At 71.1% G+C, this 45871-nt stretch carries 37 protein-coding genes and 1 pseudogene; 11 read left to right on the forward strand and 27 right to left on the reverse strand.

The genetic code is table 11. From position 1 onward, the window contains the following. The 3 genes and pseudogenes from ACW62_RS30280 to ACW62_RS34475 all read left to right on the forward strand — a co-directional run. On the forward strand, positions 1-536 hold a 536-nt coding region (locus ACW62_RS30280; protein ID WP_240477458.1), incomplete at its 5' end, for an amidase family protein. A 744-nt stretch (positions 537-1280) separates the two neighbouring features. After that, positions 1281-3551, forward strand: a pseudogene (locus ACW62_RS30285) (FAD-dependent oxidoreductase); the annotation flags it as partial. A 507-nt stretch (positions 3552-4058) separates the two neighbouring features. Beyond that, the gene (locus tag ACW62_RS34475; RefSeq protein ID WP_157575083.1) at positions 4059-5588 is read left to right on the forward strand and encodes a hypothetical protein; all 1530 of its coding nucleotides are present in this window, start codon (positions 4059-4061) and stop codon (positions 5586-5588) included. Between the two features lie 222 nt (positions 5589-5810). Here the strand turns inward: ACW62_RS34475 and ACW62_RS30290 are convergent, their stop codons facing one another. Continuing rightward, positions 5811-6089 carry a hypothetical protein gene (locus ACW62_RS30290; RefSeq protein ID WP_053207860.1) on the reverse strand — a complete coding sequence of 93 codons (279 nt, stop codon included), beginning with the start codon at positions 6087-6089 and terminating at the stop codon, positions 5811-5813. Between the two features lie 73 nt (positions 6090-6162). Between ACW62_RS30290 and ACW62_RS30295 the strand changes: the two genes are divergently transcribed. Together ACW62_RS30295 and ACW62_RS30300 are read left to right on the forward strand one after the other, a co-directional pair. Continuing rightward, positions 6163-6630: a hypothetical protein gene (locus ACW62_RS30295; protein WP_157575084.1), complete on the forward strand. Its 468-nt coding sequence runs from the start codon at positions 6163-6165 to the stop codon at positions 6628-6630. Positions 6631-6665: 35 nt separating this feature from the next. Further along, positions 6666-7004, forward strand: a complete 339-nt coding sequence (locus ACW62_RS30300; RefSeq protein ID WP_205629702.1) for a carboxymuconolactone decarboxylase family protein — start codon at positions 6666-6668, stop codon at positions 7002-7004. A gap of 1030 nt (positions 7005-8034) precedes the next feature. Here ACW62_RS30300 and ACW62_RS30305 read toward each other — a convergent pair. Next, entirely contained in the window at positions 8035-10182 is a 2148-nt protein-coding gene (locus tag ACW62_RS30305; RefSeq protein ID WP_205629703.1) for a winged helix-turn-helix domain-containing protein, read from the reverse strand. A gap of 234 nt (positions 10183-10416) precedes the next feature. On the opposite strand from ACW62_RS30305, the gene ACW62_RS30310 reads away from it, so the two are divergent. Together ACW62_RS30310 and ACW62_RS30315 are read left to right on the forward strand one after the other, a co-directional pair. Next, a complete protein-coding gene (locus tag ACW62_RS30310) occupies positions 10417-10764 on the forward strand; it encodes a carboxymuconolactone decarboxylase family protein (RefSeq protein WP_205629704.1) in 348 nt (115 codons plus the stop codon). Positions 10765-10794: 30 nt separating this feature from the next. Continuing rightward, the gene (locus tag ACW62_RS30315; RefSeq protein WP_053207864.1) at positions 10795-11346 is read left to right on the forward strand and encodes a potassium channel family protein; all 552 of its coding nucleotides are present in this window, start codon (positions 10795-10797) and stop codon (positions 11344-11346) included. Here the strand turns inward: ACW62_RS30315 and ACW62_RS30320 are convergent. The 15 genes from ACW62_RS30320 to ACW62_RS30390 form a co-directional block, all read right to left on the reverse strand. Then, the gene (locus ACW62_RS30320; RefSeq protein WP_053207865.1) at positions 11343-12209 is read right to left on the reverse strand and encodes a YhjD/YihY/BrkB family envelope integrity protein; all 867 of its coding nucleotides are present in this window, start codon (positions 12207-12209) and stop codon (positions 11343-11345) included. The genes ACW62_RS30315 and ACW62_RS30320 overlap by 4 nt on opposite strands. Positions 12210-12254: 45 nt before the next feature. After that, positions 12255-13376, reverse strand: coding sequence for an AI-2E family transporter (locus ACW62_RS30325; protein WP_169792159.1), 1122 nt, complete (start codon positions 13374-13376; stop codon positions 12255-12257). A 21-nt stretch (positions 13377-13397) separates the two neighbouring features. Then, positions 13398-13832: a DUF7144 family membrane protein gene (locus ACW62_RS30330; RefSeq protein WP_053207867.1), complete on the reverse strand. Its 435-nt coding sequence runs from the start codon at positions 13830-13832 to the stop codon at positions 13398-13400. 109 nt (positions 13833-13941) lie between these two features. Beyond that, complete coding sequence (locus ACW62_RS30335) at positions 13942-15180, reverse strand: MFS transporter (protein WP_053207893.1); 1239 nt, start codon at positions 15178-15180, stop codon at positions 13942-13944. 143 nt (positions 15181-15323) lie between these two features. Beyond that, complete coding sequence (locus ACW62_RS30340; RefSeq protein ID WP_053207868.1) at positions 15324-16391, reverse strand: mandelate racemase/muconate lactonizing enzyme family protein; 1068 nt, start codon at positions 16389-16391, stop codon at positions 15324-15326. Beyond that, positions 16384-17283: a 5-dehydro-4-deoxyglucarate dehydratase gene (locus ACW62_RS30345; RefSeq protein WP_053207869.1), complete on the reverse strand. Its 900-nt coding sequence runs from the start codon at positions 17281-17283 to the stop codon at positions 16384-16386. The genes ACW62_RS30340 and ACW62_RS30345 overlap by 8 nt, the downstream gene beginning before the upstream one ends. Beyond that, a complete protein-coding gene (locus ACW62_RS30350) occupies positions 17280-18161 on the reverse strand; it encodes an NAD-dependent epimerase/dehydratase family protein (protein ID WP_053207870.1) in 882 nt (293 codons plus the stop codon). Before ACW62_RS30350 ends, ACW62_RS30345 begins: the two co-directional genes overlap by 4 nt. Then, positions 18158-19477, reverse strand: a complete 1320-nt coding sequence (locus ACW62_RS30355) for a Gfo/Idh/MocA family protein (RefSeq protein WP_157575085.1) — start codon at positions 19475-19477, stop codon at positions 18158-18160. The genes ACW62_RS30350 and ACW62_RS30355 overlap by 4 nt, the downstream gene beginning before the upstream one ends. Next, complete coding sequence (locus ACW62_RS30360; RefSeq protein WP_053207871.1) at positions 19474-21441, reverse strand: alpha/beta hydrolase family protein; 1968 nt, start codon at positions 21439-21441, stop codon at positions 19474-19476. Before ACW62_RS30360 ends, ACW62_RS30355 begins: the two co-directional genes overlap by 4 nt. Beyond that, positions 21434-22966: a right-handed parallel beta-helix repeat-containing protein gene (locus ACW62_RS30365; RefSeq protein WP_053207872.1), complete on the reverse strand. Its 1533-nt coding sequence runs from the start codon at positions 22964-22966 to the stop codon at positions 21434-21436. Before ACW62_RS30365 ends, ACW62_RS30360 begins: the two co-directional genes overlap by 8 nt. Positions 22967-22998: 32 nt before the next feature. Then, entirely contained in the window at positions 22999-23907 is a 909-nt protein-coding gene (locus ACW62_RS30370) for a carbohydrate ABC transporter permease (RefSeq protein ID WP_053207873.1), read from the reverse strand. Positions 23908-23915: 8 nt separating this feature from the next. Then, positions 23916-24833, reverse strand: a complete 918-nt coding sequence (locus ACW62_RS30375; protein WP_053207874.1) for a carbohydrate ABC transporter permease — start codon at positions 24831-24833, stop codon at positions 23916-23918. A 4-nt stretch (positions 24834-24837) separates the two neighbouring features. Next, positions 24838-26265, reverse strand: a complete 1428-nt coding sequence (ngcE, locus tag ACW62_RS30380) for an N-acetylglucosamine/diacetylchitobiose ABC transporter substrate-binding protein (protein WP_053207875.1) — start codon at positions 26263-26265, stop codon at positions 24838-24840. Between the two features lie 22 nt (positions 26266-26287). Further along, positions 26288-27874, reverse strand: coding sequence for a right-handed parallel beta-helix repeat-containing protein (locus ACW62_RS30385; protein WP_053207876.1), 1587 nt, complete (start codon positions 27872-27874; stop codon positions 26288-26290). Between the two features lie 31 nt (positions 27875-27905). Continuing rightward, entirely contained in the window at positions 27906-29531 is a 1626-nt protein-coding gene (locus ACW62_RS30390) for an FAD-dependent oxidoreductase (protein WP_053207877.1), read from the reverse strand. Positions 29532-29600: 69 nt separating this feature from the next. On the opposite strand from ACW62_RS30390, the gene ACW62_RS30395 reads away from it, so the two are divergent. Both ACW62_RS30395 and ACW62_RS30400 read left to right on the forward strand, forming a co-directional pair. Next, the gene (locus ACW62_RS30395) at positions 29601-30770 is read left to right on the forward strand and encodes a LacI family DNA-binding transcriptional regulator (protein ID WP_083460355.1); all 1170 of its coding nucleotides are present in this window, start codon (positions 29601-29603) and stop codon (positions 30768-30770) included. Positions 30771-30774: 4 nt separating this feature from the next. Continuing rightward, positions 30775-33192 (forward strand): glycoside hydrolase family 3 C-terminal domain-containing protein, encoded by a 2418-nt coding sequence (locus ACW62_RS30400; RefSeq protein ID WP_053207879.1) that lies wholly within the window; start codon positions 30775-30777, stop codon positions 33190-33192. Positions 33193-33267: 75 nt separating this feature from the next. Here ACW62_RS30400 and ACW62_RS30405 read toward each other — a convergent pair whose 3' ends face one another. Genes ACW62_RS30405 through ACW62_RS30435 form a run of 7 tightly spaced genes read right to left on the reverse strand, consistent with a single transcriptional unit; the run spans position 33268 to position 40842 of the window. Further along, complete coding sequence (locus ACW62_RS30405; RefSeq protein ID WP_053207880.1) at positions 33268-35130, reverse strand: DUF5107 domain-containing protein; 1863 nt, start codon at positions 35128-35130, stop codon at positions 33268-33270. After that, positions 35127-36140: a DUF4838 domain-containing protein gene (locus tag ACW62_RS30410; protein ID WP_053207881.1), complete on the reverse strand. Its 1014-nt coding sequence runs from the start codon at positions 36138-36140 to the stop codon at positions 35127-35129. The genes ACW62_RS30405 and ACW62_RS30410 overlap by 4 nt, the downstream gene beginning before the upstream one ends. After that, positions 36137-37042 (reverse strand): ROK family protein, encoded by a 906-nt coding sequence (locus ACW62_RS30415; RefSeq protein ID WP_157575086.1) that lies wholly within the window; start codon positions 37040-37042, stop codon positions 36137-36139. The genes ACW62_RS30410 and ACW62_RS30415 overlap by 4 nt, the downstream gene beginning before the upstream one ends. After that, positions 37039-37734, reverse strand: coding sequence for an N-acetylmannosamine-6-phosphate 2-epimerase (locus ACW62_RS30420; RefSeq protein ID WP_053207883.1), 696 nt, complete (start codon positions 37732-37734; stop codon positions 37039-37041). Before ACW62_RS30420 ends, ACW62_RS30415 begins: the two co-directional genes overlap by 4 nt. Before the next feature lie 8 nt (positions 37735-37742). Continuing rightward, positions 37743-38630 (reverse strand): carbohydrate ABC transporter permease, encoded by an 888-nt coding sequence (locus ACW62_RS30425; protein ID WP_053207884.1) that lies wholly within the window; start codon positions 38628-38630, stop codon positions 37743-37745. Continuing rightward, positions 38627-39517 carry a carbohydrate ABC transporter permease gene (locus tag ACW62_RS30430; protein ID WP_205629705.1) on the reverse strand — a complete coding sequence of 297 codons (891 nt, stop codon included), beginning with the start codon at positions 39515-39517 and terminating at the stop codon, positions 38627-38629. The genes ACW62_RS30425 and ACW62_RS30430 overlap by 4 nt, the downstream gene beginning before the upstream one ends. Then, positions 39514-40842, reverse strand: coding sequence for an ABC transporter substrate-binding protein (locus tag ACW62_RS30435; protein ID WP_083460356.1), 1329 nt, complete (start codon positions 40840-40842; stop codon positions 39514-39516). Before ACW62_RS30435 ends, ACW62_RS30430 begins: the two co-directional genes overlap by 4 nt. Before the next feature lie 146 nt (positions 40843-40988). Between ACW62_RS30435 and ACW62_RS30440 the strand changes: the two genes are divergently transcribed. Together ACW62_RS30440 and ACW62_RS35485 are read left to right on the forward strand one after the other, a co-directional pair. Next, positions 40989-41705: a GntR family transcriptional regulator gene (locus ACW62_RS30440; RefSeq protein ID WP_053207886.1), complete on the forward strand. Its 717-nt coding sequence runs from the start codon at positions 40989-40991 to the stop codon at positions 41703-41705. A 40-nt stretch (positions 41706-41745) separates the two neighbouring features. Further along, positions 41746-43227: a glycosyl hydrolase family 28-related protein gene (locus ACW62_RS35485; protein WP_053207887.1), complete on the forward strand. Its 1482-nt coding sequence runs from the start codon at positions 41746-41748 to the stop codon at positions 43225-43227. Positions 43228-44148: 921 nt separating this feature from the next. Here ACW62_RS35485 and ACW62_RS30450 read toward each other — a convergent pair. The 3 genes from ACW62_RS30450 to ACW62_RS30460 form a co-directional block, all read right to left on the reverse strand. Continuing rightward, entirely contained in the window at positions 44149-44403 is a 255-nt protein-coding gene (locus ACW62_RS30450) for a hypothetical protein (RefSeq protein ID WP_053207888.1), read from the reverse strand. Next, positions 44400-44744: a hypothetical protein gene (locus ACW62_RS30455; RefSeq protein ID WP_053207889.1), complete on the reverse strand. Its 345-nt coding sequence runs from the start codon at positions 44742-44744 to the stop codon at positions 44400-44402. The genes ACW62_RS30450 and ACW62_RS30455 overlap by 4 nt, the downstream gene beginning before the upstream one ends. Positions 44745-45038: 294 nt before the next feature. Beyond that, on the reverse strand, positions 45039-45871 hold an 833-nt coding region (locus ACW62_RS30460), incomplete at its 5' end, for a TetR/AcrR family transcriptional regulator (RefSeq protein ID WP_205629706.1).

A 45871-nucleotide genomic window follows, 5' to 3' on the forward strand; every position in this document is an offset into this window, starting at 1 on the left:
AGGCCGGCATCTCCGCGCTCGGGCAGACCTACTACCCGCCATCGCTGGCCGCCGCGCTCGACCACACCTGGCGCAAAGACCCTGTGCTGTATCCGGAACGCCGGCTGCAGCGCCTGATCGGCGAGTTCAGCGCCCGCAACCTCGAGGGCCGCCCCTACACGCGGGCACAGAACGTCCGCGCCACCTTCGTCGCGGCATACGACCGCGCGCTCACCGACGTCGACGTCCTCCTCATGCCGACCTGCCTGACCACGGCACCGGCCTATCGCGAACGGCCGGACTTCCCGGCACTCCTGACGTGGGCCGAAGGCAACGACGACCGCGCCATGGGCCTGCCCGGCCTGCGCAACACCCTCCCGTTCAACTACACCGGCCACCCAGCCATCACCATCCCCTGCGGACGCTCCGACAGCCTCCCGGTCGGCATGCAACTGGTCGGCCGCCACCTGAACGAGGCCACCCTCCTGCGCGCCGGCTACACGTACCAGCACTCCGTGCCATTCGACGAGCTGATCGCGGTCGAGGCGACCAGGTGAGGGGCCGCCCAGTCGATGAGTGTCCAGCCAAAGCTCTCGATCAGCCCGTCCTTGTCTCGATCCGTGAGCGCGCCATCCAGGATCGAATGCATGACACCGAATGGATCCTGAACGATCCCGGTGTCGCCCGAGTATCTGTAGTGCTCCGGAAGACCGATCCATCAGAAGCCGAAGTCCGCGATGTGGAACTCTGCCCGGTTATCAGGGCGATCCGCGCCCGACCCCGCCCCAAGGGGATGGCCCGAGTAGGGCGTTGCGCGCCCACATCCAGCGGACTAGATTGCAGAATACGCAGAAGATACGCGCGTTTCATTAAGTGAGATTGTGGCAACCCGCAGGGGTAGCTGGCAGGGCGGCTCGTTGTCGTCGATCTTTACTCGATCGTTTCGACGTCGGCGAGGGGGCGTCACCCAGTCCGCTCCGAGCTGTGGTTTCCCCTCCGCCTCGGCGATGGCTCGAGATGGACGGAGGGCCAGCAAGGCACGGCCGGCCGTTGAAGGCGCCAGCAAGCCCTTCGTGTGCGGACATGGAGGCTGGCCAGTCGGCGTTGACCTCGGCGATCGCGGTGCCGGCGGTGTTCGCGACGAACCGACGATGAGTGCTTGCAGGGCAATGTTGTTGACCGCGCAGGAGCCACGGCTGGCCTTGTGGATGAGCGCGACGGCGTCGTTGGAGACGAGAGCGGCCCTGCGCCCGAGCCAGTGCAGGTGGCGCCGGTAGCCGCAGTTCGAAGTCGAGGGAAGGACGCAGATGGACCGGATCGTCAAGGCGCCAGCGGAGCAACGACGCGACTTCCGAACCGAACAACTCGAGGCAGACCTCGTCATCGTCGGTGGTGGCACGTCGGGAACATGCTGTGCCGTCACTGCTGCGCGGGCGGGCGCGCGGGTAGTACTGATCCAAGATCGTCCGGTGCTCGGCGGGAACGCGTCGAGTGAGGTACGGCTATGGATCATGGGCGCAACGGGTCACATGGTGGTGAATAATCGGTGGGCCCGAGAGGGCGGCGTGCTCGACGAGTTCCTCGTGGAGAACACGTTCCGCAACCGTGAAGGCAACCCGGTACTCGTCGACACGGTGCTCCTGGACATCGTGGCCCGAGAGCCGAACATCACCCTGCTGTTGGACACGGCGGCGATCGATGTGGAGAAAACGGGCGAGCGGATCTCGTCTGTCCGCGCCTTCTGCTCCATGAACCAGACCATGTATGACGTGCGCGCACCATTGTTCTGCGACTCCTCTGGCGACGGCGCGCTGGGCTTTCTGGCCGGCGCGGCACATCGCATCGGTGCCGAGGCGTCGGACGAGTTCGGCGAAGGATTCGCGCCCACCGAAGAGTTCGGAACACTACTGGGGCATTCGATCTACTTCTACAGCAAGGACGTCGGGCACCCGGTCACGTTCCGCGCACCCAGCTACGCGCTGGACATCGCGAGTCTTCCCAACACCATGTGGAAGAGCTTCGCGGCGAGGGACCACGGCTGCCGGTTGTGGTGGATCGAGTACGGCGGCCGCTTGGACACCATCCACGACACAGAGAAGATCAAGTGGGAGCTCTGGCGGATCGTCTACGGGCTGTGGGACCACGTGAAGAACTCCGGCGAGTTCCCTGACGCCGACAATCTCACCCTCGAGTGGGTCGGCCTGATCCCCGGCAGGCGCGAGAGTCGCCGCTTCGAAGGCCAGTACATGCTCCGCCAACAGGACATCGTCGATCAGGTGCAACATCATGACGCCGTGGCGTTCGGTGGCTGGTCCATCGACCTCCACCCGGCCGACGGCATCTTCACCGAGCACGAGACGTCCAAGCACATCTGGTCGCGAGGTCCGTACCAGATTCCCTATCGCTGTTTGGTCAGCGCTACGGTGCCGAACCTGTTCTTGGCCGGGCGGGTGATCAGCGCCTCGCACGTGGCCTTCGGTTCCACCAGGGTGATCGGCACCGGCGCGCACATGGGGCAGGCCGTGGGGATGGCTGCGGCGCAGTGCGCGCGGGATGGCCTTGCGCCGGCCGACTTGCTCGCCCCCGATCGTATGAGAGTCCTCCAGCGCGAGCTGCTGCGTACAGGCCAGCACATTCCTGGGGTGGCCCTCGATGACCCCGACGATTTGGCCCGGTCGGCGGACATATCGGCCTCCAGTGAGTACATCGTGGCCGAGTTGCCCGATGATGGGCCGACCGTGCGCCTGGATCGGTCCCGGGCCCAGATGTTGCCGCTTCCTGCCGGGCAACTGCCCCAGGTCTCCTTCACAGTCGATGTCGCTGCAGCCACCACACTGCGTGTCGAGGCCCGCGCCGGCCACCGCCCGGACGGATACACGCCGGCAGTGCTCCTGGGTGCCCAGGAGGTCGAACTCGATGCCGGCGCCGGCCAGCGCGTCAAGCTCGACATCGACGGGGTGGTCGACCAGCCGCGCTACGTGTTCTTCTGTCTGATGGCCAACAAGGATGTCTCCGTTCGGACCAGCGAACGCCGAGTCACCGGCCTGCTGTCCGTGGTCCACACATTCAACCAGGACGCCGACGACAAGCTCGGCCGTCCACGGATCGAGTTCTGGGCTCCGGAACGGCGACCTGCGGGGCACAATCTCGCCGTAGCCATCGATCCCCCGCTGAGTCCGTATACGCCGGCCAACATCACGAACGGCTACGCCCGACCCACCACGCATCCCAACGCCTGGGTGGCCGACCCCGAGGACCCAGCGCCCACTCTCCTCCTGCGCTGGCCAGATGAGCAACGCATCCAAACACTGACGCTGTCGTTCGACACAGACTTCGACCATTGCATGGAGACGGTGCTCCGGGGCCACCCCGAAGACGCGATGCCGTTCTGCGTCAAGCACTACCGAGTCCGGGACGGAGAGAACGTCGTCGCCGAGGTGACCGACAACCACCAGACTCGCAACGTTCACACGTTCGACCCACCCCTGCACGCCACCGAGCTGTCACTGGAGGTCGTGGCCACACACGGTGACGTGCCCGCCGCGATCTTCGAGGCGCGGTGCTACGAGTGAACAGTGCCGCCGCGCCGGACACCAGTGATCTCCGGCATGCGCGGGAGCGCGACAGTCCCGGACCCTTGCGCAAGCGAACCGTCCTCAAGTCCCAGCGTCGATCTCTGGCCTGCTACCACGCGGCTTGAGTTGATCAGCCAGTGGAGCGACCTCTGGCGTGGCGGATGTGGCTGGTGGGTCTGCTGCTATTCCAGGTCATGGCGACGGCGCGGCCCGACATTGCGCGGTCGGGAGTGCTGGTCGACGCGGTTCGGAGTGACGCGATAGACGAGCCCGTTACGGCGTGCGGGAGTTCGGCTACGCCGGGTCCGAGGAGAACCGCTCGGCCACCTGTGGGTGGGATCCGTCCCCTTGAACTCAACGGCATTGTCGCGGTGCGATATAGGCAGCGCCTATCGGGAGACTGGCGGCGGAACTGGCCCCTGGGGCTTATGCAGACGTGGTTTGAAGGCTCGAGAAATCGGCGCGTCGTAAAGGGTGGAGCAATTGCTCCAGAGGAGGGAGTACATGAGCGTGATAACTGCCCTTCCGTTGAAGCGCGTGACTGAGATTCGCGTTGACAGGTCGAATGAGGACTGCCTCACATTCGAGCCAGTCGAGAAGATGGTCCGCGGCAGCGCGAAGCATCTGTTGATCGAAATTAGTGCTGCACATACGCACACAGAGCCGCAGTGTTGTGAAGTCATTTTGAACGGCGACCGCGGCGCGGCGTATAATGTACGGGAATTTAGCGGGTCCGGCTCGAATGTCGCCACCCACGCGGGATTGAGCCGGAGGTTTGCCGACGGCGTTGATATTCCTCCGCAGAACCGGAGTAGATATGGTGGCGGCTACCTGTTCTTTCCGAATGCATTCGGCGAGGATAATCTGAAGATCTTTCAGGCCATGGGTTCCTCTTTCGAGGAAAGATTGCAGCGCCATGTTGGCCTGCACGACAGTACGAGCATCATCAGTTCGATTTCATTGAGGCCCCGACAGGCTGGCTCCAGCCCCAATTTTTGGTCAGTGGGCAGCATTATGACTCTGTACGCGGTGGATGAGGATTTCCTGATAACCAGAAAGACATTGGCTGGCTCACGAGACCCTTCCTTCAGAGAGCTTCCGAGCGAAACCAATCATCTTGCGTTCGTCATGCACGCACGAGCATTAGATGGACGGGAAGGTGACCAAGGCGCGCGGATCTATCAGGCCGTGAATGGGTCGGGAACGCATAATGACTTCCCGATGCAGCGTTTCGGCGGTGAGAACAACAAGATCAACAAGGTGTTGGATGGTCGGTTCGAGGAGCCCCGGGTTGGATGGTCGCCGAATGACTTCGCTCCGGCGAATTCGTTTGGTAGCCTTGTGGCATTTTATCCGGAGTTTCAGCGTTCGAGTTTCTGTCAATGCTGGATCAGCCAGCATGCGGCATGGGAGGAGACCTTCTTTCCCGTCAGCCAGGAAAATGGTGCGTGGATTCATCGGCAGGAGGTAATGGAGTTTCAGTTCTATTCCCAATTTCGGGGGGGCTATGCCAGTGGCTCGTATATAGACGCTTACCGATTGCCGGTCTCGCATTCATCGCGCCGCATCGCCGGTGCCAGTGGTGAGTCGAGCGTAACTCTCGAGGTGCCTGAACATGCGTCGTGCATGAGGGCGTTCGTCGTTGCGCGCACGAACGCGAACGTTGAGATAGATGGGCTGCTTATCGGGTTCAACGGAAATTTGGAGGGCAGCAACTACGTTCGCCGACGAATGTCAGCGGCGAAGAGCTCCCATGAAACCCATGTTGCCGCAGAGAGCGATTTTGGCGTATTGCCGGGTAGCAATGCGCCGCCTGAGGTGTTCGGATGCAACGTCATCGCATTTCCGCACCACGCGGCAGTTGATCGGGAAAAGCACGTACTTTCCGTCGGGGGAACATCCACCGGAATGTTGGCACTTTTTGGTGGCCGGTGGAATTGCACAGAGGCAGTAACCTCGGTAACCTTTACGCCAAAAATTGGCACCAAATTTGCGGAAGGATCGACGTTTGAGCTTTCCTTTGCTGGGACTTGAGTTTCACCGTTATACAGCGGTGGCGGCGCAGTCCGGGCGAAGTCACGATATTTGCGGAGGCCGGGTCGTACTGCGTCAAACGCCGGCTATTTGGGCGGCGATGAAGGGTGCGACCACCGCCCTCATCGCCATGCCCGACTTCGCCCACGGCGGATTATTCCCAGTTGGCCGTACTAAGCGACTAACAACTAATTCCTGGAGGCCGAGAAGAGTCCTCGTGCTTCACGAGTTCAGCAGGAGGGATTGACGGCCGGTTGGTATCTCTGCGTGATGTCGGTGGACGGCGGCGATGTTGTCCCAGCCGGTCAGGCGCAGGAGCCTGACGGTGTTCATCCCAACGTCTTTCGACCACTCGACTGTCAATGGCAGGGCCGGGTCGCCCTGATCGGCAACCCAGACGTTCGCTGCGAGGTCTCCCCGACCACGACGCCCGCCGTAGTCATCGGCCCGCACGGTGACCTCCTTCAGGGTTCCGGTGAAGGCGAAGGCGCCCCAGTTCACTCATAGCGCGTGATGCCAGGCCGTCCACCCTGTGGTGACGTGAACGGCAAAAGGCAATCCCACCGTGGGGGACATGATGACCAGCGAGCCGAGAGCCAAGCGCACCGTCCATCCGCGGCCATGGATGGCCGCTGCGGTCGTGATCGCGTTGGGGGTCCTGGCGGGGTGCGACTCCTCCGGGGACTCCTCGAGCACCGCCTCGCCCACACCCGGGCAGGCGAGTTCCGCCCTCGAACAGCTGGCCGCCGCGGCCTGCTCCGCCCTCGGCGACCTCGAGGGTGACCTGCAGACGGTCTCGGAGCAGGGTCTCGAACAAGGCGACGAGATCGCCCGCTCCCTCGAATCGGTGGCGTCGGCGCTCGAGACGGCTGCCACCGGACTCGAGGCGGCGAACGCGGATGCGGCGGCAGCGGCGAGGTCGCTGGCCTCGGACGTCGAGGCGCTGGCATCGAGTGCGGGAGAGGATGCGCAGTCGCGGGCCACCGACGCTGCCGGCAAGGTCGATGATCTCTCCTCCGAGCTGAGCTGCTCCGGATCGTGAAGCCGGGAACTCGGCGGGCATGGTGACACTGAGGGATGAGTCAGGTGGACTACACCGAACGGCTGCGCCGCCTAGCGATCAACGACACCCGCTTCGTCGAACACCGCGTCGAGTCTTCAGAGCTCGATCCGAAGACGCTGGCGCTGGTCCGTCTGGCGGCGCTGGTCGCGGTCGGCGGGGCGGTCCCGTCCTACGGAGCGCAGGCCGATGCCGCGGTGAGCGCCGGCGCCACCGCCGCCGAGATCGTCGACGTGTTGATCGGCGTCATTCCCGTGGTCGGGCTGCCCAGCGTGGTCGCGGCCGCCCCCAACCTCGCGCTCGGGCTCGGCTACGACACCGACGACGCCCTTGAGGAGCGGACGGATGAGGCGTGACCCCACCTAGATGAGTGAGTCCGATCTTCAGTGGTCGTACGCGGGGTGAGGTGCCCGCCAGGCCGGTCGGCCGGTCCTCGAGGCGGTCGGGCCGGTCAAAGTCGGTTGTGCCGGGCTTCGCGTTGGCCTGACGTCGCCGCGTGCGCCGTGGTCCGCACGTTGGCCGTCCCCCTGCTGCCCATTCTCTCAGCCGCGGCGCCGCGCCTCAAGCGGACCCATGGGCGCTTCGCGCGCTGGGTGACCGCTTGACCCGCGGCCCCGCGGCCAAGAACGGGCACCTATCAGGGGGACGGGGGAAGACTGGGCACACCTCGCCGCCGGCTGCCGTGGCCCCGGGTCCGCCACGGCAACACCCACCGCCGAGTTGGTCATGGTGAAATCGGGGTTCCCGGTCGCTGGGAACCCCGATGTGCCCATGATCAACCGGGTGGGGCGGCCACTTCACGCGGATCGGGTGCACCTCACTCGCGTCAGCACCGCACAACCGCCGCCGACGACGTCCATCCGGCGCTACGGCGGGTGACGTGCTCCCCACGCGAGTGACGTCGACGGCCTGAGCCGTCTTCGATAGCCAGAATCGTCCGAAAGGCCCCTCGAACACGGCTCCCGCCATCGAAGACGGCTCCGGGAATCGAGGACGACCAACGGTGCACCGGCAGGAACGGCCAACGGACATCGGCCAACGGCGCACGGTGCACCGGGCGGGCTCTGCCCGCACTTCCCCCGTCCCCCTGATAACTGCCCGCACTTGGCCGCAGCAGGGGGACGGCCCACTGCGGCCATGACGGCCAACCGCCGCACGACGGCGAACCGCTACACGATCCCCAACGCCACCGTGTGAGATCGCTGCACCGGGTGGGGCGGATCACTGTCGCCCTGACGACAGCAACGCCACCCAGCAAACACAGCGATCCCACACCGTTGCGCCGGGCCGGCGACCGAACGCGGCTGCACCTGCGCAGCGGAACCAGCCACGCGACGCCCACTCAAAACTCGGTTCGAGTGTCGGAGTTTCGGAGACCAAGCGAAGCTAGCCGCCGAGGAGCCCGGCCGCCGTCGCTCGCTGGACCGCGCCGTTGCGCGACGAGACGCCCAGCTTCCGGTAGATCGAGGCGACCTCCGAGCCGACAGTGTTGCGGGAGACGAACAGCCGCTCCCCGATCTCGCGAATGGTGAGGTGCGTCTGCAGGTAAGGGAGCAACCGAAGCTCCGCCGGGGTGAGCGGCGACGCCCCTGCGACGCTCAACTGGGCGCTCGAGGTGAGGGTCCGGCGGAACTCCGTGACCTCGTCGACCAGAGCGCCGAGAGCCGGACGGCGGCGCAGGACGTCGTCGATCTCGCGCAGCAGGTGACGAGCGGTGGTGTGGTCGCCGATGGTCGCGTGCACCTTGGCGAGGTGCAGTCGTGCACGCACCGCGAGGAAGGGCAGCACGAACGTGCAGGACGGGCGGGCCCGCATCGCCCGGGTGAGCTGCCGGCCGGCTTCGGCCAGGTCGCCGCGGTGGACGGCTAGGCGCGCGGCGGCGGCGAAGGCGAGCACGCTCGCGGCGTAGTCGTGCATGCGATGCGTCTCGATGGTGCCGAGCGCGTGTTCCACGCGTTCGGCCGCCTCATCCCATCGGCCACGTTCCATCGCCTCCAGAGCGAGCTCGGCCTCGCCGTCGACGATCGTGTCGGTGTTGCCGAGTGACGCTCCGACGGCGGACGCCTCCGAGAACAGCGGAAGCGCCTGGTCGGTGTCTCCAGTGAGGAGGTGCGCCTCGGCGGACAGGAGGAGAGCGGTGTCGCGCCACTGGCTCCACGGCGGCTCCTGGGTGACGGCGCAGTCGGCGTCGATCGTCATCTGCTGCGGGCCGGCGGGACACATGACGGCGCGCAGCATGGCGCGCGCCGAGTCGAACGACGCCGTGCCGTCCACGGGCACGAGGTCGAACCGGGCAGCGTCGACGATCGCCGCCCAGCGTTGTGCCTCGGCGGTCCGCCCGGTCAATGCCGCGATCCACCCCGCCAGCACGGCGAGCGGTGGATAGCTCTCGACGGCGGCGTCCCCGAGCGCGGCCAGCCAGCGTTGAACGGTGGAGATCTGGCCGGCGCTGTAAGTGGGCTGCACCAGCTGCGTCACCAGCCGGACGCATCGGTCCCGCTCGGGTGTGTTCAGGAGGTGCTCGAGGGCGAGCGCCGGAGAACCGTGTGCTTCGTACCAGTCGGCGGCGCGCAGGTGCAGCTTCGTGATGATCTCGGGCTCGACGCGGCGCAGCTCACCGGCCAGGAACTCCTGGAACAGCGCGTGGTAGCGGTACCACTCCCGCCGCCGATCGAGCGGGATCAGGAACGAGTTCGAGGCCTCGAGATCGCGCAGTTGCCGCTGCCCGCCTGTTTCGTCGAGGACGGCATCGCAAAGCGGCGCGTGGAGTTGATCGAGCACGGCCGTGCGGCGGAGGAACCGCTGCGTGCGCTCGGGCAGCCGGCTGAGCGACTCGCGATAGAGATAGTCGGCCACGTAGGGGTCCGCACCGGAGACCTTCGCACCCTGGCTGCGGCTGTCGCGCGCGATGAGCGCGGCGAGGTAGACGCCGGCCGGCCAGCCTTCGGTCCGCGCTGTCACCGCGGTCGCCGTCTCGCGCGTGACATCGACGCGGGCCTGCGCGAAGATCTGCCGGGCTCCGTCCGCGTCGAGAGCCAGGTCGCCCGACTGGAACTCCACGGCGTCGTCCGACGCGCGCAGTCGCGGCAGGTGAGGCTGTTCGAAACGGCTGGTCGCGACCAGTTGGGAGCCGCCGGGAATCCCCGAGATCACCACCTCCAGCACGTCGTGACAGGCCGGCGACCGGAGCAGGTGCAGGTCGTCCAACAGCAGCACGAACGGCGCCGGGCTCGCCGCCAGCACCGACGCGAGATGCGGCGCCGCACGCCCCAGCGCGGACACGCCCAGACCGCTGACATCGGCGATCAGGCCGGCATCGTCCGGCGAGATACCGGCGTACGCCGAGGCGAGCAGCGTGAGGAGGGCGGCGGGGTCATCGTCGAAGCGGTCCAGGGAGATCCAGGCGACCCGGCGGTCCTCGGCCAGCGCCCACTGAGCCAGCAGCGTCGACTTGCCGTAGCCCGCGGACGCGGTGATGCCGACGACGCGTCGGCCGCTCGTGCGAGCCGCGTCGATGAGAGGCGAGCGACTCACCGAACCCGGCCGAGGCCGCGGCGCCGACAACTTGGCGTCGATCAGCAGCCGATCCAGCTCAACGACGATCGGACCCACCCCCCTTGGGGATCCCACCCGCCGTCCAACCTACGCCCGATCGAGCGTGCGGATGCATTCGCCTTTCACTCAGTTTGGATGATGCGACGGCAGCGCCGTTCGCGGTGGAATCGGAGGTGAACGGCCCGATGACAAGCTGCGACCAAGGGGGACATCGTGTCCGAAGCCACCGAAGAGACACCGGTCCTCGACCTGATCGAACGGATGACCGTGGACTCGGTCGCCACCGCGAACCTCGACCCGGTCGATCTCATGCTCGTGCGCATCGCCGCCCTCGTCGCGGTCGACGCTCCGTCGATCTCGTACCTGATGAACCTGGGCGCGGCCAGCGAGATGGGCATCGACTCGGAGCAGATCCGAGGCGTCCTCGCCGCGATCGCACCGATCGTCGGCACGGCGCGGATCGCGTCCGCGACGGGCCGGATCGTCGACGCACTCGACGTCGCCATCGAGGTCGCGGAGTTCGAGGAGGAGGCCGACGAAGGGACCGGGGCCGCGGAATAGCCGTCCCGCGCCGATCCACGACGGGCCGCCATGATCACCGCCGTATCGCCCGCCTTCACCGGGGCACAGCGCCGGCGGCGGCTCGCCCTGGCGCTGTTCCGGGCCTCGGCCGTCACTGCCGTCCTCGTCGCCCTGTACTACCTGCTGCCGCTGGACCGGCTGAGCGACGTCCCTCTTGGCGTGTCACTCACGGTCGGGCTGGCCGCGCTGACCGTCGTCGCCGCCTACCAGGTCAGAGCGGTCGTCAGGTCCCCGCTCCCGGCGATCCGGGCGGTGGAGGCGGTCGCGGCCACCGCGCCGTTGTTCCTGCTCCTCTTCGCGGCGGTGTATTTCCAGCTGGCCGCGGCCGACGCCGGCAGCTTCGACGTGGACTCGCTCAGCCGGACCGATGCGCTGTATTTCACGGTCACCGTCTTCGCCACGGTCGGCTTCGGCGACATCACCGCGACGAGCCAGGCGGCGCGCGTCCTGGTCACCGTCCAGATGGTCCTCGACCTGATCGTGCTGGGTCTGGGCATCCGCGTCTTCATCGGCGCCGTCGAACTGGGCCGGCGGAAGAACGACCCGGCGGACGCGTCCTAGCCGCGGACCCGCTGTCCCAGCTCACCCTCGTCCGTCGCGATCACCTGGCCGGCCAGGGCCGTCCCGAGGAAGCAGAGGGCCAGGGCGTAGAGGAACGCGATGTACGTGAACGCTACGCCGATGCTGCCGTAGCGGTCGGCGCTGTCCTGGAGGGCATCGGCGAGCAGCGGCCGGCTGATCGGCCGCGACGCCACCATGACCAGGCCGAAGAGGAACGCTCCCGGGACGAGCAGGCGAACCGGGACCCGTCCCGAGAGGAGCAGCCACGGCACCGACGCAGCCACCGCAGCGGTCAGCACGAACGGGACGACGTACCCGGCGACGATCTCCGGCGTCCAGTCACCGGTGACCCGCGACAGCCACCTGACCACGAGCGCGCCGGCGACCAGCAGGAGCACCGAACCGAGCGCTCGCCACAGGTAACGCAGGCCCGTCCTGGGCCGCGGCAACTCCCAGATCGCGGCGAACGCCCGCGTCAGGGCCCGCGACAGACTGGTCGCCGACACCAGGACGAGGAAGGCTCCGAGCACCCCGAATGCGCTGGCATCGGTGCTGTTCAGAGCCTCCTGAAGCACACCCCGGGTCTCCTCGGGCAGGCCGATCGTGTCGGCGATCCCATCGCTGTAGCGGCTGCCCAGGAGCACCGCCGTCATGATCAAGACCGGGAAGACGGAGATGAAGATCTCGGCCGCCACGGTCATGGACCGGTCGAGCATCTCCAACCGCCCGAACCGGCCCGCGAACCGCAGCAGCGGCCGGCCCAGCGGGGAACCCACCAACCAGGCCGTTGCGGGCCGCAGCCGCCGTGGCGCTCTCGCCACGAGCTGGTCGACGTCGACGGTCTGCCGTTCGATGTCAGTCACGGCCGCCTCCTCGAGAACCGGTTCAGGCCTGCGTCGTCCGGCCGGTCACTCGAGCAGGCGTTGCAGCGCCGGCTGGGCCCGGTCGGCGACCTGGTCGACGACTCCTCGCGAGCGAAGCCGAGCGAGGGCGTTGCCGGCGATCACGAACAGCGGCACGGCCAGGATGAGCCCGACGATGCCGCCGAGCAGTCCGCCCAACGCGGTGACGACGAGGACGACGAGCGGGTGGATGTCGAGGGTGCGGCCCATCACCTTGGGCTCCACGAAGTTCTCCAGTGCGAGGTTGGCGGCGAGCACCACGACCAGCATGACCGCGGCCACGCCGAGTCCGCCGTCGCCCAGGGCGACGATCACGGCCAGCCCGCCACCGAGGAACGCGCCGATGTACGGGATGTAGCCGCCGATGAAGTTGACCAGCATGATCGTGAGCACCAGCGGCAGCCCGAGCACGAGGCTGGCGAGGCCGATGACCACCGCCACGATCGCCGACATCACGCTGCGGCCCCGGCCGTAGTCGCGCAGGATCCGGCACGCGTCGCCCACGAAGGCGTCGACGTCGCCGCGCACCGCGGGATCGAACTGGTCGACCACCGATCGCCGGAGCCGGGTACCGTCCTTGAGCAGGTAGTACATGATCAGCGCGCCGAGGATCAGCCCGCTGGCCAGGCCGATCAGCGTGTGCAGACCCGAGACCAGGTTGGTGAGGAAACCGTCGGAGATCGCCGGGGCCATCCCCTCGGTGGCCGCGCGGGCCTCCTCCAGCGCGGACCGATCGACGTCCAGCTCATCGACCGCGTGGTCCACCGCCGCGTCGACGGACTCGCCGATCTGGTCCGCCTGCTCCGTCACCCCCTGCACGGTCGCGGTGATGACGAGGGCCATCAGCGCCAGCAGCCCGAGGACGACCAGCCCGGCGGCGGCGGTCGCCTTGATCCGGTGCCGGCGCAGCATCCCCACCAACGGCCGGAAGACCACGGCCAGCACCGCGGCGAACGTCAGCGGGAGCACGATCTCGCTGGTCGCACCCAACGCCATCGCCACGATGACAGCCGCCACCACGAACCCCACGAAGCTCCACGACCACACGCCCACCCGCGGCACCCACCGCAAGAACGCCGGATCGGCGGTCGGGTCGTGCGGAGCATGCGCGTCGGGCTCGTCAGCCACGTTCGGTCGCCCGGACATGTGTCATCGAGCGACGTCGCGCCCGTGGGCGACCAGTGCCCAGATCACGAAGACGTCGAGTGCGATGATCGCCAGGGACCAGAACGGGTAGTAGGGAACGAACGCGAAGTTCGCCAGGGCGCTGAGCACGGCCAGGATGACACCGATCACCCGGCCCCACGTCTTGCCGGCCAGCACCGCGAAGCCGGCGAACAACACCAGCAGTCCCAGCAGCAGGTGGATCCAGCCCCAGGTGGTGGCGTCGAACTCGAGCACATAGTTACGGGTGGACACGTAGAACTCGTCCTCGAGGAGGGCGGCCAGACCGGCGAGTGCCTGGAACCCGCCGGCCATGATCATCAGAACGCCGGCGAACGCCGTCAGGCCGACGGCCCACCGGTTGCGCGGTTCCTTCTCCTGACCCGTGGTCGCGTAGTCGGGTGTCGTCTGCTCGGTCATGGCCGAACCCTCCTTCTGAGCCAGGCCCCACGAGCACACGCCCGTGAACGGCCGAGTTCGATCCAACCGCCGAACACGGTGCAGCGAATCACCCGCATCGCGTGAAAGCTCAGCGCTCAGCGCGGCCGAGGCCGCGCACGGCCGGGATCGCGAGCAGCAGTGCGCAGGTGACGAGCGCCATGGCGGAGGACACGAACAGCAACGGCACCGTGCCCACGACGACCGCGAGCGGCCCCGCCACCGCTTGACCGATCGGTTTCATCACCAGCGAGCCGGCCGCGTCGTACGCGTGGACGCGGCCGAGCACGTCCTGCGGGACGTGCGTCTGGACGCTGGTGTGGAACATGACGGCCCAGAACGCCATGCCCGCGCCGGTCACCGCGTAGCACCCCGCGACGAGAGGCCCGGAAAGGCCGAGCGCGACACTCAACGGCATGAGCGTCCACAGGATCATGGAGAGGGCGCCGGCCCGGAGCGGATACCGCGGGCGGAGCCTGATCGCGACCAGCCCGCCCAGCACGCTACCCGCCCCGAGCGCCGACATGACCAGGCCGAACGTCGCCGATCCGTGCTCGGTGACGAGCGTGCTGTAGCCGAGGGTCATGGCCGGGCCGGCGCCGGCCAGCTGCCAGGCCATGTAGACGACGATGACGCTCCACAGCCAGGTCCGGGCCCGGAACTCCCGCCACCCTTCGACGAGGTCGGCCCGGAACGACGACGGCACGTCGCCGCGCCCGGCCGGGCGCATCGGGACCGAGCGGATCCGGAGCAGGCAGGCGCCGCTGACCGCGTAGGTCAACGCGTCGAGGGCGACCACCGCCGCGGGCGAGGCCACCACCAGCAGCAGGCCGGCCAGCGACGGACCGATCACGGCGGTCACGGACTCGGAGATGCGCAGGGTGGCGTTCGCCTTCTGCACGTCACGAGCGATGAGCGGGGTGACGCTGGCGACTCCCGGCTGGAAGATCGCGGTGCCCGCGCCGACCAGGGCCAGCAGCACCAGGATCTGCCACAATTCCGGCGTGCCCAGCGCGAACAGCAGCGCGAGCACCGCCTGGAAGCACAGCCGCGCCGCGTCCGAGATGACCATCAACCGCCGCGCGCCGAAACGATCGGACAGCACCCCGCCAAAGATGAGCAGCGCGGCGAACGGCGCGATCAGCGCGGCCAGCGCATAGCCCACGCCGGTCGGCCCGTGCCCCGCCCGGATCACGGCGGCCGTGATCGCGACGGGCAGCATCACGTCGCCCAGCAGGGACGTGGTGCGGGCGACGAAGAACCGCCGGAAGTCTGCCGTCCACAGCGGCGAATCCGGCGAGTCGTCCTCGACGTGCCGGTCACGCGCCATGTCCGAGCCAGCCACCGTTCACCGTCCCACCGATGCCGTCGATCACCATCAGGGCGATACTCTCGCCTGCCGTCTATTCCTCGGAGTAGCCAACAGTCCGATCGATGACCGCAGTGTGCGGGTACCGCATGACCCGTCGAGGTCTACGGGCGGAACCTGAGGCCGAGACCGGGTCCGGCGCCGGCGGTGAGGCGGCCACCGGTCATCGTGACGCCGCTGGGGATCGCCAGGCAGCCGAGCGCGGCGAAGGACGCGTCTTCGACGTCCTCCACGAGGACCGGCTCGGGCAGGCTCAGCGCGAGCTGTCCGGACAGCTCGGGCAGCAGGTGCGGCGCCAACGTGACCCCGTAGCTCCGGGCGAGCGCGGCGATGCGCAGGAACGGCGTCACTCCCCCGACGCGGACGACGTTGGGCTGCACGATGTCGCAGGCGCCGGCGTCGAGGAGGTCGCGGAACCGGTGGACGGTGTGCACGTTCTCGCCCAGCGCGATCGGGACGTCGACGGACCCGCGCAGCTGCGCGTACGCCCAGGTCGCGTCCGCCAGCAGCGGCTCCTCCACCCAGGACAGGTCGAACCGCGCGAGGGCGCCGATCGCCCGGCGCGCGGTGGCGAGGTCCCAGCGCTGGTTCGCGTCGATCATCAGCCGGCGGCCGGGCCCGATGACGTCGCGGACGGCGGCCACCCGCTCGACGTCATCGGCGAGGTCCGGCTTGCCGACCTTGATCTTGACGGCGTGGTGCCCGGCCTCGACCCACCGCCGCGCCTGCTCGACCAGCTCGTCCAGGGAGTAGTGCAGGTTGACGCCGCTGCCGTAGACCTCGACGGAGTCGCGGCGCCGGCCGAGCAGGTCGGCCAGTCCGGCGCCGTGGCGGCGGCAGCGCAGGTCCCACAGCGCGAGGTCGACGCCGGCCATGGCGATGGTGGTGACGCCGCCGCTGCCGGCCTCGTGCAGGTGCCGCCACAGCGGGTCCCAGACGACCTCGGGATCGGCGGGCCGGCCGACGACGAACCGCGTGCACTCGTCGTCGAGCAGGGCCCGCACGGCGCCGGCGCCGATGGTCGGGGTCCAGGAGAACCCGGTGCCGGTCGCGCCGTCCTCGGTGGCGATGTCGACGACGATGACGTGGACGTGTGGCACGTCCGGGCCCCACGGCCGTGGCAGCGGGATGCGGAGCAGCCGCGTCGAGACCGCCGCGACGACGTCACCCATGCGCGTCGGCCACCTCGATCAGCCGTCGCAGCCGCTCGACGTGCGCCGGGGACGGGTCGACCAGTGGCGGGCGCACGCCACCGACCTCGAGCCCGCGCAGCCGGACGCCGGCCTTGACCAGCGAGACGGCGTATCCCGGCACCTGGTCACGCAGCTCCACCAGCGGCTGGAAGAACTCCGCGAGCAGCCGGGTGCGGCCGGCCTCGTCGCCGGTGGCCAGCGCCCGATGGAACGTCCTGGACAGCTCCGGCGCGAAGCAGAACACCGCCGACGAGTAGAGCGGCACCCCGATCGCCCGGTAGGCGGCCTGGGTCTGCTCCGCGGTGGGCATCCCGTTGAAGAACAGGAAGTCCTCCCCCACCTCGGCCCGGACCGCGAGCACGATCCGCTGCATCAGGTCCAGGTCCCCCAGCCCGTCCTTGAACCCCACGACGCTGGGCAGCCGCGCGAGCCGGACCACGGCCGACGGGGTGAACCGCGCCCCGCCGCGCTGATAGAGGACCAGGGGCAGGCCGGTGGCCGCCGCCACCGCCTCGACGTAGCCGACCAGGCCGTCGGCCGGCCCGCTCACCAGGTACGGCGGCAGCACCAGCAGCCCGTCGGCGCCGGCCCGCTCCGCGCGCCGGGCGCACCCCACCGCGTGCGGCAACGCACCGCCGGCGCCGCCGAACACCGGCACCGCGCCCGCGACGGCTCGGACCGCGGTCGTCACGACCAGCTCGTATTCGTCGCTGTCCAGGGCGTGGAACTCGCCGGTCCCGCACGCGGCGAACACCGCGCCCGGGCCGTGCGCCAGCCCGGCCTGCACGTGCGCGGCCAGCAGGTGCGCGTCGACGGCACCGGCCGGGTCGAACGGCGTCACCGGGAAGAACAACACGCCGTCGAGGGTCATCGCAGCTCCGTCCGCCAGGTCCGTCGGGGTTTCCAGCCCAGCAGCCGTTCGGCCCGGGCCGGGCTGAACGCCGGCGCGTCATCCACCAGCGTGGGCGCCGCGGCGGCCGTCCCCGGGTGGAACCGCGGCAGCAGCTCCGCCAGCGGCTCCCGCGCCAACGCGTCCGCCGCGCCGGCGAAGAACGTCTCGCCGTTGGGGATCTCGTGCGCCCCGTGCAGCAGCAGGCCGATGAGGTCCGCGGCGTCCCGGGCGTCGACGTAGTTGAACAGCGACCCCGCGGCCAGCGACGGGTCGTCCAGCCGCTCGCGGACGGTGTGCCCCTGCTGGGTCGGCGCGCCGGCCCACTCGTCCGCGCCGATCACGTAGCACGGCCGGACGGCGCTCAGCCGCATCCGGTCGCCGGCCTGGGCGGTGAACATGCGCACGACCTGCTCGGCGACCAGCTTCGACAGGCCGTACGCGTGCCACGGCCGCACCGGGTGGGCCTCGTCGATCGGCAGGTACGACGGGACCCAGCCGGCCGGGGCGCCGTAGCCGACCACCGTCGGGCTGCTCGCGACGACCACGGTTCCGGCGCCGGCCTCCAGGGCGGACCGGCACACGTTGAAGGCCAGCGCCGTGTTCGTGCGCAGGATCTCCGCCTCCGGCCGGCTGAACGGCACCGCGATGGCGGCCAGCTGCACGACGGCGTCGGGCCGCACCCGCGACAGCGCCCAGTTCGCCTCGTCGGCGACGGTGAGGTCGGCGGCGAACCACTGCTCCCGGTGCCGGGCGGGCGGGCGCCGGTCGACGCTCACCACCTCGTGGCCCGATCCCAGCAGCCCGTCGACCACAGCCGTACCCAGCCGCCCGGACCCGCCGGTCACCAGGACCTTCATCGCGGGCCCAGCGGGAGGCCGAGGCTCGCCACCCGGACCGGGAGTCCGGTCGCCAGGGATTCGTTGGCGGCCAGCCCGACGGCGATGCTGCGGAATCCGTCGGTGAGACTCGCGGGCCGGCGCAGCGGGTCGTCGCCCGGGCCCCGGAACAGGTCGTCGAGGAGCAGCACGTCGCCGCCCCCGTGCCCGTGCGGCCCGGCTGCGCTCGGAGGCACCGGCACCTCGACCGCCCGCTCCCAGTGCCGCTGCAGCACGATCCGGTCGCCCTCGCGCCGGACGGAGTCGGCGCCCGGCGCCGCGGCCTGGTGTGCCGTCTCGACGACCTCGATCTCGAGCCGGCCGGCGGTGCCGTTGACGGCGACCCGATAGCCCTCCCACGGCGCGTGCGCGTGCAGGGAGTAGGTCATGCTGGCGCCGCGCTCGTAGCCGACCAGGACGCTGAGGTTGTCCTCGATGCTGATGCCCTCGCCGAACACGTCCTGGTCGCGGACGTAGCCGTCGTCGCCCTCGGCCTCCAGGTACAGCCGCCGCAACGTGTCGTCGGCGCCCAGGTCGAGCGCGAACGGGTCGTCCGCCCGGCCGGGGTCGTCGCGGCTGCGCGGCGGCCGCGGGCCGAGACCCCGCTCCTCGGCCCGCCGGGCGCCGTAGAACCGCAGCCCGCCGAGGGCGAACACCGTCGCCGGCACGTCGTCGAGCCACCAGTTGGCCAGGTCGAAGTGGTGGGTGGCCTTGTGCACCAGCAGTCCGCCGGACTTGTCCTTCTCGCGATGCCACCGCCGGAAGTAGTCCGCTCCGTGCGCGGTGTCGAGCAGCCATTCGAAGTGCACCGACGTGACGTCGCCGACGGCGCCGGAGGCGATCAGCCGCCGCACCTCCGTGTTCCGCGGCGAGTAGCGGTAGTTGAACGTCAGCACGGCCCGGGCGGCGCTGTCCTGCGCCGCGCGCGCGATGGCCCGGGCGTTGCCGACGCTGGTGGTGAGCGGCTTCTCGACGATGACGTCGCAGCCGTGTTCCAGCGCGGCGACCACATAGCGGTGATGGGTCCAGTCCGGCGAGGTGACGATGACGCCGTCCGGGCGCACCTCGGCCAGCAGGGCGGCGAAGTCGTCGGAACCGTACCGGCGCGGGGCCGGCGCGCCGCCGTGCACCGAGCGGTAGCGGTCGTCGTAGTACGACATCCGGACCGAGTTGACGTCGCACCAGGCGACCGGGGTGCCCACGTCGGCGTGCGTGGTCAGCAGCGCGTCCACGTACAGCTGTGCTCGGTTCCCGGTGCCGACGACGGCGTAGCGCCGGCGGCCGACTGTCGTGTTCACTGCTGCTCCAGCTGCCAGAGGTGGGTGTACCGGCCGCGCAGGGCCGCCGCGAGCTGCTCCGGCGGGCAGTGCCGGGCCAGGCCGGGGACGAGGCACTGGTTGTCGCGCTCGGGTCCGTAGAAACGGGTGTTCACGATCCGCACCGGATCCAGCGGCGGGGTCAGGCAGACGACCTCGGCGATGCCGGGATCCAGGGCGCCGGCCAGGACCGCGAGGAACGCGCCCTGCCCGGCGCCGACCAGCCGGACCGGTCCCTTCGCCCCGGACCAGCCCCGGACGAACTCGGCGGCGCGCAGGACGTCGTACGTGCGAGCCGCGCCGAGGCTGTCGGACAGGCAGACGAGGTCGGCGACGATCTTGTACATCGTGCCGTAGTTCTGCTCCAGGCCGAACTCGTTGAACCGGTGCACCGCGAGGGCGCCGGTGCCGCGGACGTCCAGGACGACGACCCGGCGGCCGGCGGCCGTGGCCCGGGCGCAGGCGTCGAGGTGGGCGGAGAGATCCTCGGTGCCGCGGTCGAGCACGAGCAGGTCCGTCCCCGCCGTCACCGGGCCGGCCGGGTCCAGGACGATCGCGGCGTTGACGATGTCGCGCTCGGACCACCAGAACGCCTTGCGCGCCCCGGACTCGGGGTCGGTCCACCAGCGCGGGTAGAACTCCGGCCCCGGATCGCGGCCGGACCGGACCTGGTCGTGCAGCCAGGGCACGCCACCTGCCTCGGCGGCGCGGGCCAGTTCCCCGGCCAGTCGTTCCCGGTTGAGCTCGAAGACCTGGCGCGCGGACGGGTGGTCGGTGGAGATCTGGCCGGTCCGGGTGCACTGAAGTTCGGCGCTCGTGTGCAGGGCCGGCTCCTCGAGCGCCCGCTCGCCCGGCACCCACGACGTCGCGCCCAGCTGCCGGGCGAAGAACTCGACGGCCTCCCCCGCGAGCTCCGGGCCGAGGCCGTGTTCCCCGTCCGCGCGCACGTGCGTCAGCGAGCCGCCGGTCAGGTCGAAGATCCGCTGGGCCCGCCGCACCGTGCGGATCGCGCCCTCGACGCAGAAGAAGTCGGAGTTCGCCGACAGCACCAGCGTCGGCCGCGGCGCCATGGCGATGAGGAGGTCCTCGTGGTCGATGCCCGCGAGGGCGCCGCCCGGGATGATCTGCTCCGGGTCCTGCGCCTGGCCGGAGCGCTGGTACTCCTCGCGGCCGGTGATGAAGCAACTGGGCGCCGCGGCGGCGATGCGCGGCTCGACCAGCATGAGCCAGGTGGTCTGGGTTCCACCGCCGCTGTTGCCGGCCACGCCGACCCGGTCCGGGTCGACCTCGGGGCGTGCGGCCAGGTAGTCCAGTGCACGCCGCGCGTCGGTGACGAAGTACCGCGCGATGGTGTCGCCCGCCCACCAGCACTGGACACCGGCGTGGACGTGCTCGGGCACGTTGGCCGCGATCAGCTCCTTCCCGTCCGCGTCGAGGTAGCTCTTGCGCTCGCCCTGCCCGATCGAGTCGAACGTGAGCACCACCAGGCCGGCCCGGGCCAGCCGGGCGCACATGGCCTGGTAGCGGGGAGCGGCCTTGCCGACGCCGGCGTGGCCGCACAGGAACAGCACCGCACCGGCGGGCCGCTCGGGTGTCGCGCCGTCCGGCCGGTACAGGTTCGCCGGCAGCAGGACGCCGCCGCCGGTGTCCAGGATCAGCTTCTCGATCGTGTACCCGTCCGCCGCGAGCGTGCCGGCCGGCCGGGCCGTGGGGACCGGCCGGTCGTCCGGCAGGTCCCCGCCCAGGGCGTCGAGGGCGAGCTTGCGCAGCTCCTCCTGCCGCCGGCGCACGTCGTCGGGGGTCCGCAGCAGGTCGTTGGCGCGCCGGCCGGCCGCGAGCCACTCGCTGGTCCGCCGGTGGACGTTCTGCTGCACCTGCAGCGACGGGTCGTACATCCCGTCGAGGAAGTCGCGGAACCCCGGCGCCGTGCCGGCGGCGTCAGCCATAGGTGCCCTCGGCGATGGTGCCGACCGGGCCGCTGGCGCTGCCCCAGTGGACCCGCGGGCCGGTCACCGTCGTCTGCGTGCCGTCGACGTCGTTCTCGACCAGGATGTCGTTGAGGTGGATGTACCAGTTCCGCGCCGACGTCCCCATCGACTCGGTGAACGTGCAGGCGACCAGCCGGGCGCCCCACGGGTGGCACTGGATGCCGCCGTCGGCCAGTGCCGCGTAGCGGTGGTCGATCGTGCAGCGGACGAAGTGCTTCTGGACGGTGATGTCGTTGGTCCAGATGCTGCGCAGCTCGCGGGCCACGAACGTGCAGTCGGCGTACCGGACGTTCTGGCCGGTGTTGCCCGCGTCGGTCACGAGATACGTGCCGCGGTACACCTGCCCGTTCGTCCAGGGCCGGTCCTCGAAGTGGCAGTCGGCGTAGACGGTGGCCAGCGCGGCGTCGGCGGACCCGTAGCCGACGTTGGCGGTGCCGTTGAAGGTCGACCACTTGAACACCAGGCCGGGCTTGGTCGTGTAGGCGCTGTACGTCGTGGTGCCCCAGAACGTGCAGCCCTCGAACCGCGTGTAGCCGGAGTCGCCGTGCGTGACGTCCAGCCCGCTGCCGGCGTTGTTCACGAACTCGCAGCCGGTGAAGAGGCCGTCGCGGCAGACGCTGCCCTCCGCCTCGATGTCCACCCCGGCCGACGGCGCCGACTGCACGGCCGCCCGCCCGGTGTGGTTGAACTGGCTGTCGGTGCAGGTGAGGCCGCGCCCACCGGTCCACGACAGGCCCTGCCGGCCGTTGTACTCCGAGCGCAGCCGGGTGATCGTGTGCGGGGTGGCCGGGTCGGCGGCGGTGTGCCCCGGCTGGCCGACGGTGACGCCGTCGAGGCCGTGGTGGTGCGCGTGGACGTCGGTGATCCGCACGTTCGTGCAGCCCAGCAGCCGGATGCCGGTGGCCTTGAGCTGCCGGCCGGTGTCGCCGAACTCGCCGCCCAGCACGAGCTGGTCGTTGTTGCCATCGAGCTCGAGGTTCTCGATGGTGAGGTCGCTGCCGTCGAGCACCTCGATCATCCGGCCGGCCTCGACGCCGTAGGAGGCGGTGGTGAACGGCAGCGACGGCGGGTCGTACCGCGCGCCCGTCGTCGGGTGGAACGAGCCGAAGCGCAGCCCGGCCGCGAGCCGCAGGACGGCGCCCGCGGCGCCCTTGACGTGCAGGAACTGCACGCCGGTGAGTGCGAAGATCGGTTCCATGACGTAGTACGGGGTGACGCCGCTGGTGTGCGTCTGCCGCCCGACGACGTACACGCCGGCCGGGATCGTGAGAGTGCCGCCGCCGGCCGCCTGGATGGCGGCCGCGGCCTGCTGGAAGGCGGTGGTGTCGTTCGTGCTGCCGTTGCCTGCGGCGCCGAAGTCGGCCCTGATGTCGAACGTCGGGTAGGCGGCCGTGGCGGCGGCCCGGGGCAGCTGGGTCGCGACGGCTGCCGCGGCGGCACCGGCGAGGACGGTGCGGCGGCGGAGCCGGTGGGGGTCGGCCATGATTCCTCCTTGCGGGCTGGACGGGGGGGGGACTACTTCAGGGCGCCGGTGACCATGCCGCCCTGGATCTGCCGCTGGAAGCTGAGGTAGACGACGAGCACGGGGATGATCGAGATGGTGAGGCCGGCGAACAGCGCGCTCCAGTTGCCGGCGTAGCCCTGGCTGACCGCGAGGTTGGCCAGCCCCTGCGCCAGGACGTAGTTCTCCGGGCTGGACTGCAGGATGAGCGGCAGCAGGTACTGGTTCCACTGGCCGAGCACCACGAAGATGCCGACGCTCACCAGGCCCGGGCGGGCCAGCGGCAGCATGATCCGCAGGTACGTGCCCCAGTGCCCGCAGCCGTCGATGAACGCGGCCTCCGACAGCGACGTCGGCAGGGTCCGGAAGTAGGCGGTGAGGAAGAAGACGGCGAACGGCAGGTTGTACGCCGCGTAGACGACGGCCAGCCCGGGCAGCGAGTCGGCCAGCCGCAGGCTCTGGGCGATGAAGAACAGCGGCACGATCGCGAGGAACGTCGGGAACGTCATGCCGACGACGAACAGGAAGTACACCAGCCGGTTGCCGCGGAACGCGTAGCGGGCGACGACGTAGGACACCGTGGCGCCCATGGCCAGCGTGAGCGCCGTCCCCAGCGTCACCACGATCACCGTGTTGACGAAGTAGCGGCCGATCTCCGCGTTCGTCCACGCGTCGGCGAAGTTGCCCCACCGCAGCGCGCCCGGCAGGCTCCACGGGCTGCTGAGCAGCTCGTCGTTGGTCTTGAACGCCGACATCACGCACCACGCGAGCGGGATGACCACCAGCGCCGCCCAGGTGAGCAGGAAGCCGTGGGTGAAGACGTTGAGGACGCTGCCGGTGACGGTGCGGCCGTCGCCCGGGCCGGGCGGGGCCGGCCGGGCCGCGGGAGCGGCGGGTGCGCGCGGCGTCGTATCGAGGCTCATCGATCCTCCTAGAACTCGACGCGTTCGCGCCGGGTCAGCCGCAGTGCCGCCGCGGCGAAGGCCAGGGTGAGCAGCAGCAGGGCGACGCCGATGGCGGTGGCGTAGCCGAACTCGCTGTTCTGGAAGGCGGTGATGTACAGGTAGTTGCCCAGCACCTGGGTCGAGTTGTCCGGCCCGCCCGACCCGCCGGCCGCCGACATCACGTTGACGATCGCGAACATGTCCAGCGCGTGGATGCCGAGGTAGATGCCGGCGACCTGGACGGTGTCCCAGATCAGCGGCAGCGTCATGCGCCAGAACGTCTGCCACCGTGTCGTGCCGTCGAGCCGGGCGGCCTCGAAGATGTCGGCCGGGATCGAGCTCATCGCGCTGGTGAACAGGATCACGTAGAAGCCGACGGACAGCCAGATGATGACCGCGAGCATCGCCGGGTAGGCGGTGTCCTTGCTGCCCAGCCAGTTCACCGGCTCGATGCCGACGAGGCCGAGCGCGCCGTTGAGCAGGCCGCTGCCGGTGGGGTCGTACACCGTCGAGAACAGCACGCCGACGACGGCGATCGAGAGCAGGTGCGGGAAGAAGTAGACGATGCGGTAGACCGCGGCGCCCCGCACGCCGCGGCCGCCACCGCGGGCCCGGTACCGGCCGACGTGGATCATCGTCGCGAAGAACAGCCCCAGGGCCAGCGTCACCGCGGGGATCACCAGCACGGCGATGACGTTGTGCCAGACCGAGATCCAGAACACGTCGTCCCGCACGAGCCGCGCATAGTTGTCCAGCCCGATGAACGTCCGCTCCGGCGACAGCCCGTTCCAGTCGGTCAGGGAGATGTAGAACGACTGCGCGTAGGGCGAGATGACGAGGACGCCGTAGAGGAGGATCGGGACCGCGAGGGCGGTGACGACGAACCTGAGACTGCCGGCACGCATGACGTCACTGGTCCCCGTACTTCTCGATGGAGTCGTCGTTGCGGACGGTGTCGGCGGCCGCCTGGCAGCGCCGGCTCCACTCGTCGGGGTCGATCTCGCCGGTCATCAGCGCGCTGGTGGCGTTGGCGGCCTCGGTCTGCAGCGGCGAGTACCAGGTGCCGTAGCGCCAGAAGAAGGTGTCGTCGCCGGACTCGGTCAGCGCGTCGCGCACCGACGTGAGGCCGGTGCCGGCGGACTGCGGGTCGTACTCGGCCAGGCTGGTCAGCGTCTGGGTCTGCCGGGTGAAGTTCTGCGACGACGTCGGCGACAGCATGATGCGCAGCAGCTCCATGCCGCCGTACGGGTTCTCCGCCTGCGCCGGGACGATGAACGGCTCGTTGCCCATGCCCCGGATGGCCGCCTGCGGCAGCGCGTCGTCGTCGGTCAGCGACGGCGGCGACGCGATGACCATGTCGAAGCCCTCGGGCATGACGTCGCCGAGCTCGCTCTCCAGCCACGACCCGCAGGGGATGAACGCGGCCTCGCCGTTCGCCCAGTAGGTCTGCGCCTGAATGTGGGTGAGGCCGGACGTGCCCTGCATGATGAAGTCGCGCTCGACCAGCTGGTGCATCGCCCGGGCCGACTCGAGCATCGGCTCGCTGGTCCAGCTGTCCGGCTCGAGGTTGTCCAGCGCGTCGATGACCTCCCGGCCGCCGGCCTTGATCGCCATCATGACCAGCGGCGTCAGGATGTAGCCGGGGTTCTTGCCCTGGTAGGTCCAGGGCGCCATTCCGGTGGCGTCCTTGATCTCCTGGCACAGGTCGAGCATCTCGGCCCAGGTCGACGGGTAGCTCCAGCCGTGCTCGTCGAACAGCGAGCTGCTGTAGTACAGCCCGTGCACCGTGAAGGTGTAGTTGAGCGCGTACGGCACCCCGCCGAACGTGCCCTGCTCGACGATGCCCGGCAGCAGCGTGTCGCGCACGGTCTTGCCGTCGCCGCCCTCGGCGGGCGCGTCGAGCAGCGGCGTCAGGTCGGCCAGCTGGCCGTTCTCGACCAGCGGCGCGAGCATCAGCGCGCCGGCGCCGGCGTTGCAGACGATGTCCGGCACGTCGCCGGAGACGAACCGTGGCTGCAGCAGCTTGGCCAGTTCCTGGCCGCCGGTGTGCGTGATCTCCGACTGCGGGAACCGCTGCTGGTAGACGGCTTCGGCGTCGATGGCGTACTGGTCGCCGTAGCCGCCCTTGAAGATGATGGCTTCCAGCGACAGATCGGCGGGGACGCCCAGCGGGTTGTCCGGGTCGCCGGTGGCCTGCGGGCTGGCGGACGCTCCGTCGCCGCGGGTGGACGACGACGTCGCGCAGGCGGACAGGAACCCGGTGCCGGCGAGGGCGCCGAGTCCGGCGCCGAGGCCCAGCAGGGTGCGCCGGCTCAGGGCGCGGGTCGGGTGGGTCATGATCTCTCCTCGGGAGGTCGGGTCAGCCGGCGACGCGCAGCGTGACGGCGTCGCGGCCGGCGATGGTCGTACCGGGCAGCGGCCGCAGCGTCAGCGTCAGGTCGCGCGGCGTGGTGGCGGCGGTGTCGCGGGCACGGACCGCGATGGTGACCTCGCGCTGTCCCGGCGCGATGACGGCGACGCCGGGGAGGCCGTCGTAGTCGACCCGGCTCCGGGCGGCGCCGGACAGGTCATAGTGCAGCGCCAGCGGCGCGGCCAGGTCGTCGCCGACCCGCCGGACGGTGACGGTGGCGGTCTCGCCGCCCCGCACCCAGCGCCGGTCGCTGGTGAGGACGACGGTGGCGGCGCCGTCCGTGGGCCGCAGTTCGAGGTCGACGTCACGAGTGGCGCCGGCGGTCTCGACGACGGGCTGCTGGGGCCGGGCCGCCCAGACGGTGCCCTGGACGTTGGCGAGGACGGGGTCGCCGGCGCCCTCCATGCCGGCCAGGAACGGGCCGTCGAGGTCGGCCAGGACGAGGCAGTCGGTGAACCCGATGTTGCCGTACTCCGGCAGCACGGTCACCATGCCGGACCACACCTTCACGAACGGGTCGGTGCGGGCCGGGTCGCGCCGCGCGGTGAACGCGACCCGTTCGAACGTCGTCCGCAGGCCGTCGTAGCCGCGCGGGCCGTACACGTTGACGGTGCCGGGCGAGTCGCCGGCGTCGAACACGCAGTCGCGGAAGATCACCGATCCGCTCGCCGGGCCCTTGGTGCCGGGCTGCACGTGCACGACGGCGTCGCCGGTCGGGCCCATGTAGCACCGCTCGACCAGCACCGACGCCGGGGTGCTGGTGGCCTGGTAGCGCATCAGGTTGATCTCGAAGCTGTACGTCCGGTTGCCGGCGAACACGCAGTCGCGGATGACGACGTCCTTGATCAGCTGCACCGCGGTGTCGGGCTCGAGGTCGATGCCGGCCTCCGGCAGCGTGCCCTCGGTGTTGATGAACGCGCTGCCCTCGATCAGCAGGCCGTCGGCGTAGATGACGCTGATGGCGTTGCGCTTGTTGTCGTCGCAGACGACGTTGCGAATGGTGACGTCGACCGAGCCGGCGCCGGTGATGATGCCGTCGCCGGGCGCGCCGCGCAGCACCAGGCCCTCGACGGTGACGTTCTCGCTGGTGCCCATGCGCACGATGGCGCGCCACTCGCCGGTGTACTCGGGCTTGTTCATGACGCAGGTGGCGCCGTAGCCGATCAGCTTGACGTTGCGCCGGCCGTGGATGCGCCAGATGCCGTCGCGGCGGTCCGGGAACGCGGCCGCCTTGCCGCGGACGGTGACACCGTCCTCGAGGATGACGGTGAGGTCGTCGCGGTTGATCCACAGCGGGCCGGTGATCCAGTCCTGGCCCACGTTGTCGATGACGACGACGTCGGCGTCGCTGGCCAGCGCCGCGGTGAGCGCGGCGGTGGAGTCCTCCGGGTCGAAGCCGAAGTCCGAGGCCCTGACGACGCCGGCCGCGGGGCCGGCGCCGGCGGCCGCGACGCTGAGCTTCGTCGCGCCGTGGAACAGCGGGAGCGCGGCGGCCATGCTGAGCAGGGTGCGCCGGGTGACGCTGGTCGGGGGCATGGTCCCTCCAAGGGGGGAAGGGGTGCGGGGGTCAGACCGTGCGGGTGCGGATGCGGTCGGGCCAGGCCAGTTCGGCGCCGAGCACGCCACTGAGCAGGCGTTGGAACTCCGCCAGCGCGTCGGGCTTGGCGCGGACCGCGCGCGGCGGGAGACCGGTGCCGAGGGCGTACGCGGCCAGCGCGCCGGCCGCCTCGCCGATGGTCCACTCGACCGGGTGCAGCCGGTATCCGCCGTTGGTGATGTGCGTGGTGGCGATGTTCTTCGCGGCAGCGATCAGGTTGTCCATGCGGACGGGGAGCAGCGCGCCGAGCGGCACCTGGAACGGGTGGCAGGCGATGTCGACGTACGTGCGCGGGGTCCCGGAGCCGGAACTGGGGTGCAGGTCGATGCGGTAGCAGCCGATGCCGACGGAGTCGGGGAAGACCTCCGAGCCCACCGGCAGTCCGGCGGCCCGGCGTGCCTCGACGCCGACGTGTTCCTCGACGACGGTCAGCTCGCCGGCGATGCGCCGCGACTCGCGGACGTAAGGACGCAGCGCCAGCCCGGCATCGTCGGCGGTGCCGTCGCGCAGCAGGTCGCCGCGCGGGCGCAGGCCGGGGTAGCCGGTGCCGCCGTCGTGCCGGGGCGCCTCGGTCTGCATCCAGTAGAGCAGCGACCGGCTCAGTTCCCGGGCGGCCTCGAGATGGCGCTGCCGCTCGGCCGGCTCGACCCCGACGAGCGGGCCGGGGACGTAGTCGTTCTGCGGCCAGTTGACGAGGGTGACGTCGCTGGCAAGGAAGCCCGGTGTGAACGTGCGGGCGCTGAGGATGCGCCGGAACGTCCAGCGGTCGATGCCGTGCCCGCCGGTGGGCGTCGCGGCGTCGGTGAACAGCGGATGGGTGCGGACGGCCAGTGAGTCCGGCCGCACATCGGTCCAGGACAGCAGCGGTCCCGGCCAGTAGCCGGGGGCGAAGTCGCGCCAGAAGCCGTAGCCGGCCGGGCGGTCGATGGTCCAGTCCTCGCCCTCGCGGAAGTCCATGGCGAAGCACCAGGTGAACGACTGCTGGTCCAGTGGTTGCGCGGCGCCGTCGAGCGCGTGCAACTCCCCCGTCTGGTCGCGGCTCTCCGCGCCCACCACCGACTCGGTGCCGGACTGCTCGACGACGTCGCCCAGTTCGGTGGCGTCCAGGACATAGGGCGCCCGGACGGTGACGTGGTCGCCGTCGCGCTCGAACCGCACCGCGGTGACGGTGTCGCCGTCGACCTCGACGGAGTGCGGCCGGGTGCCGGTCAGCACGGTGAGCCGGCGGTTCGCCCGGTACGGCGCCAGCATCGCGTGGATGGCGGTCAGCGCGACCTTGGGCTCGTGGCACAGCGGGCTGACGCGGCCGTCGCCGGGGTTGAGGGCGGCGGACGCCCGCGCGGACTCGGTGAGCGGGTAGTGCCGCCGGTACAGCTCGCGGATCTCGGTGCGCAGCCGGCGGTAGCTCGCTGCCGCGCCGAACGTCTCGACCCAGGCGTTCTCGTCGGGTGGGACCGCCTGCGAGGTGAGCTGGCCGCCCAGCCACGGCGACTCCTCGGTGAGCACGACGGTGCGGCCCAGGCGAAGCGCCGCGAGCGCCGCCGCGACGCCACCCAGCCCGCCGCCGACAACGAGCACCTCGGTCTCGTGGTCCACCGTGCCTCCCGCCTCGTCAGAAGGTGATTAAGCGCTCTGATTAAGCGCTATGATTAAACGCGTTAGCCGATGGTAGACTCGGCTCGTTCCGTCGTCAATGGGTGGGTTCCGGCGAGCTTCGCCGGCACAGGGAGGCAGATACTCGTGGCTCAGCGCCGCCGGCCGGACAAACGACGCGTCACGCAGAGCGATGTCGCTCGCGTCGCGAACGTGTCCACGGCCATCGTCTCCACGGTCATCAACGGCAAGACCGACTCCATCCGGGTCAGTGAGACGACCCGCGAGCGGGTCTGGCAGGCCGTCCGCGACCTGCACTACACCCCGAACATCGCCGCGCAGAGCCTGGCCGGCGGCCGCAACCGCATCATCGGCGCGTTCACCTACCAGCGGCTGTTCCCGTGGGAGAGCCGCGACTTCTACTACGAGTTCCTGCTGGGCATCGAGGAGGAGGCCGAGGCCGTCGCGCATCACCTCCTGCTGTTCACCGGCGCCAAGAACGAGTCCGGCGAGCGCTCGATCTTCAACCGCGACACCAACCTGCTGCGGCTAGCCGACGGCGCCATCCTGGTCGGTGGCCGGGTCGACAGCGGCGAGCTCGCGAAGCTGGCCGCCGACGGCTACCCGTTCGTCATGATCGGCCGGCACGACGAGGTCGGCCCGCAGGCGTCCTGGGTCGCGGCCGACTACACGGCCGGAGCCGACGCCGTCGTCGAGGAGCTGTACGGACGTGGGCACCGGCGGCTGCTGTACGTCGTCGGCTCGCGCACGCAGGAGACGCTGATCGAGCGGCGCTCCGGGTTCGCCGCCGCCTGTGCCCGGCACCGGCTGGGCCCGAAGCGGGCCACCATGGTGGCCTTCGGCGCGCCGAACCCCGAGCTGCCGCGCGTCGCGGTGGCCGCCGACGAGCCCGCCGTCCTCGCCGCGGCCCGCGAGGCCGGCGCTACCGCCGTCATCGCCGAGTCCTCGTACGTCGCGCACCGGCTCTTCGAGACGGCGCGGGCCCAGGGTGTCGACGTGCCCGGCGAGCTGAGCATTGTCGGGCTGGGCGACCACGGCGACCGCGCGAACGTGCTCTCCCCCGACCCCGCGCTGTCGCTGCTGCGCACGCCCAGCCGCGAGATCGGCGCGGCCGCCGTCCGCATGCTGCTGCGGCTGCTCGACGCGCCCGACGCCGGCCCGGAGCAGGAGTTCGTCCCCTGCGAGCTGACCGGCGGCCGGACCGTCGGCGCGCCGGGGTGACCCGATGGACGCGCTGCTGGGGAAGCTGACGCTCGAGCAGAAGGTGCGGCTGCTCACCGGGACCGACTCGTGGCACCTGCCGGCCGAACCCGCCATCGGGCTGCGCTCGGTGGTCCTCACCGACGGTCCCGCCGGGGTCCGCGCCGCCCACCGCGGCGGCGCCGTCACCGCCCTGAACCTGCCGTCCGGAACGGCACTCGGCGCGTCGTGGGACATCGACCTCGCCCGCCGGTTCGGCGCGGCACTCGCGGCCGAGACCCGCAGGGTGGGTGCCGACGTGCTGCTCGGACCCACCGTCAACTTGCACCGCAGCCCGCTCGGCGGCCGGCACTTCGAGGCGTTGTCCGAGGACCCGCTGCTGACGTCGCGGCTGGCGGCGGCGCTGGTGCGCGGCGTCCAGGACGGCGGCGTGGGCGCCTGCCCGAAGCACTACGTGGCCAACGACTCCGAGACCGAGCGGTTCACCGCCGACGTCCGGGTGTCCGAGCGGGCGCTGCGTGAGCTGTACCTCGCGGCGTTCGAGGACACCGTCGTCGAGGAGCGGCCGTGGATGGTGATGGCCGCGTACAACTCGGTGAACGGCACGACGATGACGGAGCATCCGCTGCTGGCCGACCCGCTGTGCGGCGAGTGGGGCTTCGACGGCGTGGTCGTCTCGGACTGGGGCGCGGCGCGCACGACCGTCGCAGCGGGGCGGGCCCGGCTGGACCTCGTCATGCCGGGGCCGTCCGGTCCCTGGGGCGCGGCGCTGGTCGATGCGGTGCGGGCCGGGTCGGTGCCGGAGGAGGCGGTCGACGAGAAGGTGCTGCGGCTGCTCCGGCTCGCGGCCCGGGTGGGCGCGCTGGACGGCTTCGGCGAGACCGCCGTCGTGCCGTCGCCGGTCGACGGGCCCGGCCTGGCCCGTGAGGTGGCGGCCGCGGGGATGGTGCTGGTGCGCAACGCCGGCGGCGAGCTGCCCTGGAACCCGGCCCGGCTGCGGTCGGTGGCGGTCATCGGGCAGAGCGCCGTGCTGGCGCGGACGCAGGGCGGCGGCAGCGCGTACGTCGAGCCCGAACACGTCGTGTCACCGCTCGACGGGCTGCGAGCCGCGCTGCCGGGCGTCGACGTGCGGTGGTCGCTCGGGACCCAGGTGCAGCGGGGCCTCGTCCCGCTCCCCCCGTCGGGGCTCACCGATCCGGCGACGGGAGCTCCGGGGGTGCGGCTGGTGATCCGGGCCGCCGACGGGACCGTCCTGCGCTCGGAGCGACACCGCTCGGCCGACCTCACCCGCATCGGCTCGAAGCGGCTGGCCGGCGCGGCCTCGATCGAACTGGCCACGATCTACCGGCCGGACGACGGCGGCCCGGTCCGGCTGGGCGTCGCGGCGGCCGGGCGGCTCCGGCTGAGCGTCGACACCGTCGAGGTGATCGACACCGTGCTGGCCCACGACGGCACGGCGTTCGCCGGCGGCCTGGTGTCGCCGCCGGTGGTCAGCACACCGGTCGTGCTGGACGCCGGCCGGCCGGTCCACGTCGTCGTCCACCTGGACCTGCCCCCGCTGCCGGGCCACGACCACACCGCCGCGACGCTCACGGTCGGGATCGACCTCGCCACGGCGTCGCCGGAGGACGAACTGGCGGCAGCGGTGGCGGCGGCCCGCGCTGCCGACGCCGTCCTCGTCGTCGTCGGGACCACCCCGGACATGGAGAGCGAGAGCTTCGACCGGTCCACGCTGGCGCTGCCCGGCCGCCAGGACGAGCTGGTGCGTGCCGTCGCCGCGGCCAACCCGCACACCGTCGTCGCCGTCAACGCGGGGGCGCCGGTGCTGCTGCCGTGGCGCAGCGAGGTGGCCGCGGTGCTGCTGACCTGGTTCGGCGGGCAGGAGCTCGGTCACGCCCTGGCCGACGTGCTCCTCGGCGCGCGCGAGCCGGGCGGACGGCTCCCGACCACCTGGCCGGCGGCCGAGGCCGACGTGCCGGTCCTGTCCACGACGCCGGCCGGCGGCGTGCTCGGCTACGACGAAGGCATCCACGTCGGCCATCGGGCCTGGCTGCGGGCCGGTGTGCAGCCGGCGTACCCGTTCGGGTTCGGCCTCGGCTACACGACGTGGTCGTTCGACGGCCTCCGCGTGGCGGCCGCGACCGGCGGGGCCGTCGACGTGGTCGTCGACGTGCGGAACACCGGCGACCGGCCCGGCAAGCACGTCGTCCAGGTCTACCTGTCCAGGCCGGAGACCGCCGTCGACCGCCCGGCGCGCTGGCTGGCCGGATTCGCCGTCGTCCGGGCCGACGCCGGTGCCACGACGACGGCCCGCATCGAGATCGGGGCACGGGCGTTCGCGCACTGGGACGGCGGCTGGCGGACCGAGCCGGGCACCTACACCCTGCACGTCGGTTCGAACGTGGCGGACCTCCCCCTGCGTGCCGACGTGACCCGGCCATGACCCGGCGGCCGGCCATGATCATCCACCTTTTGCGCTGTCAGAGCACCCCAAAAGCTGGATGATCCGGGTGGAGGGTCACGCGATGCGGAAGTCGTAGGCGGGCGGGACGGGGCGGCCGGGGAAGAGCTCGGTCCACAGGTCGGACAGCGCCGTCTCGCCCTCCAGCAGGTCGGGCAGGACGAGATCCTCGCCGAGCGCCCGACGCGCGGCATCGACGTCGCCGGTGGCGGCCAGCGCGCGGGCCAGGAGCAGCCGCAGCCGGACCGCCCGCGGGCCGGACGGCTCGCGGCCGGTCAACAACTCGACGACCGCCTCCGGCCGGCCGGACCGCAGCAGCGCGGCGGCGGCCTCCTCGGCCAGCCGGTCGTCGCCGGTCCGCTCCAGCGCCTGCCGGTAGAGCGCGTCGTCCGAGGTGAGCAGCGCGAGGCCGCGCAGCGCCCACGCCGTGACCTCGTGCTCCAGCGAGCGCCGGTAGTGCCGCTCGGCGTCGTCGAGCGCGCCGCGGGCGTGCGCCATGACGGCGAGGTGCAGCTCGCTCAGCCAGGTCGGCGGCGATCCGGCCAGACGCCGCTCCCAGTCCGCGCCCCGCACGTAGGACGACGGCGGTCGCGGCGCCTCGGCCGGCCGCCCGGCGAGCAGGTCGCACCATGGGCGCTGCTCGCCGGTCAGGGTGTCGTCGGCGAACGGCGTCGAAGTCTCGTCGACCCACGGCAGCCCGCCGGCCAGCCGGCGCCGTCGCTCCAGGGCACCCCAGCCGCTGCCGTCGGCGATCCGGGCGGACGGCGGCAGCTGCGCCCGGTCCCGGAGCCGGCCGATCCGCTCCGCCGCCGGCCAGAGCACGTCCACCCGCTCCCCCGCATGCCCGACCGCCCCCGTCCACGACGGGTCGTGCGCGGCGGCCGGGTCGAGCCGGGCGTTGCCGTACGCCTCGACCCACGACCACTCGGTGCGCGGCGGCATCGGCAGGTGCTCGTACTGCGTCGGCGCAAGGCCGCCCTGGATCTCGAAGTACCGGCCGCCGAGCGGGCTCAGCCATTCCTGCCACCGCTCGCCGCCGGGCGACGTCCCCCAGCAGAACAGCTTCCGGCCCCGCAGCGGCGCGTCCGACAGCAGCGCCAGCCCGTCGCCGTCCGCGTCCGCGCTGACGATCCAGTGCCGGTCCGCGTCCGGCTCGGTCTCGAAGAAGTAGTCGACGGCGCGCGGCGCGGCGGCCGGCCAGGTCAGCCGCTCGCCCGGCGCGTCCACCGGCACCTGGTTCAGCGCGCCGGTGTAGTCGCTGGTCAGCGCGGTCGTCGCCGGGCACAGCACGCGGGTGTCCGGCGTCTGCGGCACCGCCGCGTTCGTCCACCAGTACATCGGCACGGTGTCGTCGCCGGGGTTGACGACGCGCACGTGCGCCAGCAGCACCGGCGAGTCGGCCGGCAGCCACAGGTCGATCTGGAACACCACCTCGCGCAGCCGCTCGAACTCCCACAGTCGCAGCGACGTCTCGCCGTCCTCGCCGACCACCGTCGCGGCGTGCAGCGGGCTGCAGGTCAGCGGCGAGTGCCCGCGGGTGCCGAGGTTGTACTCGATGCCGCCGGCGAACCAGGCGTTGCGCAGCGCGAGGTTGCCCAGCTGCACGGCGCCGTTCCGGTGGACGAGGTCGACGTCGCGCCCGCGGTCGCGCAGGCTCCAGATCCGCCCGCCCAGCTCGGGCAGCACGACGGCGGTCAGGTGCCGGTTCTCCAGCACCACCGCCCGGAACGGCGTGGGCCGCAGCGCCCGGCCGTAGCCGTCCTGGTCGAGGTACGGGAAGAGGTTCGGCACCCGGCCGTAGCCGAAGCGGTCGTCCGTGGCGTACGGCGCGGCGCGGCCGCCGACCCCGGGCAGCGTCGACGGCGACCCCAGGCCGGCGGCGGGCAGCTCGATCGTCTCGACCCGCACCTCCGTCGTCACGGCCGCCGCCAGTCCAGCAGCGCGGCGCCGTAGGCGCGGACCGGCTCGGTGCTCGGGTGCGCGGCGAAGTAGGCGCCGTTCATGTACGCGGCGAACGCGGTGACGTGCCGGATGCCGCGGCTCCCGTACGTGTCGAGGTCGTCACGCAGGACGCCGTCGGCCCACGGCAGCTCGACCGCCGGCAGCGTCCAGTCGCTGAACAGCGACACGTCCAGCCAGTACTCCAGCACCTGCGCCGTCTCGGCGCCGAAGCAGGCGAGGTTGGCGTCGAGGTGGTCCAGATAGTCGCCGTGCGCGATGCGGCGGTCGTCGCGCCGGGCGGCCCGGCGGGAGTCGCGCCCGGGGACGTCCCGGTCCCAGCCGGGGCCGTGCGCGTCGCGCCGCGACAGCGGGACCTCCCACGTCCGGAAGAACGGCGCGAACTCCAGGAACACGCCGGGCTCGGGCCGCACCCGCTCCGGCGCCGGCATCGTCGACTGGTACGCCAGGTGCGACACCTGAGCGTCCGGGCGGACCTCGCGCATCGCGCGGACGATGCGGTTCTCGACCAGGAGCGCCTGGTCGGTGTGGCTCAGCCCGGCGCACTCGCGGCAGTGGCAGCGCAGCCCGCCGTCGTCGGGCCAGAAGTAGTAGCGGCCGGTGGTCGTGCCGGGGTCGTCCAACTCCCCCACGGCGTTCGCGGCGATGACGTCGAGCCCGGCGGCCGAACTCGCGCAGCAGTTGCTGTCGGGGCTCCGCTCGCCGTCCTCGGTCAGCCGGAACATCGCCGGGTCCTTGTCGAACAGCTCCCGCGGCAGCAGCCGGGACAGCGCGTGCTGCTGCCGCTCGATCGCCAGCCCGGCCTGCCGGCACTCGTCGAGGAACGCGGCGCCGCGCTCGGACGTCAGCGCGTCGGTGTGGACGCTGAGCGTCGTCAGCCCGGCCGCGGCGGCCAGCGCCACCCAGTCGTAGGTGGTGATGTCGTCCCAGGTCAGCACGGCACCTCGGGTGATGAACCATGGCGTCGTCACGGGTGAGTGTCCTTCCGGTCGGTGACCAGTGCGGCGATGCCGGTGAGCACGGTGTCGTCACCGCGTGTGGCCCGGCCGATCGCGACCCGCTGCCCGCGGGCGGCGACCTCGGTCTCGAAGTGCTGGACGGCGAGGTCGGCGAAGCCGGGGACGGCCGCCACGACGCCGCCGCCCAGCACCACCTCGTCGAGGTCGAGGGTGCCGGCCACCCCGGCCAGCACCGTGCCGAGCGCCCGGGCTCCGCTCTCGACGACGGCGGCCGCGACCGGGTCGCCGTTGGCCCGCCGCTCGACGATCGCGTGCAGCCGGACCCGTTCGGTGCCGGCCGCCGCGGCGTAGGACTGCTCGATGCCGGACCCGGACGCGGTCGCCTCCAGATGGTCCGGCCGCCCGCAGCCGCAGCGCGCGCCGTCCACCCCCGGCCAGGGCAGATGCGCCAGCTCGCCGGCGCCGTAGCGCGGCCCGCGGTACAGCGCGCCGTCCAGGACGAGCCCGGCGCCGATGCCGGTCCCGGCCATCACCGCGACGACGCTGGAACGTCCCGGCCCGTCGCGGAGCAGGCCCGCGGCGAAGGCGTTGCAGTCGTTGTCGACGACGACCGGGCACCGGAACCGGGCTGCCAGGGTCGCGCCGACCTCGGCGCCGGCCCAGTCGCGGATCGTGGCGCCGGAACGCAGCACCGTGCCGGACCGCGCGTCGACGATGCCCGCGCAGGCCACGCCGATCCCGGCCACCGCCGCGCCGCCGGTCAGCTCGGTGATCGCCGCGGCGACGGCGTCGAGCACCGCGCGGCCGCCGTCAGCCGGGGTCGCGCGCCGCAGCCGGCGCACGATCGCGCCGTCCCGCACGACCGCCGCGTGGATCTTCGTCGCGCCGAGGTCGACCGCCACGACGCCCGTCATGCCGGCTCCTCGACCGGCCGGCGCGACGGGCACGCGCCGACGAACTGCCTGGTCAGCGCGACGGGATTGGTGATCGCGGTGCCCACGACGACGGCCAGCGCGCCGGCCTCGAACGCCTCGCGCACCTGGCTGGGCCGGCTGAGGTGACCCTCGACGATCACCGTCATCCCGGCCGCGCACAACGTCGCCGCGAGGTCGATGCCGGGACCGTCGTGGACGGCGGTGTCGGGCGTGTGCCCCCACAGCGTCGTGCCCACGACGTCCACCCCGGCGGCCCAGGCGCGCTCCGCCTCGGCCACCGTCGAGATGTCGGCCATGATCGTCACCGCGCCCAGGGACCGGATCTCCTGGACGAGGTCGGTGAGCCGGGCCGACTCGGGCTGGTACTGCAGCGACGCGTCGAACGCGACGACGGACGCCCCGGCCGCGACGATCTCCGCCGAGTCGTCCCGCGACGGCGTGATCTGCGGCCGCCCCTCACCGGTCACCTTCTTGATCCCGATGATCGGCAGCGCGGTCGCCGCCCGGGCCGCGCGGATGTTGTCGCCGCCGTCGATGCGCAACCCGACCGCGCCGCCCACCTCCGCCGACGCGGCCAGGGCGGCGATGTGCACCGGGTGGTCCATCGGCTCGCCGGGATTCGCCTGGCAGGAGACCACCAGGCCGCCGCGGATGGCGTCGAGCACGTGCATGTCCGTCCTCACTTCAGCGACCCCGCGATGGCGCCGCTGATGAACAACCGCTGGGTGAACACGTAGAGCAGGATGAGCGGCGCCGCCACGATCAGGGTGGCCGCGGCCAGCAGTTCCCACTGGTTGTTGCCGTACTCGCCGTAGAACGTGAACAGCCCCAGCGAGATGGTGCGCAGCTCCGGCGACGCGAGGTAGATCGTGGCGCCGATGATGTCGTTCCAGACGCCGATCACCTGCAGGATGAACACCGCGCCGAGCACCGGCTTGCACAACGGGAACACGAACGTCCACACGAACCGGAAGTACCCGCAGCCGTCCATCGCCGCGGCCTCGTCCAGCTCGCGCGGCAGCGACCGCAGGTACCCCATGACGAGCAGCGGCCCGACGCCGAGGCCGGCCGTCATCAGCAGCATGTAGCCCAGCCGGGTGTCGTACAGGCCCAGCTTCAGGACCAGCTGGAACTGCGCGACGATCGCGTTCGGCAGGAACAGCGAGAGCACGAACAGCACCCGCAGCGGCCGCGACCAGCGCACGTAGTTGCGCGCCACCGGGAACGCGATGAGCACCGACAGCACCGTGCCGACCGCGGCGCACACCACCGCGTAGAGGACGCTGTTCGCGACCAGCGCGCCGAAGTTCCCCTGCGTCCAGGCGTCGACGAAGTTGCCGAGCGCCAGGCCGTCCGTCAGGCCGACCGGGTCGGCGCTGAACTCCCCCGGCCGTTTCAACGCGGTGTTCAGCAGGAACAGCAGCGGCAGCAGGTACAGCGCGACCACCGCGAACGCGAGCAGGTAGTTGACCAGCCGCCACGGCGTCCGCTGACGCCGTCGCCGCTCGCCCGGCGGTCCGGGTGTGAGCCGGCCGGCCGTGCGAGCCTGATCGTGGAGGACGGTCATAGCTGGGTCTCCCGCCTGCGCAGGTAGCTGAGCAGCACCAGCGCGATCACGGCGACCAGGACGAACTGGATCATCGAGACCGCGGCGGCGTAGCCCTGTTCGGACGTGCCGAAGCCGATCGAGAACACCTTCAGCGCCAGCACCGACGTCGTCGGCCGGTCGCCGGTGAGGACGTAGATGATCTGGTAGGTCTGCAGCGACCCGACGATCGAGATCACCATGTTCGCGGTGATCGCCGGCGCCACCATCGGGATGGTCACGTGCCGCAGCTTGTGCCACGCATTGGCGCCGTCGACCCGGGCCGCCTCGTACAGGTCGGACGGGATCGCCATCAGGCCGGCGTGGTAGATCATCATCGTCGTCCCGATGGCGGCCCAGATCTGCACGAAGATGATCAGCGTGAAGGCCAGCTTCGGGTCGCCGAGGAAGGACGAGCTGGACCCGAAGGACGACCACAGGCTGGCCGCCGGGCCGCCCGTCGGGTTGAACACCAGCGACCAGATCAGGCCGACGATCGTCACGCCCAGCACCACCGGCATGAACACGATCGACCGGTACAGCGCGGCGCCGCGCAACCGCCCGCTGAGCAGGACGGCGAGCAGCAGCGCCAGCACGTTGAGGATGATCGTGACGGACAGCGCGAAGATCAGCGTCCGGTTGACGACGTCGAGGTTGGCCGCCACCGAGCCGGCGGAGAAGAACCGGCGGTAGTTGTCCAGCCCGACCCAGGTCCACGGCACGTTGGGCATGCCGGAGATGTCGGTGAACGACATCCCCACCACGGCGACCGCGGGGATGAGCGCGAACGTGAGGAAGAGCAGCAGCCCGGGCGCGATGCCCAGCCAGGGGCCGACGCGTCCCACCCTCGACGTGGCGAACGGGTTCACGGCAGCGAGTCCAGACCCACCTGCCAGTCCGCCTGCATCTTCTCCGCCAGGGCGGGCATGTCGGACTCGGTGCCGATGGGCGCGACGTTGTCGAACGCGAACGGGCTCACGGCGAGCGGTCCGGCGTACTGGTTGCCGTGGAAGACCTGGTCCCAGGACGGCGTGAAGCCGCCGTCGGGCAGGTACTGCTGGACCTCCTGCAGCACCGGTCCCAGTTCGACGTCGGGCTGCGCCGGGCCGAACCCGGCCTCGACCACGAAGTCCTCGTACACCTCCGGGTCGGAGTACAGCGCCAGCCACTCGCGGGCGAGGTCCTGCTGCTCCGAGCTGGACGGGATGGACAGGCTGAACTCCAGCTTGCCGGCGATGTACTGGTTGTCCTCGGCGTCGTCGCCGCCGGGCAGCGGGAAGTAGCCGAACTCCAGGTCCGGCGCGGCCTCCTGGATCGCCGGGATGCTCCACGAGCCGTCCGGCAGCATCGCCGCCTCGCCGGCCGCGAACCGCGCGGGCACCGTCGCGTAGTCGATGCCCTCCCAGTGCTCGAGCGTGTGGTCGAAGATGGTCTGCAGCCGCTCCATGACGGTGACCGCCTCGGCGTCGGTCAGCGCGGCGTCGCCTTCCCAGAGGCCGCGGTCCAGTTCCTCGGTGTCGTCGAACTGCGACTGCACCAGCCCGTACATCGGGATGCCGGCCGGCCACGCGTCCTTGCCGCCCATGATCAGCGCGGGCACGCCGGCGCCTTCGAGCACCTCGATGACGGTCAGGAAGTCGGCCCAGGTGCGCGGCACCTCGAGGCCGTGCTCGGCGAAGACGGCCTTGTTGTAGAAGACGCCGGTGACCAGGCTGGTGCCGGTGGGCACGGCGTACGACTTGTCCTCGTACTCGTAGGCCTCCATGATCTCCGGCGAGAAGTTGCCGAGGAACTCCTCGTCGCTCAGGTCGACCCAGTTGCCGGCCTGCAGGCCCTTGACCCAGTCGCTCTCCTGCTGGCCCTCGACCCAGTCGGGCAGCAGCCGCGTCCCGCCCGACGTCGACCCCTCGGTGATGTCGACGTCCTCGGCCATCAGCCGGGTGTTGCGGACGGTGAAGAAGTCGACGCCCGCGGCGGTCGTGAACTCCACCCGGACGCCCGGGTTCTGCTCCTCGAACAGCGCGTTGATCTTCTCGAAGGCGCTGTCGGTGGGCGGGTTCGCGTGCACGAAGATGCGCAGCACGGTCTCGCCGGAGTCGCCGCCGGACGACTCGTCGGCTCCGCAGGCGCCGGCCGTCAGCGCGGTCGCCGCAGCGATGGCGCCCCAGACAGCGACCACACGTGGACTTCTCATGGTGCCCCTCCGATTCAGTGAATGGCTGACGGTTGCGTGGAGAGGTATAGCCCAATTAAGCGAGCGTCGTCAACACTTCATCTGGGCATTGACGCGAGATCGACTCGTGACTAGCTTTGGGCTAAACCACTTCTGGGGAGCTGGGCATGAGCGACGCACGCAACACCGACCACAAGTCGGGCCGGGTCCGCTCCCACATCGAGCGGCTGATCGACGACGGGCTACAGCCCCACGACAAGCTGCCCACCGAACGGCAGTTCGCCGACGAGCTGGGGGTCAGCCGGATGACCGTCCGGCACGCCCTCAACGCACTCGAAGAGGAACGCCGCGTCTACCGCGTGCACGGCTCCGGCACGTTCGTCGCCGAGCCCACCATCGACAAGACGATCCGGCTCACCTCGTTCACCGAGGACATGATCGAGCGCGGCATGAAGCCCAGCACCCGCGTCGTCGACGTCGGCACGGAGTTCGCCGGCGCCGCCGTCGGCAGCAAACTGAGCCTGAGCCCCGCGGCCGAGATCGCCCGCATCCGGCGCGTGCGACTGGCCGACGGTGCACCGGTCTGCCTCGAGACCGTCCACCTGGACGCCAGCCGCGTGCACGGACTGCTCGACCGCGAGCTGACCGGGTCGCTGTACGACCTGCTGGCCAGCCGCTACGGCACGGTCGTCAGCCGGGCCGAGCAGCGCATCGGCGCCACCGTCCTCGAACCCGCCGACGCCGAACTGCTCGACGTCGCGGCCTTCTCCGCGGCCCTCGTCGTCGAGCGGCGCACCATCGACCAGCACCAGCGGCCGGTCGAGTTCACCCGGTCGCTGTACCGCGCCGACCGGTACTCCTTCCTGATCGACATCGAACGCTGACTGCCCATCACCCGTCTGATCGTTTCGCAGGAGGACACCCATGCCCGTTTCCCCCGTCAGCCGCCGCAACCTGCTGCGTAGCGCCACCGTCGGAACCGGCGCGCTCGCCGCCGGCGCCGTCATGACCGAACCGGCCGACGCCGCCGCCCGGCGCCGCGTGTTCGCCGCCTCGTGGGAGGACGTCAAGTCGCACGGCGCCACCGGCGACGGCGTCACCGACGACCTCGCCGCCATCACCGCCGCCATCGCCAGCGTCGACGCCGGTGGCGGCGGCGTCGTGTTCTTCCCGCCGGGCGTGTACCGCATCAGCGGCCCGCTGCAGGTCGGCGACGGCAGCGACAGCGCCGTGTCGACCAAGCACCACCGGATCACCCTGCAGGGCAGCGGCCGGGGCGGCTCGCCGTCGCTGAACTTCGTCCAGAACACCGGCGCCACCGAGATCGTCTACGACGGCCCCGTCAGCACGTCCGCCGCCGCCCTCAGCCTGGAGGGCCCGCTGCACAGCCTGGCCGTCGCCGACCTCGTCGTGAACGCCAACGCGAAGGCCGGCTACGCCGTACGCGTCAACCACGTCACCGACTCGATCTTCACCAACGTCATGGCCCGCGCGGCCACCGTCGCCGGCTGGATCCTCACCTCGCGCAACGGCTTCCCGCCCGGCTGCGTGTACGGGTGCGGCAACAACACGCTGCTGCAGTGCTGGGCGTACGACCCCGAGCCGAACGCGCACGGCCTGATCATGACGTCCGGGGTGACGGAGTCGATCACCCTCACCGGCAACCCCGACGCCGCCAACAACGACGTCATCGGCGGCGTCTTCTTCTACGGCGGCGGCGCCGGCACGGCCGGGTTCTACGTCCACGGCGCCGACAACAACACCGTCTACGGCGCGCAGGCCATCCCGAGCGGCGGGCGCACCGGCGGCAACTCCGTCTACTTCCGCCCGTGGTCCGGCGACCCGCGGTTCCCGCTCGAGAACGTCTTCCACAACATCGGCATGAGCCAGCCGGTCGGCGGCACGTCCGGCACCTTCGGGAACATCTTCGCCACGTTCCAGGAGGGCGACGGCGCGCCGGTGCCGATCATGCCCAGCATCACGGCGCTGTCCCACCGCGGCGTCCAGGCGGCGTACGGCAAACGGGTCTACCGCAGCCGCGACATCCGCACCGCCGCGCTGCCGGCCGCCGCCTCCGTCACCGCGACCTCCTTCACCACGGTCGCCGGCCTCTCCATCGCCCTCACCGGCGCCGTCGCCGGCTCGTCCAAGGTGCGCGTCACCTTCAGCGGCGTCGTCGAGAAGTCCGGCTCCGGCTCCGGTGAGCTCGCCCTGGCCCTCGACGGCGCCGTCGCCGCCCACACCGTCCAGCAGGCAGCCGCCGGCACCGGCCGCCACAACGCCGGCGTCACCGCCGTGTTCGACGCCGCCACCGCCGCGCCCACCCTCGCCGTCCGCGCCCGCTCCACCGACGGCGCCGCCTTCACCGTCCACTCCGGCTCGATCGTGGTGGAAGAGCTGTACTAGCTGAGTGATCTTGGCTACCCGGCCTGTGTGGCCGGCCGGCCCGTGCGCCTGGGTCTGCCGCGTTCGCCGTGGTCCGCCACGTTGGCCGTCCCCCTGCTGCCCATTCTCTCAGCCGCGTGACCGCGCCTCAAGTCCGCCCAAGGGGTCGCTTCGCGACGACGGGGCGTACTTGACCCGCGGTCCCGCGGCCAAGAACGGGCACCTATCAGGGGGACGGGGGCAGTCTGGGCACACCTCGATGCCCGGAGCCGTCTTCGATGGCCAGAAACGTCCGAAAGGCCCCTCGAACACGACCCCCGCCATCGAAGACGGTCGCAGGAGTCGAGGACACCAAACGGTGCACCGGGCGGGCTCTGCCCGCACTTCCCCCGTCCCCCTGATAGATGCCCGTTCTTAGACCGCGCGCGTGCGGGTCAAGTCCAAGCCCCCAAGCCCAGCGAACGCCGACCACAGCGGCGCGGACTTGAGGCGCACGGGCGCGGCTAAGAAAATGGGCAGCAGGGGGACGGCCCACTGCCGCAAAACGGCGAACTGCGCGTCCCCCTTGCACGATCCCCACCTCACCGTGTGGATCCGCTGCGCCGTGTGGGGCGGATCACTGTTCCTCTGGCAACAGCTACGCCACCCAGCAAGCACAGTGACCCCACCCAGTGGCGCACCGGGGGCGGGCGCACAGTCGCCGCGCCCAACGATGCGGGGATCGATGTGAGATCGCTGCGGAAACGACGCGGCAACACTGTCGTCGACGCGACAGCGTTCCCACATCGATCACTCAGCAATCCCACACCGTTGCGCCGGGCCGGAGAGGCGCCACCGGGCTACGGCGATCTCACCCAGTGGGGCGCCGAACGTCGCGACGCCCCGTTCAAGACCCGGTTCGAGTGCCGGAGTCTCGGAGACCAAGCGAAGCCCCGGTCGGCGTCAGCGCCTCGGTAGCTGGCACAGCGCCCGGTGCAGGCGGATGTCCTGCTGGATCTGGCGTGGCACCGGCCAGTGCCGGCGTTCCAGCTCGTCGGCGTAGGCCTCCAGGGCGCGCAGGCTGTCCTCACGCGCGGCGGCCTGCGCGCCCGGCTCGTTCACCTTCTGCGCGGCCTGCCTGCGCTGTGCGGCCTTGGTGGCGAGGACGCGCGCGAACAAGGAGCCCAGCGGCGGCGGAAGGGCGTCGAGCGCGTTCACGGCGGTCCGCTCGCCGACGCGATGACCGCCAGGATCTGCCCGCCGTCGAACGTCCGCCCGACGATGAGCCGCAGCACGGCGTGCCGGATCTCGACCGTCTCGACGAACCGCGCGTGGCCGCCGGGCATGGGCTCGAAGTGTCCCGCCTCGGACAGCACGATGATGACCGGATCGTCAGGGGCCAACTGTTCCGCACGCTGCGCCGCGTCCAGCAGCGCCATGCCCGCCAGCGCCGTGTCCGGCGAGTCCAGGGCGTCCGCGGAGAACGAGAACGCGCCGGCCCAGCGCCGGAGGAAGAGGGCCAGCGCCAGCGCCCGCGCGTCGGGCCTGCGCGTCAGCACCGAAGGCACGGGCCGGACCGACCGGTTCCGGCCGACGTGCGTCGCCGGCGGCTCACGAGAGCACCGGGGACGCCCGGCAGGCGTCCCGCGCCGCTGGATCATCGGGCAGTTGCGGACTGAGGAACTGGCGCATGAGCGCGGCCTGTCTCCGGCCTCTTCGGCCGACATTCGTAGAGCCGACGCAGCTGGGGACCGACCTGCCCGCATGTCAACGCCTGAACCTTCACCGTACACCCATCGACGACGCCGGCGGCTGCCTGACCTGACCAGATACCCCTTCCGGCGGGGTCCGCGTCAGGACGAGTCCGCGCGCGCCGTGATGCCGTCGAGAAGCCGGCGCAGCCCCCAGAGGTACTGCTCGGTCGAGACGTACTCCGCCATGGTGGTGGCCGCCGCGGCAGCTCTCGGGTATCGGTCGGCGGGCGCCAGGGCGAACGCGCGTTTCCTGGCGGCGATCCGTTCGGCCTCCGGCGGCGCCGGGCCGGAGTCGTGGACGTCCGCGAGCTGCAGGGCGATCGACCCGAAGGCGTAGACGATGAGCAGGTAGGACGCGCGGGCGGCGTCGACCGGGTCGAGGCCGGCGTCGGCGAGGAGTTCGAGGAGCCGTTCGTTCAGGCTCAGCGCATGCGGCCCGTTCATCGGACCGCCGATCATCAGGGGCACGGCCCCCGGGTGTTCGCAGAGTCGTTGCCTGAGTTGCAGGGCGAGGGCTTCCAGCCGTAGCCGCCAGGGCTGGGCGCGGTCGGCGAAGACGTCGTGGTTCACCTCGCCGAGCAGCCGCTCGATCAGCGCTCGGACCACGGCGGCCTTGTCGGGGAAATAGGTGTAGACGGCGTTCGGGGCGACCCCGACCGCGGCGGCGATCCCACGGATGGAGGCCGCCTTGGGTCCGCCCTCGTCCAGCAGCGCCATCGCCGCGTCGAGGATCTCGTCCTCGCTCAGCGTCCGCCGGCGCCCACGCCCGGATCGTGTCGCCGCCGTCTCTGCACCCGAAGCCCGCACCGGCCCCTCCATTGACTTTTTCTGTACGTCGTACAGTATATGTATCGACGTCAGGAGTTCATCATGACCACAGACGGCACCACGACCAGGAGCCGGGCGGTCGTGCAGGACGCCTATGGCTCGGC

Source organism: Jiangella muralis (assembly GCF_001270745.1).
Classification (GTDB): domain Bacteria; phylum Actinomycetota; class Actinomycetes; order Jiangellales; family Jiangellaceae; genus Jiangella; species Jiangella muralis.

Coding starts and splice junctions, on each gene's coding strand:
- ACW62_RS30330 (WP_053207867.1), bottom strand. CDS start 13,832: ATGACCGAGCAGACGACACCCGACTACGCGACCACGGGTCAGGAGAAG.
- ACW62_RS30375 (WP_053207874.1), bottom strand. CDS start 24,833: ATGCGTGCCGGCAGTCTCAGGTTCGTCGTCACCGCCCTCGCGGTCCCG.
- ACW62_RS30395 (WP_083460355.1), top strand. CDS start 29,601: ATGGTAGACTCGGCTCGTTCCGTCGTCAATGGGTGGGTTCCGGCGAGC.
- ACW62_RS30385 (WP_053207876.1), bottom strand. CDS start 27,874: ATGCCCCCGACCAGCGTCACCCGGCGCACCCTGCTCAGCATGGCCGCC.
- ACW62_RS35485 (WP_053207887.1), top strand. CDS start 41,746: ATGCCCGTTTCCCCCGTCAGCCGCCGCAACCTGCTGCGTAGCGCCACC.
- ACW62_RS30440 (WP_053207886.1), top strand. CDS start 40,989: ATGAGCGACGCACGCAACACCGACCACAAGTCGGGCCGGGTCCGCTCC.
- ACW62_RS30400 (WP_053207879.1), top strand. CDS start 30,775: ATGGACGCGCTGCTGGGGAAGCTGACGCTCGAGCAGAAGGTGCGGCTG.
- ACW62_RS30435 (WP_083460356.1), bottom strand. CDS start 40,842: ATGAGAAGTCCACGTGTGGTCGCTGTCTGGGGCGCCATCGCTGCGGCG.
- ngcE (WP_053207875.1), bottom strand. CDS start 26,265: ATGACCCACCCGACCCGCGCCCTGAGCCGGCGCACCCTGCTGGGCCTC.
- ACW62_RS30365 (WP_053207872.1), bottom strand. CDS start 22,966: ATGGCCGACCCCCACCGGCTCCGCCGCCGCACCGTCCTCGCCGGTGCC.
- ACW62_RS30335 (WP_053207893.1), bottom strand. CDS start 15,180: ATGGCGCGTGACCGGCACGTCGAGGACGACTCGCCGGATTCGCCGCTG.
- ACW62_RS30315 (WP_053207864.1), top strand. CDS start 10,795: ATGATCACCGCCGTATCGCCCGCCTTCACCGGGGCACAGCGCCGGCGG.
- ACW62_RS30370 (WP_053207873.1), bottom strand. CDS start 23,907: ATGAGCCTCGATACGACGCCGCGCGCACCCGCCGCTCCCGCGGCCCGG.
- ACW62_RS30300 (WP_205629702.1), top strand. CDS start 6,666: ATGAGTCAGGTGGACTACACCGAACGGCTGCGCCGCCTAGCGATCAAC.
- ACW62_RS30345 (WP_053207869.1), bottom strand. CDS start 17,283: ATGACCCTCGACGGCGTGTTGTTCTTCCCGGTGACGCCGTTCGACCCG.
- ACW62_RS30295 (WP_157575084.1), top strand. CDS start 6,163: ATGATGACCAGCGAGCCGAGAGCCAAGCGCACCGTCCATCCGCGGCCA.
- ACW62_RS30415 (WP_157575086.1), bottom strand. CDS start 37,042: ATGACGGGCGTCGTGGCGGTCGACCTCGGCGCGACGAAGATCCACGCG.
- ACW62_RS30420 (WP_053207883.1), bottom strand. CDS start 37,734: ATGCACGTGCTCGACGCCATCCGCGGCGGCCTGGTGGTCTCCTGCCAG.
- ACW62_RS34475 (WP_157575083.1), top strand. CDS start 4,059: ATGAGCGTGATAACTGCCCTTCCGTTGAAGCGCGTGACTGAGATTCGC.
- ACW62_RS30350 (WP_053207870.1), bottom strand. CDS start 18,161: ATGAAGGTCCTGGTGACCGGCGGGTCCGGGCGGCTGGGTACGGCTGTG.
- ACW62_RS30340 (WP_053207868.1), bottom strand. CDS start 16,391: ATGGGTGACGTCGTCGCGGCGGTCTCGACGCGGCTGCTCCGCATCCCG.
- ACW62_RS30425 (WP_053207884.1), bottom strand. CDS start 38,630: ATGACCGTCCTCCACGATCAGGCTCGCACGGCCGGCCGGCTCACACCC.
- ACW62_RS30360 (WP_053207871.1), bottom strand. CDS start 21,441: ATGGCTGACGCCGCCGGCACGGCGCCGGGGTTCCGCGACTTCCTCGAC.